The 57,671-nt window shown below is 42.1% G+C and carries 52 protein-coding genes and 1 pseudogene (1 of these 53 running past the window's edge); 47 read left to right on the forward strand and 6 right to left on the reverse strand.

The features are described from left to right. Positions 1 to 5,967, forward strand: a 5,967-nt coding sequence (locus PSH54_RS14285) for an Ig-like domain-containing protein (RefSeq protein ID WP_273606406.1), incomplete at its 5' end; no start/stop codon positions are given. Between the two features lie 157 nt (positions 5,968 to 6,124). Here the strand turns inward: PSH54_RS14285 and flgN are convergent. The 3 genes from flgN to flgA all read right to left on the reverse strand — a co-directional run bounded on the left by flgN (position 6,125) and on the right by flgA (position 7,656). After that, positions 6,125 to 6,556 carry a flagellar protein FlgN gene (flgN, locus tag PSH54_RS14290; protein WP_126007883.1) on the reverse strand — a complete coding sequence of 144 codons (432 nt, stop codon included), beginning with the start codon at positions 6,554 to 6,556 and terminating at the stop codon, positions 6,125 to 6,127. Further along, on the reverse strand, positions 6,549 to 6,872 hold the full coding sequence (gene flgM / locus PSH54_RS14295) for a flagellar biosynthesis anti-sigma factor FlgM (protein WP_004588011.1): 324 nt from the start codon (positions 6,870 to 6,872) through the stop codon (positions 6,549 to 6,551). The genes flgN and flgM overlap by 8 nt, the downstream gene beginning before the upstream one ends. A gap of 76 nt (positions 6,873 to 6,948) precedes the next feature. Beyond that, the gene (gene flgA, locus PSH54_RS14300; RefSeq protein WP_054982971.1) at positions 6,949 to 7,656 is read right to left on the reverse strand and encodes a flagellar basal body P-ring formation chaperone FlgA; all 708 of its coding nucleotides are present in this window, start codon (positions 7,654 to 7,656) and stop codon (positions 6,949 to 6,951) included. 140 nt (positions 7,657 to 7,796) lie between these two features. On the opposite strand from flgA, the gene PSH54_RS14305 reads away from it, so the two are divergent. The 18 genes and pseudogenes from PSH54_RS14305 (at position 7,797) to fliD (ending at position 26,335) form a co-directional block, all read left to right on the forward strand. Next, positions 7,797 to 8,729, forward strand: a complete 933-nt coding sequence (locus tag PSH54_RS14305) for a chemotaxis protein CheV (RefSeq protein WP_004588013.1) — start codon at positions 7,797 to 7,799, stop codon at positions 8,727 to 8,729. A gap of 21 nt (positions 8,730 to 8,750) precedes the next feature. Further along, positions 8,751 to 9,581 (forward strand): CheR family methyltransferase, encoded by an 831-nt coding sequence (locus PSH54_RS14310; RefSeq protein ID WP_004588014.1) that lies wholly within the window; start codon positions 8,751 to 8,753, stop codon positions 9,579 to 9,581. A 143-nt stretch (positions 9,582 to 9,724) separates the two neighbouring features. Beyond that, complete coding sequence (gene flgB, locus PSH54_RS14315; RefSeq protein WP_029773927.1) at positions 9,725 to 10,132, forward strand: flagellar basal body rod protein FlgB; 408 nt, start codon at positions 9,725 to 9,727, stop codon at positions 10,130 to 10,132. Positions 10,133 to 10,137: 5 nt separating this feature from the next. Next, on the forward strand, positions 10,138 to 10,569 hold the full coding sequence (flgC, locus tag PSH54_RS14320) for a flagellar basal body rod protein FlgC (protein WP_004588016.1): 432 nt from the start codon (positions 10,138 to 10,140) through the stop codon (positions 10,567 to 10,569). 13 nt (positions 10,570 to 10,582) lie between these two features. Continuing rightward, on the forward strand, positions 10,583 to 11,263 hold the full coding sequence (locus PSH54_RS14325; protein WP_004588017.1) for a flagellar hook assembly protein FlgD: 681 nt from the start codon (positions 10,583 to 10,585) through the stop codon (positions 11,261 to 11,263). 59 nt (positions 11,264 to 11,322) lie between these two features. Further along, on the forward strand, positions 11,323 to 12,693 hold the full coding sequence (gene flgE / locus PSH54_RS14330) for a flagellar hook protein FlgE (RefSeq protein ID WP_064386727.1): 1,371 nt from the start codon (positions 11,323 to 11,325) through the stop codon (positions 12,691 to 12,693). A gap of 176 nt (positions 12,694 to 12,869) precedes the next feature. Further along, positions 12,870 to 13,613, forward strand: coding sequence for a flagellar basal body rod protein FlgF (locus PSH54_RS14335; RefSeq protein ID WP_004588019.1), 744 nt, complete (start codon positions 12,870 to 12,872; stop codon positions 13,611 to 13,613). Between the two features lie 21 nt (positions 13,614 to 13,634). Next, positions 13,635 to 14,423, forward strand: coding sequence for a flagellar basal-body rod protein FlgG (gene flgG, locus PSH54_RS14340; protein WP_004588020.1), 789 nt, complete (start codon positions 13,635 to 13,637; stop codon positions 14,421 to 14,423). Positions 14,424 to 14,443: 20 nt separating this feature from the next. Continuing rightward, a complete protein-coding gene (flgH, locus tag PSH54_RS14345) occupies positions 14,444 to 15,127 on the forward strand; it encodes a flagellar basal body L-ring protein FlgH (RefSeq protein WP_004588021.1) in 684 nt (227 codons plus the stop codon). An 11-nt stretch (positions 15,128 to 15,138) separates the two neighbouring features. After that, positions 15,139 to 16,233, forward strand: a complete 1,095-nt coding sequence (locus PSH54_RS14350; RefSeq protein WP_004588022.1) for a flagellar basal body P-ring protein FlgI — start codon at positions 15,139 to 15,141, stop codon at positions 16,231 to 16,233. Between the two features lie 135 nt (positions 16,234 to 16,368). Beyond that, positions 16,369 to 17,385: a flagellar assembly peptidoglycan hydrolase FlgJ gene (gene flgJ, locus PSH54_RS14355; RefSeq protein WP_248450542.1), complete on the forward strand. Its 1,017-nt coding sequence runs from the start codon at positions 16,369 to 16,371 to the stop codon at positions 17,383 to 17,385. A gap of 1 nt (position 17,386) precedes the next feature. Then, a complete protein-coding gene (gene flgK / locus PSH54_RS14360) occupies positions 17,387 to 19,393 on the forward strand; it encodes a flagellar hook-associated protein FlgK (RefSeq protein ID WP_273606407.1) in 2,007 nt (668 codons plus the stop codon). 2 nt (positions 19,394 to 19,395) lie between these two features. Beyond that, a complete protein-coding gene (gene flgL / locus PSH54_RS14365) occupies positions 19,396 to 20,664 on the forward strand; it encodes a flagellar hook-associated protein FlgL (protein ID WP_138686018.1) in 1,269 nt (422 codons plus the stop codon). A gap of 274 nt (positions 20,665 to 20,938) precedes the next feature. Next, positions 20,939 to 22,444 carry a flagellin gene (locus PSH54_RS14370; RefSeq protein ID WP_064386724.1) on the forward strand — a complete coding sequence of 502 codons (1,506 nt, stop codon included), beginning with the start codon at positions 20,939 to 20,941 and terminating at the stop codon, positions 22,442 to 22,444. Between the two features lie 310 nt (positions 22,445 to 22,754). Further along, a pseudogene (locus PSH54_RS20835) lies at positions 22,755 to 23,675 on the forward strand (flagellin N-terminal helical domain-containing protein); the annotation flags it as partial. Beyond that, complete coding sequence (locus PSH54_RS20840) at positions 23,655 to 24,236, forward strand: flagellin (RefSeq protein WP_420875623.1); 582 nt, start codon at positions 23,655 to 23,657, stop codon at positions 24,234 to 24,236. The pseudogene PSH54_RS20835 and the gene PSH54_RS20840, both read left to right, overlap by 21 nt. A 166-nt stretch (positions 24,237 to 24,402) precedes the next feature. Next, on the forward strand, positions 24,403 to 24,837 hold the full coding sequence (locus PSH54_RS14380; protein ID WP_273606408.1) for a flagellar protein FlaG: 435 nt from the start codon (positions 24,403 to 24,405) through the stop codon (positions 24,835 to 24,837). Between the two features lie 58 nt (positions 24,838 to 24,895). Further along, positions 24,896 to 26,335 (forward strand): flagellar filament capping protein FliD, encoded by a 1,440-nt coding sequence (gene fliD, locus PSH54_RS14385; RefSeq protein WP_273606409.1) that lies wholly within the window; start codon positions 24,896 to 24,898, stop codon positions 26,333 to 26,335. A 92-nt stretch (positions 26,336 to 26,427) separates the two neighbouring features. Here fliD and PSH54_RS14390 read toward each other — a convergent pair whose 3' ends face one another. Further along, positions 26,428 to 26,724 carry a hypothetical protein gene (locus PSH54_RS14390; RefSeq protein ID WP_273606410.1) on the reverse strand — a complete coding sequence of 99 codons (297 nt, stop codon included), beginning with the start codon at positions 26,722 to 26,724 and terminating at the stop codon, positions 26,428 to 26,430. Positions 26,725 to 26,728: 4 nt separating this feature from the next. Then, complete coding sequence (fliS, locus tag PSH54_RS14395) at positions 26,729 to 27,130, reverse strand: flagellar export chaperone FliS (protein ID WP_273606411.1); 402 nt, start codon at positions 27,128 to 27,130, stop codon at positions 26,729 to 26,731. 357 nt (positions 27,131 to 27,487) lie between these two features. Between fliS and PSH54_RS14400 the strand changes: the two genes are divergently transcribed. Further along, a complete protein-coding gene (locus PSH54_RS14400; protein ID WP_273606412.1) occupies positions 27,488 to 28,924 on the forward strand; it encodes a sigma-54 dependent transcriptional regulator in 1,437 nt (478 codons plus the stop codon). A gap of 281 nt (positions 28,925 to 29,205) precedes the next feature. Here PSH54_RS14400 and PSH54_RS14405 read toward each other — a convergent pair whose 3' ends face one another. After that, positions 29,206 to 29,799: a DNA-3-methyladenine glycosylase I gene (locus PSH54_RS14405; RefSeq protein WP_273606413.1), complete on the reverse strand. Its 594-nt coding sequence runs from the start codon at positions 29,797 to 29,799 to the stop codon at positions 29,206 to 29,208. A gap of 132 nt (positions 29,800 to 29,931) precedes the next feature. Here PSH54_RS14405 and PSH54_RS14410 point away from each other — a divergent pair, with 132 nt between their 5' ends. The 27 genes from PSH54_RS14410 to PSH54_RS14540 form a co-directional block, all read left to right on the forward strand. Beyond that, complete coding sequence (locus tag PSH54_RS14410; RefSeq protein WP_024032324.1) at positions 29,932 to 31,044, forward strand: sensor histidine kinase; 1,113 nt, start codon at positions 29,932 to 29,934, stop codon at positions 31,042 to 31,044. Beyond that, entirely contained in the window at positions 31,041 to 32,465 is a 1,425-nt protein-coding gene (locus tag PSH54_RS14415; protein ID WP_024032323.1) for a sigma-54-dependent transcriptional regulator, read from the forward strand. Before PSH54_RS14410 ends, PSH54_RS14415 begins: the two co-directional genes overlap by 4 nt. A gap of 172 nt (positions 32,466 to 32,637) precedes the next feature. Then, positions 32,638 to 32,970 (forward strand): flagellar hook-basal body complex protein FliE, encoded by a 333-nt coding sequence (gene fliE / locus PSH54_RS14420; protein WP_004588289.1) that lies wholly within the window; start codon positions 32,638 to 32,640, stop codon positions 32,968 to 32,970. Positions 32,971 to 32,990: 20 nt separating this feature from the next. Further along, the gene (fliF, locus tag PSH54_RS14425) at positions 32,991 to 34,706 is read left to right on the forward strand and encodes a flagellar basal-body MS-ring/collar protein FliF (RefSeq protein WP_004588290.1); all 1,716 of its coding nucleotides are present in this window, start codon (positions 32,991 to 32,993) and stop codon (positions 34,704 to 34,706) included. After that, positions 34,699 to 35,739 (forward strand): flagellar motor switch protein FliG, encoded by a 1,041-nt coding sequence (fliG, locus tag PSH54_RS14430; protein ID WP_004588291.1) that lies wholly within the window; start codon positions 34,699 to 34,701, stop codon positions 35,737 to 35,739. The genes fliF and fliG overlap by 8 nt, the downstream gene beginning before the upstream one ends. A 3-nt stretch (positions 35,740 to 35,742) precedes the next feature. Continuing rightward, a complete protein-coding gene (gene fliH, locus PSH54_RS14435; RefSeq protein ID WP_064386715.1) occupies positions 35,743 to 36,552 on the forward strand; it encodes a flagellar assembly protein FliH in 810 nt (269 codons plus the stop codon). A gap of 18 nt (positions 36,553 to 36,570) precedes the next feature. Next, the gene (gene fliI / locus PSH54_RS14440; protein WP_054982998.1) at positions 36,571 to 37,905 is read left to right on the forward strand and encodes a flagellar protein export ATPase FliI; all 1,335 of its coding nucleotides are present in this window, start codon (positions 36,571 to 36,573) and stop codon (positions 37,903 to 37,905) included. Further along, positions 37,905 to 38,351: a flagellar export protein FliJ gene (fliJ, locus tag PSH54_RS14445; RefSeq protein ID WP_004588294.1), complete on the forward strand. Its 447-nt coding sequence runs from the start codon at positions 37,905 to 37,907 to the stop codon at positions 38,349 to 38,351. The genes fliI and fliJ overlap by 1 nt, the downstream gene beginning before the upstream one ends. 89 nt (positions 38,352 to 38,440) lie before the next feature. Continuing rightward, positions 38,441 to 40,426, forward strand: a complete 1,986-nt coding sequence (locus PSH54_RS14450) for a flagellar hook-length control protein FliK (protein WP_273606414.1) — start codon at positions 38,441 to 38,443, stop codon at positions 40,424 to 40,426. A 57-nt stretch (positions 40,427 to 40,483) separates the two neighbouring features. Continuing rightward, the gene (fliL, locus tag PSH54_RS14455; protein ID WP_004588296.1) at positions 40,484 to 41,017 is read left to right on the forward strand and encodes a flagellar basal body-associated protein FliL; all 534 of its coding nucleotides are present in this window, start codon (positions 40,484 to 40,486) and stop codon (positions 41,015 to 41,017) included. Between the two features lie 9 nt (positions 41,018 to 41,026). Continuing rightward, complete coding sequence (gene fliM, locus PSH54_RS14460) at positions 41,027 to 42,118, forward strand: flagellar motor switch protein FliM (protein WP_004588297.1); 1,092 nt, start codon at positions 41,027 to 41,029, stop codon at positions 42,116 to 42,118. A 20-nt stretch (positions 42,119 to 42,138) separates the two neighbouring features. Further along, on the forward strand, positions 42,139 to 42,537 hold the full coding sequence (fliN, locus tag PSH54_RS14465) for a flagellar motor switch protein FliN (protein ID WP_004588298.1): 399 nt from the start codon (positions 42,139 to 42,141) through the stop codon (positions 42,535 to 42,537). After that, positions 42,534 to 42,917, forward strand: a complete 384-nt coding sequence (gene fliO / locus PSH54_RS14470; RefSeq protein WP_004588299.1) for a flagellar biosynthetic protein FliO — start codon at positions 42,534 to 42,536, stop codon at positions 42,915 to 42,917. The genes fliN and fliO overlap by 4 nt, the downstream gene beginning before the upstream one ends. 4 nt (positions 42,918 to 42,921) lie before the next feature. Beyond that, the gene (gene fliP, locus PSH54_RS14475; RefSeq protein WP_024032315.1) at positions 42,922 to 43,665 is read left to right on the forward strand and encodes a flagellar type III secretion system pore protein FliP; all 744 of its coding nucleotides are present in this window, start codon (positions 42,922 to 42,924) and stop codon (positions 43,663 to 43,665) included. A 42-nt stretch (positions 43,666 to 43,707) separates the two neighbouring features. After that, complete coding sequence (gene fliQ, locus PSH54_RS14480; RefSeq protein WP_273606415.1) at positions 43,708 to 43,977, forward strand: flagellar biosynthesis protein FliQ; 270 nt, start codon at positions 43,708 to 43,710, stop codon at positions 43,975 to 43,977. Between the two features lie 2 nt (positions 43,978 to 43,979). Continuing rightward, positions 43,980 to 44,759, forward strand: a complete 780-nt coding sequence (gene fliR, locus PSH54_RS14485; protein ID WP_273606416.1) for a flagellar biosynthetic protein FliR — start codon at positions 43,980 to 43,982, stop codon at positions 44,757 to 44,759. An 8-nt stretch (positions 44,760 to 44,767) separates the two neighbouring features. After that, positions 44,768 to 45,901, forward strand: a complete 1,134-nt coding sequence (gene flhB, locus PSH54_RS14490) for a flagellar biosynthesis protein FlhB (protein WP_054983002.1) — start codon at positions 44,768 to 44,770, stop codon at positions 45,899 to 45,901. Positions 45,902 to 46,106: 205 nt separating this feature from the next. Continuing rightward, positions 46,107 to 48,218: a flagellar biosynthesis protein FlhA gene (gene flhA, locus PSH54_RS14495; protein WP_024032312.1), complete on the forward strand. Its 2,112-nt coding sequence runs from the start codon at positions 46,107 to 46,109 to the stop codon at positions 48,216 to 48,218. Positions 48,219 to 48,240: 22 nt separating this feature from the next. Continuing rightward, a complete protein-coding gene (gene flhF / locus PSH54_RS14500) occupies positions 48,241 to 49,716 on the forward strand; it encodes a flagellar biosynthesis protein FlhF (protein ID WP_055015933.1) in 1,476 nt (491 codons plus the stop codon). Continuing rightward, positions 49,709 to 50,569, forward strand: a complete 861-nt coding sequence (locus PSH54_RS14505) for a MinD/ParA family ATP-binding protein (RefSeq protein WP_054983003.1) — start codon at positions 49,709 to 49,711, stop codon at positions 50,567 to 50,569. The genes flhF and PSH54_RS14505 overlap by 8 nt, the downstream gene beginning before the upstream one ends. 26 nt (positions 50,570 to 50,595) lie before the next feature. Further along, on the forward strand, positions 50,596 to 51,306 hold the full coding sequence (locus tag PSH54_RS14510; RefSeq protein WP_273606417.1) for an RNA polymerase sigma factor FliA: 711 nt from the start codon (positions 50,596 to 50,598) through the stop codon (positions 51,304 to 51,306). 41 nt (positions 51,307 to 51,347) lie between these two features. Next, entirely contained in the window at positions 51,348 to 51,731 is a 384-nt protein-coding gene (gene cheY / locus PSH54_RS14515; protein WP_004588308.1) for a chemotaxis response regulator CheY, read from the forward strand. A gap of 15 nt (positions 51,732 to 51,746) precedes the next feature. Then, positions 51,747 to 52,514: a protein phosphatase CheZ gene (locus PSH54_RS14520; protein WP_055015934.1), complete on the forward strand. Its 768-nt coding sequence runs from the start codon at positions 51,747 to 51,749 to the stop codon at positions 52,512 to 52,514. 15 nt (positions 52,515 to 52,529) lie between these two features. After that, on the forward strand, positions 52,530 to 54,773 hold the full coding sequence (locus tag PSH54_RS14525; RefSeq protein ID WP_273606418.1) for a chemotaxis protein CheA: 2,244 nt from the start codon (positions 52,530 to 52,532) through the stop codon (positions 54,771 to 54,773). A gap of 51 nt (positions 54,774 to 54,824) precedes the next feature. After that, complete coding sequence (locus PSH54_RS14530) at positions 54,825 to 55,970, forward strand: protein-glutamate methylesterase/protein-glutamine glutaminase (protein ID WP_029773813.1); 1,146 nt, start codon at positions 54,825 to 54,827, stop codon at positions 55,968 to 55,970. Further along, complete coding sequence (locus tag PSH54_RS14535; RefSeq protein ID WP_096041365.1) at positions 55,963 to 56,727, forward strand: flagellar motor protein; 765 nt, start codon at positions 55,963 to 55,965, stop codon at positions 56,725 to 56,727. Before PSH54_RS14530 ends, PSH54_RS14535 begins: the two co-directional genes overlap by 8 nt. Positions 56,728 to 56,732: 5 nt before the next feature. Further along, positions 56,733 to 57,671, forward strand: partial view of a flagellar motor protein MotB gene (locus tag PSH54_RS14540; RefSeq protein ID WP_273606419.1) — the 5' portion only. It continues 27 nt past the right edge of the window; 939 of the gene's 966 nt are visible here — the first part of the coding sequence; it begins with the start codon at positions 56,733 to 56,735; its stop codon lies off the right edge, out of view.

Below are 57,671 nucleotides of genomic sequence, written 5' to 3' on the forward strand. Positions count from 1 at the left end.
GATGCACCAGCGCTCACCAACGACAGCTCGCCAACAGTTACGGGCACCAGTGATGCACCAAACAGCACCGTTACGATAACCTTTACCGATGCAGCCAATGCCGTACAAACTATTGATGTACAAACCGGTGCGAATGGTAATTGGAGTGCCACCCCAGCGACTGATTTAGCCGAAGGGAGTTACAGTGTCAGTGCCAGCATCACGGATGCAGCGGGTAACACGGGCACAGGTACAGACAGCGGCGAAGTGGATGTAACGCCACCGACTTTAGAGATCATTCCTTCGTTTGCCCTAGGCAATTTAGTCTCTCTTTCAGGGGATTCTGATTTACCAGAAGGGTCAGTGATCACAATTACCGAGTATTTAGTCGGTGGTTTAGTGGGCGCAACGTACACTGCTACCACGAATGCTGATGGCACATGGGGACTTGCCAACATAACAGTACCTTTGCTTAGTCTTGCGTATGTTACTGCAACTGCAAGTGATGCAGCCGGCAATGTTGCGAGCGTCAACTCACTTAATTTTGATAATGAAGCACCTGCGCTCACTGTGACTGTTGATGCCTTATCGAACGATGCAACGCCTGTGATCTCTGGTGTTACTGATATGGTTCAAGGAACCGAGGTAGAACTAACCGTTGTAGATAGTGCAGGTCAAAGCCAGCAGTTTACGGCCATAGTTCAAGCTAATGGAAGTTGGTCTGTTGAAGTGCCAACCGAGTTAGCACAAGGGCAGTACACTGTTACCGCAGAGGTAAGAGACGATGTGGGTAATTTAACCACTGAGCAAGCACAAGGTGAAATAGACAGCATAGCACCTACTCTTAGCGTTAATCCTATCGACACTACAGCAGATACAACGCCAACCCTATCAGGCACCAGTGATGCCATAGGTGCTGATGTAATAATTAGCATTGATGGTCAAACCTTTTTTGCGGTAGTAGATGCTGATGGAAATTGGCAGGTAGAGGTACCAACTGCACTTACCGATGGTAACTATACGGCACAAATTAATGTTGCTGACGACGCCAATAATATCACTAACACAACGATCGACTTAACAATTGATACTCAGATACCAATAGTCGCATTGGACGACATAACCGTATTTAACACAGATACGCCAGTTATTAGTGGTACATCTGGTGAACCTACTGGCACAAATGTAGATATTGTTATTACAGATAGTAATGGTGATACGCATACGTTAGCTGCTACGGTTGATGTAAATGGTAATTGGCAAACAACAGCGCCTAATTTACCTGAAGGAAATTACAGTGTTGTTGTTAGTATTACCGACGATGCTAATAATACAGGTTCAGCGACTGGAACAGGGCTTGTTGATACTCAAGCACCAACCATTACCATTGACGCATTAGGTACAATTAATAGCAGCACGCCTACTATTTCAGGTACATCTAATGAGGTTGAAGGTACTACAATTAATGTCACAATTACTGATGGTGATAGCATTGATACCTACACAACGACTGTGGGGGCAGGCGGGGCCTGGAGTGTTGATGTAACCACGCCATTAACTGATGGACAAGTGACAGTTTCAGCAAGCATTACTGATACAGCTGGTAACAGTAGTGAAGCAAATGCTACTGCTACGCTTAATACTAATGCACCTACCATTAATATAAACACCATTGTTGATACAAACGATCAAACACCTACGCTTTCTGGGTCGAGTAGTGCTGCAAATGGTACGTTAGTTACGGTTACTATTACCGATGTTAATAATGTCTCGCACACGGTTACAACAACTGTAACTGATAATACATGGAGTGTAGATGCGACAAATATCCTTCCTGAGGGCACGTTTACTGTTTCAGCTAATGTGACTGAAGGTGGCTTAACCAGCAGTGCAACAGATACAGGGCTGATAGATTTAACAGCCCCAGAATTGAATATTACACCGCTACTAACGAGTAATGATACAACGCCTACAATTTCAGGTACAAGTACAGCCCCACAAGGCGCCATAGTCGCTATTTTGATTACAGATAGCCTAGGTGCAGAGCAAACAGTTAATGCCACAGTCGGTGCAAATGGCACATGGTCAGTTGCAGCTCCTTTATCGCTTAGCGAAGGCACGTATACTGTTACTGCATCAACAAGTGATACCGCGGGCAACCCTGTAAATACTAGCACTACCGGTGTGGTTGATATAACCGCACCAGTGGTTAGCATTAACGATATTGTAGGTAGTACAGATTTAACACCTAGCGTTTCTGGCAATGTAACAGGTGCAGCCGTAGGAGATGTGGTTGCTGTGGTATTTACCGACTTCCAAGGTAATGCGCATACTGTCAATACAACGGTTCAAGCCGGTGGAACTTGGTCAGTAGAGGCAAGCAATAGCCTTTCCCAGGGGGCATATTCAGTAGAAGTATTTATTACTGATAATGCTGGAAATACAGGCAGCAATATCACTAACGCTAATATAGATACAATTGCGCCAGAAATTAGTATTGATCAAAGTTCATTAATACTTACCCAAGACAGCACGCCATTAATTAGTGGCACATCAAACGAGCCAAATACAAACGTTTTCGTTACGTTTACTGACTCAGCTGGCGCATCGCATCAAATTACCGTACAAACGGATGCTAATGGAGACTGGCAAGCCGCTGCAGACAACGTATTAGCAGAGGGGGTTTACAGTGTTTCGGCAACGATTACTGATAGCGCAGGAAATACCTCTGTTGATAGTAAAACAGGTGGCGAAGTAGATACAGTAGGGCCAGAGCTTACTATTGTGCCTTCGTTCGTATTAGGACAGCTAGTATCTTTATCTGGTACTTCCGATTTAGGTGAAGGTAAAACAGTCACCGTTAATTTAGAACTAGCAGGTGATTTGGCTAACTTAACTTACGATGTAACCACCGATGCCAATGGTGATTGGGAGTTATTAGGCCTAGCGGTTAATATTATTGGCTTATCAGTTGTTGAAGCCTCCGCAACTGATGAAGCGGGTAACACCACCACTATAACGACGGCAGATGTAGATGCTTCAACGCCGTTACTTAATGCGGTGGTTGACTTTGTAGCTGGCGAGGGTGATTTACCAGTAATTAGCGGTACGACCGACCAAGCCCCAGGCACCGAAGTGCTAGTGAGAGTGGTAGATAGCGATAACATAGCACAGGATTTGGTTGCTATAGTGCAGGCAGATAATTCATGGACTGTACAGGTTCCTCAATCACTTGCTGAGGGCGTGTTTACTGTAACTGTAAATGTATTAAGTGAAGTCGGGATCACAGCTACACAGCTGCTAAGCAGTGTAGTAGATACCATCTCGCCAACGCTTAATTTGCAAGTGATTGGTACAACGTCAGATTCTACTCCAATTATTCAAGGGACCAGTGATTTAATTAATGGAGTGGTAGAGATTCAGCTGGACGGAGGTTCAGTACTTACAACAACAGTGAATGCAGCAGGGCTATTTTCACTGGAGGTTGATGCGCTGACTGAAGGGCAGCATGTTGCCAACGTGAGTATCACTGATGATGCCGGCAATGTAGTAACACAAACGCTCGAGTTTGTTGTTGATACGTTAGTGCCTGTGGTAGATATTTTACCGTTGAGCATCAGCAATACTGACATTCTAACTATTTCTGGTACTTCAGAGGAGGCTCCGGGCACAGATATTGATGTAACTGTGATAGATAGTAACGGCAACGCAACAGTATTTGATGCCCTTGTTGGTAGCGATGGCACGTGGTCATTAGTAACCACTAGCCTACCTGATGGTATATATAGTGTATTTGCAAGTATTACTGATGCTGCGGGTAATCTAGGCCAGTCTGCTACTGAGCAAGTGACGATTGATACCATACCGCCATCGTTAGAAATAGACGCCTTTGGTGTACTTAATACATTAACGCCTACAATTACAGGCACCAGTGACGAAGAAACCGGTAGCTTAATCACTGTTAATATTACCGACTCTACAAACACACTTTATGAAGTTACTACAACAGTATTAGGAGATGGCACGTGGCTTGTTGTTACACCTTTACTTGCTGAGGGCGATTTAACCGTTGAGGCTATTAGTATTGATAACGCAGGCAATATAGCAACGGTGACGCAAACGGGCGTTGTGAGCACCACTTTACCGAGTCTATTAATTAACCCAATAATAGATACAAGCGATACAACCCCTACTATTAGTGGTACTACCGATGTAATAAACGGTAATGTAGAAGTTGTTATTACAGATAGCAGTGGTAATGCAACAACCTATAACACTCAAGCTATTGCTGGTGTATGGACATTAATACCGACCATTCCATTAGCTGAAGGTGCATTTACGGTTGATGCGACAGTCGAAAACTTAAACCTTACAAGCTCTACAAGTCTTAATGGCATAGTTGACTTAACTCCGCCTACAATTGAAATTAATGAACTTGCAGTTACGAATAACTCACTGCCAACCATCTCAGGTACAAGTGATGCTCCGGCAGGTACAACCATAAGCTTAGTACTTACTGATGCTAATAGTGATTCGCAAACATTAACTGCGCAAGTGGCAGGTAACGGAACTTGGTCAGTCACAGCTGTTACGCCGCTTAGTGAAGGCGATTTTAGTGCTACTGCAACAGTGAGTGATGCTGCAGGAAACTCATCAAGCGATACCATGGTTTCAAGTACTGATTACACAGCACCTATTGTATTTATAGACCCTATTGCAGTAGGCCAAGATACCACACCGACTATTACAGGCTCGGTAACCGGAAGTTTTTCGGGAGCTGCAGTTATGGTGATGTTTACTGACGCACTAGGTGAAACACACAATGTTTCAACAACAGTAAACACAGATGGGTCGTGGAGTGTTACAGCTTCGCAGCCTCTTAGTGAAGGGAACTACAGTGTTGATGTAAGCGTACTTGATAATGCAGGTAATATTGGCGAGCAATCTATAAGCAGCATAGTTGATTCAGGCATAGTAATTAACTCTGGTTTAGAATTAACAGCCGATAGCACACCTAAGATCTCCGGTACCGCAGGAGCAAATGAAGATATTACCGTAAGCTTTATAGATGAAAGCGGTACTGTTGTAACCAAGGATACAACAGCGGGTGAGACAGGTGTATGGAGCGTATCACCAGACAACGCTTTACTCGATGGGGCATACACTGTAACGGCTACCGCTACTGATGAATCTGGAAATGTTACTTCAAGTGGAAGCTTATCTGGGTTAGTGATTGACTCAACGCCTGTAGACTTCGAAGTGTCTAACTATTACTGGGGCTTACTAGGAATAGGTTTAACTGCAGAAGGCACAGTAGAAGAAGGAAATAGTGTATATGTTGTAGGAGCAAACTTACTTGGCCTTGAGGTGTTAAACCTAAACTTAAATGTGCTAGAAAGCGCTATGGAAATTCAACCTGATGAGAATGGAAATTGGAGTTCATTATTATCAGTTCTTGATTTAGGTTCTTGGTCTGATTATCGCTTTATCACAGTTGATGAAGCCGGTAATTATTTAATTAAGGATATTAATGACAATATTATTGACCAAGGAAACGACCCACAACTTGCTAGTGCAGGAAGTAGTGCAAGTGCCACCGATACAACATTTGGCTTAGAAGGGGCCGCTGAGCCGTTTAGCGAAGAAGCAGCATTAGGCGCTACTATGCCAAATGAAGCAGTAACCGGCGATGCTTTAGGAGAAACGGTTAATTTAAGTAATGTAAGTGCTTTATCGAGTACAGAGCAAACGGTGTCTATGAGCTCTACAGAGCCCCTTAATATCAATGATGTAATTATTGACGAAGATACCGAGCAACTCGTTGCTCTTAATACCTTGATTGACGATGAAGGCTCTGCAATTGCTTATAGCCCTGCACAAAGTGGAGGAAGTGTTGATGAGGCAGCGCCAGCAGTTGATGTTCAAAATCAATCAGAGGAAATGATTAAACACTTAATTGAAAATGGTAATAATCAAACAGATATTTAAATCAGTAACCCACTTCAGTTAAATAGCTGAAGTGGGTTTCTAAAACTCACTTAATCAAAAGTGTGGTTATTATTTTGTGCTAAGTAGTAAACCTAAAAAAGCCCTTATTGAGATTTCAATAAGGGCTTTTTTAATAAATTAGGATAGATAAAAGCAGTTAAGCTTTTAGGTTACGAACCAGCTTGCTGTCGGTATTAACTACACTACCGCCTTGGTCGTAAGTCATACTGGTTGGGGCGCCAATTAAAATATCTTTTAATTGTTTTACACTTAAGTGTGCTTGGCGGGCAGCATGTGAGTTTACTTTATTTTGTTTTTGGCACTGCGCTAACTGCGCTTTAACTTGCGCTACTCGTTCAGTTACGTCAGGGGCATTTTCATCATTTGCAGCAAAAAGTTTATTCAACTCTTTATCGAGCTGCGTAAGCTTAGTTAAAAAAGACATTTTTTGTTGGGCAAGTTCTTTTAAACCTTCACCTCTGCGAGAGGCAATAATACTAAGCTCTTCGTTTAATAACGCATATAATGAGTCCAAGCATTTAACTTGTTCATTTAATTTAACGCTAATTAAACTATTGTGATCAGCCATATACGTTAAACTCAAAATCAGCTAAGTTTTTAGTCAGCTTTTCAGCATCAATTTGGTATTTACCTTCGGTAATCGCTTTTTTAAGCTCAGCGACCTTTTCACTATCAAAGCCAGATGATTGCTGTGCTTTATCTTGCAGTGTTTTTAACTGCTGTGCTTGCGGCGTCAGGCTCACTGAATCGCTCGCAGCTTTGGGTGAAGGAGTCTGTGTTGTTTGTGTACTTGCAGCGTTATCTTTTTTAATATCAACTTGTTGCTGTTTTGCGTTTGTAAGCGCGTTAGCTTGTTGATTACTGCCATTAACTTGATTAACCATAATAATAAACCTGTATATTACCCAACTTATGCCAAGTTATCGGCATATACATAGGATACTTTAGTATAAATCGAAATTAAATATTAACTTGTACAGACTCTACACCATCTACGCGTGCATTCAAAATTTTACCGGATTTTTTATTCTTGATCTGTACTTGCTCACCAAGGGTGCCATCTTCAAGTGCTATCCCCGTGGTTTTTATTCTAAGTCCTTTAATACTCGCATAAATATTAACAGCGTCGCCTTTGCAAACCATACAAATTTGGTTGAGCAAAACCGGCATACCGCTTCTTATATTTCGCTTACTGCGGCTGCCAATAAGCATTAAAGGGTTATCTAAATATTGTACCCTAACAAACTGCGAAGGCTTCATTTGTACGCTTAAATGAGACTTAGTAATAACTTCACCACGGGCTAGATTTGCCGTGGCAACCACAACGGGCGCCATTTTAACGATTCTTACATGGACATATTGAGTCCAGCTTTGCGCATCGTTACATTTTATTTGTACAGTCACCTGGCGTGTAAATGGCGGCTCATTTGGCACGACTAATTCTGGCTCGTTTTCGCATACTCTATCAGGAATGCGGCTATCGAGGGCAAGCGCGGTAATCTCCACATTTTTTTCAAGTGGCACGGTAACTTGCTCTGCAATATGAGAAATTGCTATTTCTTGTAATAAATCTTTACTAAACACTTTTGCATGCAAAGGTGTTGCTAAGCAGAGGCTAGCAAGAAAATAAAAAACACTGTATCTTCTGACTTTTTTTAACAAACTCATAATGTTTCGACTATGCTTATGGTTTCAAACAGGGTATAAATATTTTGCGTCAAAAAGTAGACGCTCCCGCGATGTTATGTAGCTTTATAAACAGAAAGCAATTATCGTTCCGCATTATTTGTTTTCTTTAGGAGATTTGAATGGCAGGCATTTTAGACTCAGTAAACCAACGCACCCAGTTGGTTGGGCAGAACCGCCTAGAATTACTATTATTTAAGCTCAGAGGGCGTCAGCGTTTTGGGATCAATGTATTTAAAGTAAGAGAAGTACTGCAATGTCCTCCTTTAACGAGTATGCCTAAATCAAATGCATACATTCGGGGTGTGGCGCATATTCGTGGTCAAACTATTTCAGTTATCGACTTATCAATGGCCGTAGGCGGCCGACCTATTGAAAATGTTAAAGACAGCTTCATAATAATTGCAGAATACAATCGTTCAGTGCAGGGCTTTTTAGTTGGCGGCGTTGAGCGTATTGTTAACATGAACTGGGAAAAAATAATGCCACCTCCGTCGGGAGCAGGGCGTTACTCTTATTTAACTGCCGTTACCGAGATTGAAAACGAACTAGTCGAAATTCTCGATGTAGAAAAAATCTTAAACGAAATTTGTCCAGTAAATACCGAAGTTAGTGCCGACCTTGCTGCCGATAGTGCAATACAAAAAGATTTAGGCGAGCGCATTGTATTTATTGCCGACGATTCAGCTGTTGCACGTAACCAAGTAAAAAGAGCACTTGAGCCACTTGGCGTACAAACTGAGCTTGCAAAAAATGGTAAAGAGGCTTTAGTTAGGCTTAAAGAAATAGCCGAGCTTGATTGTAAAAATGATATTACTGAGCGTGTAGGTTTACTTATCTCTGATGTTGAAATGCCTGAAATGGACGGCTATACATTAACAGCAGAAATTAAAGCAGATCCAAAATTAGCGCCTCTACATGTTATTTTACACACTTCTTTGAGTGGGGTGTTTAATCAGGCGATGATCGAAAAAGTAGGCGCGGATGATTTTATAGCAAAATTTAACCCTGATGAATTGGCAACAGCAGTTAAAAAATGGGTTCATTGCGACTAAACAACAATAGGTGTTATTAATTTGAATAATAAAGATTTGCAGCAAAGTGACTACGATCAGTTTCGCTCATTTTTAGAGCAGCAATGTGGTATTGTGCTAGGCGAAAACAAGCAGTATTTAGTAAAAAGTAGGCTTGCGCCGCTTATGGCTCGTTTTAATGTTGAATCTTTATCACAATTAGTGAGTAAAACGCTTGGCCCTCATGAGCGGCAACTTAGAGCCGCTGTAGTTGATGCCATGACCACTAACGAAACCTTGTGGTTTAGGGATCAATATCCATTTGAGCTTTTAAAAAATAAACTGTTTCCAGAGTTTAAAGACGCCCGCCGACCATTAAAAATTTGGTCAGCGGCCAGCTCTTCAGGCCAAGAACCATACTCTATTGCCATGTCTGTTGCTGAGTTTCAGGCCAAGCAACCGGGCGTGTTGCGTATGGGGGCTCAAATTATTGGTACTGATATTTCTAACACAATGCTCGATATGTGTAAAAACGCTGAATATGATGCGTTGGCATTAGCGCGAGGCCTATCTGCAGAGCGCCGTAAAAAGTACTTTATGGATAGCGGCAACGGTATGGCAAAAGTTGTCGACTCAGTTAGAAAACAGGTGAGCTTTAGACATTTAAACTTGCTTGATTCTTACGCCTTAATGGGGAAGTTTGATATTATTTTTTGCCGCAATGTCCTTATATATTTTTCACCAGAGGTTAAAGCAAAAATAATTGGTCAGTTTGCCCAAGCACTAAACCCAAAAGGGTATTTATTTTTAGGTGCGTCGGAGTCGATGACGGGCTTAAGTAATGAGTTTGATATGGTTCGTTGTAACCCTGGAATCATCTACCAAAAAAAATAATCCCATCACTTTGTTATTAAAAACGACGTTCTTAGCGTCGTTTTTTTATTTAATAACAACCCTCTATAAAAAAATAACGTAACTAAAAACTACTGGCTTATAAATTGCTTTAACTTAAGCAAGTCAATTTTTTGGAGAACGTTATGGCTATCAGTTTTGATAAAGCATTAGGTGTGCACCCGCATGCAATGTTGATCCGCTCACAGCGGGCAGAAGTACTTGCCACAAATATAGCGAATGCTGATACGCCTGGCTATAAAGCAAAAGATATCGACTTTGCCTCAGCATTAAAAGCGGCAAGGTCAACTCAGCAAAGCGGCAATAGCATGGTTACTACCAATGAAAAACACATCGCAGGCGGTACTCGAAGTGTAGGTGGTTCTGAATTATTTCGCACTCCAAATCAAGGAGATACAGGCGATGGTAACTCAGTTGATATACAGGTGGAACGAAACTTGTATACACAGAATGCGATGGAGTATCAGGCAAGCCTGCAATTTTTAAGTAGTAAATTTAAGGGCCTGAATAAAGCGCTCGGTAGTCAAGGATAATAATTATGAGTTTATATAACGTTTTTGATATTTCAGGCAGTGGTATGAGTGCGCAAAATGTTCGCTTAAATACCACCGCGAGTAATATTTCGAATGCTAATACAATTAGTTCATCCCAAGACAAAACTTACCGAGCACGCCAACCTGTATTTGCTGCCGAGCTGACAAAAGCGTCTGCCTCAGCCAGCAACCCTCAGGGCTCCGCAGTTGGTGTTAAAGTGCTGGGAATTGTTGAGAGTAACAAACCACTACAAATTGAATATAACCCTAATCACCCAAGTGCGGATGAAAATGGCTATATCTATAAACCCAACGTTAATGTTGTTGAGGAGATGGCAAATATGATCTCTGCTTCTCGCTCTTATCAAACAAACGTGCAAGTTGCCGATGCAGCTAAGCAAATGTTAAGCAAAACGCTGTTACTTGGGCAGCGATAACCGAGGGTAGGTTATGAGTAACGATATTAGTACTAGTTCATCTTTTTTGGACTCTATAACTTGGCAAGAGACCCAAGTAGCGACAACCACTGAAGAGAGCGATGCATTAACGCAGGAAGATTTTTTCTCGTTGCTAACTCAGCAGCTATCGTATCAAGATCCGAGTAATCCGGCTGATAACGATCAGATGATTGCGCAAATGACTAACTTTACCATGGCGCAAGGCATCACAGATTTAAACACAAATTTTGAGTCACTTGCCTCGTCAATGACCTCAAACTCCGCTTTACAAGCATCAACGCTAGTTGGTAAGCAAGCGCTTTTAGAATCTAATACGCTTGAGCTTGGCGAAAGCGGAGAGGCAAAAGGGTCTGCGGTTGCTGAAGAAGCCGTTGATAATTTAACAATTAAAGTCACAGATGCTTCTGGGCAACTGGTTAGAACTATCGATATGGGTTCGCAAGCAGCGGGTGCAGTGCGCTTTAGCTGGGATGGTAATAATGAATCCGGTGAGCGCCTACCAGAGGGCGAATACACTATTACTGCAGAGGGCAGTACCAACGGCGAGTTTTCAAGCTTACCGGTGGCAACATTCAAAAACATTGAAAGCGTTAATATCAATGGCTCTAGTGGCATTATTATTAACACTAAAGAGGGTGCGGTTAGGTTGACTGATGTCGCAGAGATCGCATAACCAATTAAAAAGTATTTCGCCTGCTAGCAGGCTATTAGATTAAAAGTTAGAGGTGAATTATGAGCTTTAATATCGCACTTACAGGCCTAGCTGCCGCTCAAAAAGACTTAGACGTAACAGCAAATAATATTGCTAATGTAAACACCACCGGTTTTAAAGAATCGCGTGCTGAATTTGCCGATGTATACGCTGCATCTGTTTTTAGTGCAGGTAAAACTAAAAACGGTGATGGTGTGCAAACAACCATGGTTGCACAGCAATTCCACCAAGGGTCACTGCAATTTACTAACAACTCATTAGACTTAGCGATTACCGGTGAAGGGTATTTTGCAATGACCGACGATATTTCGTCGCAAGATTTAACCTACACTCGTGCAGGTGCATTTAAGCTTAACCAAGATAACTTTATGGTTGATGCCAAAGGTAATTATTTACAAGCTTTTCCAGTAGACGAGTCATCAGGTGATACCACATCGGTTAGTTTAAGTACTACAAACCCGATTCAAATTCCTGACTCATCAGGTTCACCTCGCGCAACCGAAAACGTATTTTTATCGTTCAACTTAGATGCAACAGCGGATGCAACAGGCCTCGATTTTGATCCGACATCGAACGGTACCTATAATTCGTCGACGTCTACTACAGTTTACGACTCATTAGGGGAACCACATATTCTGCAATACTTTTTTGTAAAAGAAGAAGATGCAGCTTCTGGGGGGACTGATAACAGCTGGGAAGTATACGCTACGCTTGATGGTAAAGTGGTAGACGGTACATCTGGTGCAGAGCAAACAACTACACCATATACACCTATTACCACACTTGGTTTTGATTCTAGCGGTTTACCCGCCACAACAGATGGTGTAGCAAATACTAACACCACCACGTTTGATGAAATTAATTTACCGGCAGGTTCAGGTACTGGTTTGTCGTCAATGCTTGATAACGGCGCAACATTCCCAAGTACAGGTATTGAACTAAACTGGCGTGATGAAAACAACACAGCTGGCCGTATTCCAACTCAGTACTCAAGTGGCTTTGAAGTAAAAGCACTTGACCAAGATGGTTCTACAGTGGGTCGTTTAGCGGGTATTGATATTGGCACAGACGGTAAAATTGTTGCCTCATACAGCAATGGCGATTCAACCTACTTAGGCCAAGTTGCTATGGTTCGCTTTCCAAACTCTCAAGGCCTTTCACAAGTAGGCGATACCAGCTGGAAGCAAAGCATTGACTCTGGTGAGCCAGTGGCCGGTGAAGCAGGCTCGGGTACTTTTGGTAGTATTAATTCATCCGCGCTTGAGCAATCTAATACCAACTTAACAAACGAATTAGTTGATTTGATTACCGCTCAACGTAACTACCAAGCGAACTCAAGAGCGCTTGAAGTTAACTCAACAATTCAGCAAAGTATTTTGCAGATTCGATAAGTTAACCTTATTTTTGGTTAAGACTCTAAGGCTGCATTTTTGCAGCCTTTTTTGTAGCTATGTAGCTAAAATTAGCCTAGCTGAACCGTTCAATACCTTCCTTATACTGCGTCAAATTTAACCTGGCATCTATTTTGCATTTATCAACTCAGAGATTTTTTATGTGAGTCGATGTTATGGACAAAATGGTCTACATTGCAGCCTCTGGCGCTAAGCAAAGCCTACAAGGGCTTGCACTTAAAGCCAATAATTTGGCAAACGCAAACACCACAGGCTTTAAAGCTGACTTTGCGCAAGCGCGCTCTATGCAAGCATTTGGCGAGGGCTTACCAACTCGCGTGTTTTCAATGCAAGAGCGACCAGGTTCTAACATGACCTCTGGCGGTATAATCGAAACAGGGCGAGATTTAGATATTGCCATGAGCGATAACGCCTGGCTTGCCGTTCAAGATGACTCAGGAAATGAGGCATACACAAAAGTAGGTACGCTGAACATTACTGCGCAAGGTATGTTGGTAACAAGTCATGGTCGTCAAGTTATTGGCGAAGGTGGCCCCGTAATTTTACCGGTTCCTATTGAAAAAATAAGCTTTAGTGAAGATGGCGCCATACAGGTTCGCCCGCAAGGCGCACCAGCCAATTTTTTAGAAGAAGTAGACACGCTGCGCGTTGTTGAAGGAAACAGCAGAGAGCTTGAAAAAGGCAACGATGGTTTGTTTAGACCTGTACCAGGGCAAACCGTCGATACCTCTGCAAATGTAAAAGTGTTAAGTGGTGCACTGGAAATGTCTAACGTTAATCCAGTTCACGAAATGGTCGATATGATCAACCACCAACGTCAATTTGAGTTACAAGTAAAACTAATGAAAACAGCTGAAGAGATTGACGAACGTCAAGATCAGTTGATGCGCATAGTTTAACTTTAAAATGAGGGCATACTTATGAATCCTGCATTGTGGATAAGTAAAACAGGGCTAGACGCTCAACAAACTGATATTTCAGTTATTTCAAATAACTTGGCGAATGCCAGTACCGTAGGTTACAAAAAAAGCCGCGCTATTTTTGAAGATTTATTGTATCAAAACATCAACCAACCTGGCGGGCGCTCATCACAAGATACCGAGCTGCCATCTGGCCTAATGCTAGGTGCGGGTGCAAAAGTGGTTGCTAACCAAAAAGAGTTTACGCAAGGTAATATGCTCACTACCGAAAACTCACTCGATTGGATGATCTCAGGCGAAGGCTTTTTTGAAGTGCTGCAACCCGATGGCAATATTGCGTATTCGCGTAATGGGCAATTTACTACCGATGAAGACGGCCGCATTGTTACCTCAGGTGCAGGTTTTGTTGTTCAGCCCGAAATGAATGTACCCGATGATGCGCAATCAATTACAGTCTCTCAAGATGGTGAAGTATCTGTACGCGTTGCAGGGCAAGCCGATAACGTGGTGATTGGCCAGCTAACAATTAGTGACTTTATTAATCCATCGGGTCTTGAGCCAATTGGTCAAAACCTTTACACCGAAACCGCTGTTAGTGGTGCGCCTGTTCAAGGTAATCCAGGCGTAGAAGGCTTAGGAACTATTATTCAAGGCTCGCTTGAGACATCAAACGTTAATGTAACGGAAGAATTGGTAAACCTTATCGAAACTCAACGTGTTTACGAAATGAACTCAAAAGTAATCTCGGCCGTTGACGAAATGATGAGCTACATCAATCAACAGTTATAACCGTGCACAAGGGGATAGTTATGCGTAATGTTATTTTATTTGCAGCAGGCACCTTATTTTTAAGTGGCTGTGTTTCTACGCAAAATAGTGAAGTGGTTCAAGATGACCCCTACTACGCACCCATGTACCCAGAGCCTGTAGCAGAGCCTGTTGTTGCAACGGGTTCGTTGTTTAACACCAATACATTTAATGATTTGTATTCAGACAAAAAAGCACTTAGAACCGGCGATATAATTACCGTTAAGCTTGAAGAGTCAACACAAGCTACAAAAGCCGCTAAAACCGAAACTGACAAAGAAACCGAAGCCAGCCTAGACCCCGTTATTGGGTTAGGTGGATTACCAGTCAATATAGGTGGCGACAGTATTCAGTTTGGCATTGGTAGTGATTCATCATTTACCGGTGACTCTAAATCAAATCAGTCAAACAGCTTAGTGGGCGATATCTCGGTGAATGTTATGCGTGTTTTACCCAATGGTAATTTAGTTATTCGTGGTGAAAAATGGCTAACACTTAACACCGGCGAAGAGTTTATTAGGCTCGAAGGCCTTGTACGTCCGCAAGATGTAAGCGCCGATAACACGGTTGAGTCGAATAGAATTGCCAATGCCCGAATTCAATATTCAGGTAAAGGACAAACACAAGAAGCGCAAAGCCCAGGGTGGTTAACACGTTTCTTTAGTAGCTCGTTATTTCCGTTTTAGAGGATAGTAGTATGAATAGCATTAAAGCGTTTATTTTGATCATACTGCTAGGCTGGCAATTTTCTGCCAGCGCCGAGCGTATAAAAGATGTCTCTATGGTTGAAGGCGTACGTGCCAACCAATTAGTTGGCTATGGTTTAGTGGTGGGACTACCTGGTACAGGAGAGCAAAACTCTTACACGCAACAAAGTTTTAGAGGCATGCTAAACAGTTTTGGTATTACACTGCCTTCGACACAAAGCCCTAAAATTAAAAACGTAGCAGCAGTGGCAGTCCATGCTGAGCTTCCGCCGTTTAGAAAGCCGGGTCAAACAATTGATATTACGGTATCTTCTATTGGCAGTGCAGGCAGTTTACGTGGCGGCACCTTGCTCCAAACTTTCTTAAAAGGGGTGGATGGAAACGTATACGCCATAGCACAAGGTAGCCTAATTGTGGGTGGTTTAGGAGCACAAGGGCTTGATGGCAGTAAAGTGGTCATTAACACCCCGACAGTTGGCCGCGTACCTAACGGAGCCACTGTTGAGCGCGAAGTTAAAAGCCCTTTTATGCAAGGCGACTACATTACTTTTAACTTAAACCGCCCTGACTTTACAACGGCAAAACGTTTAGAAGCAACAATTAACAATTTGGTAGGCCCTAATAGTGCACAAGCTATTGACGCTGCCTCAGTACGCGTTATTGCGCCACGTGATGCATCGCAACGAGTGTCTTATTTATCAACGCTTGAAAACCTAGAGTTTAAGCCTGCTGATACCTCAGCCAAGATTATTGTTAATTCACGTACGGGAACGATTGTCATTGGCAAAAATGTGAAGCTACAGCCTGCGGCAATAACCCATGGCGGCCTAACAGTCACAATTGCTGAACAGCAAAATGTAACGCAGCCTAATCCGTTAGCAGAAGGCGAAACCGTTGTTACACAGCAAAGTATTATTGACGTTAATCAAGATGATTCTCGTGCGTTTGTATTTAACCCCGGCGTTAGCTTAGATGACTTAGTGCGTGCTATAAATGAAGTAGGCGCAGCACCTGGAGACCTAATGGCTATTTTAGAAGCGCTTAAAGAAGCGGGTGCAATTAACGGACAGCTTGTTGTTATTTAATTATTTTTAAGAATGTTTACCCTTCCAAATAAAGCTTAAGTACTCAAAAGGTACTTAAGCTTTTTACTGTTTACTTTTCTTTGGCTCAATTTTTGCATTTCTTAAAGCATTATTTATTTTTGTGTCAAAAAGCTGATGGAAACAAATCACCTCGATAAGCAAAACTTTTTTGATTTAAGTAATCTTAATACTTTACGTCAAGACGCTTTAAACAGCGGTGATGCATCTACTGATGCGTCTAAAGCGGCGCTAAAAAAAGCAGCGGCACAATTTGAAGCTATTTTTACACAAATGCTTCTAAAAGGGATGCGTAAAGCCAACGAAGCATTTGAAGATGAAGACAGCCCGTTTAACTCTAGCGGCGTAAAGTTTTTTGAAGAAATGCACGATCAGCAGCTCTCTTCTGAGCTTTCATCAAATGGGTCTTTGGGTTTGGCTGATTTAATTGTTCAGCAGCTTTCTCCAGAGGCTGAGAACTTTATGCCTGGCTCAGTATTAAGAACTACTAACGACTTTATGAGTGATAAACGCGCAGGCTCTGAACTGCCGCACGAAAAGGTGCACAGTGTAAAGCAAGCAAATAAAGATGACTTAGTAGTCAGCAGTGCGGCAACACAAACTAAAACCACAACACAGCCTACACAGCAGTCGTCATTTGATAATGCTGAAGAGTTTGTTAGTGCAGTGTGGGAGCATGCTAAAACAGCGGCCGAAAAAATTGGTTTAAACCCCGCAGTAATGGTGGCCCAAGCGGCACTTGAGACGGGTTGGGGTAAGCATATTATTAATAAAAGCGACGGGAATAGCTCAAATAACCTGTTCAATATTAAATCAGATAAAAGCTGGGAAGGCGATAAAGCAAGTAAAGTAACGCTTGAATTTGAGCAAGGTACCCCTGTTAAAAAGCAAGCAAGTTTTAGAGCTTACGATTCTATAAAAGAAAGCGTGAACGACTTTGTCGATTTTTTAACGCAAAACCCACGCTACGAAGAAGCATTACAAAAAACAGCACAGCCAAACGAATTTTTAGATTCGCTACAAAAAGCAGGCTATGCAACCGATCCTAATTACGCGAGTAAAATAAAAAAAGTGCTAAATAGCAGTGAGCTTAAAAATATTGCAACAAGCGCGTTTACCCAAGGAGTGAAGTAATATGTCGTTTAGTTTATTAAATATTGCCAGTGCTGGGGTGCGTTCAAGCTCTGAGCTGTTGCAAACGACCAGTAAAAACATCACCAATGTAAATACAGAAGGCTACGTACGTGAGCGCACTGAATTTACCACGATGGTCGATAACCAAGTAGGTCGCGGCGAAACATACAGGTTATTGAACGAGTTTGCCCAGTCGCAGTTAAACCGCGACACGTCAAATAAATCGTTTTTTGATCAGTTTGTAACAGAAGCCAACCGTGTTGATACTATTTTTTCAGAAGAGTCTAATAACTTATCAACGGGCATAAATTCATTATTTAATAACGTGCAAGAGGCGCTAAATCAGCCGTCTTCAACAGTTGCTCGCTCATTAGTAATGACCGATGCGCAAAGCTTAGTTGATCAAATGGATAGGCTTTCGGGTATCGTGCTTGAGCAACAAGGTATAGTAAATGAGCAGCTTGAGATTTTTTCTGAAGAAGCCAACTCACTTATCCAAAATATAAATACGTTAAACCAAGAAATTGCAGTCGTAAATGGCACAAATAACGCCTCTGACGCAAGCTCTATTTATAACCAGCGCGACTTAGCGATTCGTGAATTATCAGAGCTTGTTGATATAGAAACACTTGATGGCCCTAATGGCGAAAAACTCGTCTTTATGGGCAGCGGTGAATCTTTAGTTATGGAAAACGGTACATTTAACTTGTTTTCACTGTCGGGCGACCCCGATCCTAATTTTAAAGAATTGACGCTTGACGTTAATGGCGGCAAAGCTGTGCCGCTAGAAATAGATGCAACTAAATTAAAAGGCAAAATTGGCGGCTTGTTGGCTTTTAGAGACGACATACTCGTGCCTGCACAAAACCAAATTGGCCAAATGGGATTGGCAATTGCAGATGCGTTCAACGAGCAAAATAAATTGGGTATGGATGCTAACGGCGAGCTAGGCGGTGATATATTTAATATACCTACCGTGGGTGCTTATGCATACCAAGCTAATACAGGCGGCGCCAGTTTAACTGCCACGCTTGAGGCTGGTAAAGGCAGTGAACTGCCTGCCAGCGACTTTATTGTTACTTATACCGCTAATGCAAATGAAGTGAGCATTCAGCCTATAGATAATAAAGGGGAGCCGATAGGCAGCGCCTCTTTAGCGACTATACCGCCATCAGGTGTTATCGACTCAGATGACATTACGAGTGGGGAGTCGTTTGGTTTACAAATTGATGTAGCAGGTACTGGTAATACAGGTGATCAGTTTCAAATTAAACTTAACTCTGAGGCGGCAACCAGTATTTCCCTTGCGACAAGCCGCGGTGAAGACTTAGCACTGGCATCGCCTATTCGTACAGCTAACAGTATAGATAATGTAGGTACAGCGACTATTTCAGCCGGAGAAGTAACAAGTGTTACCTCGGGTGGCTTTAACACTACCCCTGGTTTAGCCAATGGCGATATCACGTTAGTTAAAACAGGCACTGCAAACGAATATCAAATTACAGACGCAAATGGCACCACAACCTTTACTATAACGCCACCGGCAGAGGGTATACTGGCTCAGGCTGGTGCACCTTATAGCAACTATGGCTTTGACTTTGACATTGAAGGCACGCCAGCTACCGGAGACACCTTTACCCTTGAATTTAACGAAGGTGGCTTTGACGATAACCGTAATGGTTTAAAACTCGCTGATTTACAAAATGGTGAGTTAGTACGTAAAAATGTAGTGACAACAGCCACTGCCGACAATCACGAAACGTTTAATCAAGCCTATTCAGGGTTAGTGAGTGATATTGGCGTAGTAACCGGCCAAGCCATTACCAGTGCCAGCGCATTTGATGCGTTAGCAGAGCAATCAGAAGCGTGGTATGAGTCGCTCTCAGGTGTGAACCTAGATGAAGAGGCTGCCAATTTACTGCGTTTTCAGCAATCATATTCAGCATCAGCTCAAGTGTTGGCTGCAGCTCAAGAAATTTTTGACACCTTATTAAGTGCAGCGAGGTAATTATGCGTTTATCAAATAACTTAATGTACCAAAACAACATTAATAAAATACTCGATAGCCAACAAAGTGTTGCTAATGCACAAGAGCAAGTAACGACAGGTAAAAAATACTTAACTACCTCAGAAGCACCTGCTGCTATTTCGCAAGGGATGCTTTACTCAAATAAAATACAAACAAATGAGCAGCACGCTAAAAATATTGACCAGTTAAATGGCCGCCTAGAAACTGAAGAAACCATCTTACAAAGTATAAATACTAATATTCAGCAAGCCCAAGAGCTGGCTATTCAAGCGGGCAATGGTGCTTATACTCAAGATGATTTAGAGTCTATCGCTGCTGAGCTGAGTGAAATACAAAAAACACTCGTCAATTTAATGAATACCCGCTCAGAAGACGGTAAGTTTATTTTTTCAGGCTACCAAGATAGCACTCAACCATACCAGTTTGACTCTACAACAGGTGAGTACACCTATAATGGGGATCAAGGCCAGCATGTTATAACCATTGCTGAAGGGGTAAGTATTAAATCAAGCGATAACGGTTTTGATACGTTTGAGAAAAGCGACGCACGACTTGATGTTACTGATAATCAAGCTGCGATCCCGGTAACTACGCCTGCAAATAATATTACAGCAGGCACGGTTTATGTAGATGGCCAAACAGAGTTCGACCGTTTCCACCAAGATAATTACAATGCTGATCCAACCGCAGCGGCAACAGCGAACACGTATAATGTGGTAATAACACCAGGCGCTACCGCCAACGACCCTGATACTTATGAAATTTTGCGTGACGGCGTGTCGCTGAGCCCAGCACAAGTAGGCGAGGTAACGGATGAGCCAATCGATTTTGCAGGCATGAAAATCGAATTTGAAGGCGCAGCACCAGGCCAGCTTGATTTTACTCTCGAAAAGCCGCACAAAGAAAACGTGCTTAATACATTACAATCACTCATTACGGGGTTAAATGATGGCACACTTGAAAACGATGATTTTCAGCAAGTATTAGCCGATGGTGTAGTACAGCTTCAAAATGCAAGTGAGCAAGTTGTGTATACGCAAGCGAGCTTAGGCGGGCGGATGAATGCGGTTGAAAGTGTGAGTGACTCAAATCTTGCGCAAGACATTCAAAACAAAAGTAACCTTTCTGATTTAGTAGAGGTAGACATGGCAGAAGCCATTAGTGAACTCACTAAACAAGAAACCGCACTGCAAGCGTCACAAGCCACGTTTGGCCGTTTAACAAACCTTTCTTTATTTGATTACTTATAAACAGATTATAAGCAGAAATACCTTGCCGCTTTAGTTAATACAAAGCGGCAAAAACCTCCCTCAAAATAGCGGCAATAAATTGTCGTCACTCCAGCTAACCAGATAACTTATTATTAATGTTTAATGTTTTAATAGAAAACACTTTAAAAACATGTGGTTATATTTATTTAAAAGTTGGCACAGTAAATGCTTTTTAATAATTAGAAATTATCGAATAGTGGTTCCTGTTAAAACGTGTTGAACCACACTCTGTTTAAACCTAGGAGATGGTAAAATGGCATTAACAGTAAATACTAATGTGTCGTCATTAAACGCACAACGTAACTTAACAAAATCTGGCGAAGGCCTAGCAACGTCAATGGAGCGTTTGTCATCAGGTATGCGTATTAATAGCGCAAAAGATGATGCGGCGGGCTTACAAATTTCAAACCGTTTAACCTCACAAATAAATGGTTTATCAGTTGCTCAACGTAACGCCAACGATGGCATTTCAATGGCGCAAACCGCTGAAGGCGCAATGAGTGAGTCGACCAACATACTTCAGCGTATGCGTGAACTTGCTCTGCAAGCAGCTAATGGTTCAAACTCAGCAGAAGATAGAGAAGCACTGCAAAAAGAAGTGTCAGCACTTCAGGTTGAGTTAACACGTATTGCAGAAACTACCTCATTTGGTGGTCAACAACTACTAGATGGTAGCTACGGTAGTAAAACTTTCCAAGTAGGCGCTAACGCTAACGAAACAATTAATGTATCACTTTCAAGCGTTGCAGCTGAAAAAATTGGCTCAAACCAATTAAATTTACAAGGTATTGCAAATACAGGTTTTGGTACTGCTGCTGCAGCTGGCGCTACAGCACCTGCAAACTCAGTCGCTACAGGCACATACACGATTTCAGGTCGTGATGATTCAATAATTAATATTGAAGCAGGTACCACAGCAAAAGATGCCGCAGCTAAAATTAACCAAATGACGGGAACGACAGGCGTTTCAGCTCAAGCTCGTACTGAGGCTGTTCTTGATATTGGTGGTGTAGCTACCGTTGCTGATGAAATAGTAAGCTTTGAGCTAAATGGCGAAAAAGTATCATTTGTTGCCACTGCTAACGCAGATAGTGATGAGCAAGCAATGGCTGAAGCGATAAATGCGCGTACAGATGAGCACGGCGTTACAGCTGTAATAGAAAATGGCGTGCTAACTATCTCTAACAACCAAGGTGAAGACGTAGTAATCGAAGATTTTGAAACGACTGATGCTACAGGTACAGCGGTTGCTGCTACTTTAGATGTTACCGCAGCTTCATATGATGGTAACCCAGATACCGCAGTAACACTTACCAGTGGTAGTGGCACAGATTCAACACGAGTAATGGGAAGTATTCAGCTTAATTCTGCTGAGGTATTTACTGCTACTGCAAATGATACATCATTAGCTGCGACTATCAATGAGACCACCAGTAAGCTTGAAAATGCAGCTGATATTGATGTGACTACTCAAAAAGGCTCTCAAGATGCGCTTTCAATAATTGATAATGCCATTGCCAATATTGATGAGCAACGTGCGGGATTAGGTGCGGTACAAAACCGCTTTAGTTTTACAATTAACAACCTTGCAAACATTGAAGAGAATGTAACTGCATCGCGCAGCCGTATTCAAGACACCGATTTTGCTACAGAAACAGCAGAAATGACTAAAAATCAAATACTGCAGCAGGCGGGTACGTCAATTCTTTCGCAAGCGAATCAGGTTCCACAGGCAGCTATTAGCTTATTAGGTGGTTAGTAACAAACGCTATTAATAAAGCTTGTAATAAAAAGCACACCTTTATAGGTGTGCTTTTTATTTTTTTGACGAAAAATAGTAAGATGTACGTGAAAGGAAAACTTTTTTATGGGGTAATTTTTTATTATTCTCTTTAAAATTAGGTGGTTAGGTTTGTTTAATAAATTACTTTAAAAATAAATCAAAATAACGCTAAAGATAAATTTTCTCCTGCCGTTAACTTAACCAGTACAGAGCTTGAACATACAATTGTGACAGCTCTTGGTTAAATCTAAACAGTCACATTACGAAAGTAATCAGGAGTTTTATTATGATTTCAGTAAATACAAATGTATCTTCATTAAACGCTCAGCGTAACTTATCTACTTCAGGCTCTGACCTTGCAACGTCAATGGAACGTTTATCATCAGGTATGCGTATCAACAGCGCAAAAGATGATGCGGCAGGCCTACAAATTTCAAACCGTTTAACTTCACAAGTAAATGGTTTAGCAGTAGCACAACGTAACGCTAACGATGGTATCTCAATGGCACAAACTGCTGAAGGTGCAATGAGTGAGTCTACAAGCATATTACAACGTATGCGTGAACTAGCACTACAATCTGCTAACGGTTCAAACTCTTCAGAAGACCGTGAAGCACTGCAAAAAGAAGTGTCTGCATTACAAGTTGAATTAACACGTATCGCAGAAACAACATCATTTGGTGGTCAGCAATTATTGGATGGTAGTTTTGGTTCTAAGTCTTTTCAAATTGGTGCTAATTCTAATGAAACAATTAACGTGTCACTTTCAAGTGTTGCAGCTAACAAAATTGGTACAAATCAAATAAACCTTCAATCAGCAGCAGCAGGTGGTTTTGGTCAAGCGACTACTGCAGCGGGAACGCTACCAGCAACAAGTGCTGTAGCAGGTAGTACAATTGATATTTCTGGTCGTGAAGATTCAACTGTAAATATTGCAGCTGGCGCAACCGCAAAAGAAGCAGCTGCGGCAATCAATAGTGCGACAAGTACAACAGGCGTTACAGCACAAGCAAGAACAGAAGCAAATTTAAGTTTTAATACAGCAGCTGCGGCCGATGAAACAGTAAGTTTAGATTTAAACGGAGAAAAACTTTCTTTTGTAGCAACAGGTAGTGCTGATGGTGATAACCAAGCTTTGGCTGAGGCAATAAACGCTAAAACAGACGAACACGGTGTTTCAGCTTCTATCGACAACGGTGTGCTGTCTATTTCAAATAACGATGGTGATGATATTACCATTGAGAATGTTACAGATACTGCAGCTACTTCAACGGTTAGCATTGCAGTGACACCTCAAGGTTATGATGGTACTGATGGCATAGCAACAAACTTGGTTGATGGAACTGGCGCTACGCGAATTACTGGCGGCGTACAAGTGAATTCATCTGAAGTATTTACTGTAACACCAAATGATGCGTCTTATGCTCCAGCAGCAGAAACCACAAGTAAACTTGTTGATGTTGATTCAATTGATATTCTGTCTCAAAAAGATTCACAAGATGCACTAGCAATTATCGACAACGCAATTGCTAACATCGATGCTCAGCGAGCTGGTTTAGGTGCGGTTCAAAACCGTTTTGACCACACTATTAGTAACCTTGCTAACATTGAAGAAAACGTATCAGCATCACGTAGCCGTATTCAAGATACAGACTTTGCAACTGAAACAGCAGAGATGACTAAAAACCAAATCTTGCAACAAGCAGGTACGTCAATCTTATCGCAAGCGAATCAGTTACCACAAACAGCACTTAGCTTATTAGGTTAATAAGCAAAACGTTATAGCTTAATGGGTAGCTAGCTAGTACATAAAGTCAGTATTAGTTTTAAAACAAGGAGGTGGCTTTAGCTACCTCCTTTTGTGGTTTAAGGGTATAAATTAAGCTATTGTTAGTTTAATAACTATTCAAGTTCGGCAAAATTTAGGAGGCGTTATGAACACTATTACTTCAAACGCAGAAGTTACGATAGCATCAACATCTTTAACTGGTGAAGATAAACAAGTAGGGCAGTCTGGAGCGACATTGACTCAGCGCGCTGTTGATGACGTAAATAAAACGGATGAACAAGGCTCGCAAAACCAGTTAAACAATCAATATACGCAGCAAAGCTCTGAGGGCAATAGTTCACAAAACCAACAACTTGAGCGTGAACAGCTTGAAAAAGTGGCGCAACAATTGCAGGAGTTTATGGGAGAGATGAGCCGTAGCCTGCAATTTCAAGTTGATGAAGACTCAGGCCGTGACGTTATTAAAATACTTGATAAAACCAGTGGTGATGTCATTAAGCAATACCCTTCGGAAGAAGTGTTAAGCTTAGTGTCAAAGCTTTCTGAAACTGCGGGTATTTTAATCGATCAAACAGTTTAGTCTTCGTATTGTTGATATATTATTAGTTACGTTTTTTTGGGGTTTAAAGAGGTGAAGTATGTCTATTTCGTTTAATGGTTTGGGCTCTGGCTTAGCCGTATCAGATATAGTTGATGCGCTAGTTAATGCTGAGCAAGCCCCTGCTGAAGCTCGTTTAAACACTCAAGAAAGCAATTTAACTACCGACATTTCTGCTGTAGGCGCTCTAAAGTCAGCTTTGGAACAAGTGCAAACAGCAATGGAAGCGTTAGGGGATGCAGATAACTATCAAAAGCGCAGTACGTCAGGCAATGATGATTTTGTCTCTATCAGTGCTGATGAAGACGCCCAACCAGGTAGTTATAATGTAAAAGTTGATGCATTAGCGCAAGCTCATAAATTGTCATCCCCTGCATTTTCGGCCGATGAAGCTATTGGAGCCGGTGTAATTACAATAGGTTCAGGTGAAAACAGTTTTTCTACTGTTTTATCGGCGACCAATACCTTAGAAGATTTACGCGACCAAATTAATAACGGCCCCTTTACGGGCAGCGATAGTAATGACTCGGTTGTGGCGACTATAGTAACCAGTGATGATGGCCAGCATTTAGTACTTACTAGTAAAGAAACTGGTGAAGACAATGCAATTACTATTACCGTACAAGATGACGATGGTAATAATACTGACACTGGTGGGCTTTCACGGTTAGCGTACGATGTTTCTGACGCAGATCCGCTAAACCATACTACAAACCTAACTGAAGTAAACGCTGCGCAAAATGCCCAAATAACGATTGATGGCACATTAACGGTATCAAGCAATACTAATGAGTTTAGTAATGTAATTGATGGCGTGGATATTACTGCTAAAAAATTACACGATGCGGACGACGATATTAGTGATATTTCTGTCACAGAAAACAACAACAATATCCAGTCAGGCTTAAATAACTTTATTTCCAGCTATAACGAATTACTTGAACTTAGTAATAACTTAGGCGCCTCAAGTGAAGATGGCGCTGGTGTAATGGCCGGTGACTCGTTACTTCGTGGAGTAATGGCTAAATTACGAGAGCAGATTACCGACTCTGTGGATTTAGGTAATGGCAATTCATTGTCACTTTCGCAATTAGGGGTAGAGTCGGATCGTTATGGCGTGCTCTCTCTAAATAGTGAAACATTAAATGAAAAGATTGATGAAGATGTCGATTTAGTTCAACAATTTTTTGTAGGTGATGACGAAGACGAGGGCGGTTTTGCGCAGTCTTTTGACGATTTAATGAACTTTTACACTGATACCGACGGTATTATCCAAAATCGTATAGACAGTAAAACAAATCAACTAGAAGATATCGATGATCAGCGTGAAAGCTTAACAAGTAAAATGGAGTCGTTATCTGACAGGTTATACGCTCAATATAACGCGATGGATTTACTAGTCGCGAGCCTTAACTCTACAAGTAGTTATGTGCAAGCGCAGCTTGAAAATATGCCTGGTGTGGTGAGTAACAATTCATAACCAGTAAAATTTGTTAGGCCTATAAAAAAACCGTTTTATAAACGGTTTTTTTTATGCTCAATTAAGTTTAAATAGCGCCGTGCGATACTTAGTTAAACTGATTTGTAGGCAGAGATAGCTTTACCTGTTTTTTTTTGCTTAATTATGGCTTTAGATGATTCATTTTTTACAGCATTTGCTTGTTTGCTAATGTTGTTTATGTTGGTTTGAACTGCCATAAGCTGCTCGGCGTTAGGCGGGTTATCGCTTTCGCACCAGCGCTTAAGCTCACTATTTAAAGTATCCATAATTGGCGTGGCGTCATCAGCTTTGTTGCTTTGCACTAATACTTCAATTTGGCTGAGTAATTGGTTGATGTACTCAGCTTTGCCTATTTGCTCTAAAGCCATTAGTTTATACCTCAGGAATACGCTGATCGACAGGAATGCTATCCCACCCTTCTTTAATTTCTTTAATAATGCCAGCTACCTCAGAAATAATCTCAATGTCATTATCTACATTTGCTTGCACAAGGCGCCTTTGGCAGTAGTCATAAAGTGCTAATAAATTATTTGAAATACTCGGGTCTTGTTCAACTTCTAGGTTTAGCGCATCTTGAAGTGCACCTAGTAGTAAAATACATGCTGAAAGGTTTTCGCCTTTTTTTTCTATTTCTTTTCGCTCAATAAACCCTTTAGTAGCGGCCAAACGACCAATTATGTTACTAAAAATAAGGTTAATTTGCTCATAGGGCGCCATTTCAGCGATGTTGCTGGCACGCACTTGAGAATATTTTTTTAATGAAACATGAGCCATGGGGAAATCCTAAATAAAAATGTGAAATCGTCTATACGAAATAAAAGCAATATTAATGCCAAGCATCTTGCGTTTATTTAGTTATCGGCATCGTTGCTTTCAACTTAAGCTAATTATAGTTTATATTTTTGACCAAAGTAATTTTATGGACTAAGTAAAAAACAAGACATGGCATTAGCTTTAAGTATTAAACAACAAAACAATACTTAAGTTTTAATTATTAAGTATTATTGTTTTATAGCGATGTCTATTTTTTGGCGTTTATGTCAAAAAACCGCCGCTATTACTTGCATCCATACAGATCTCGCTTACAATTTAGCTAATAAAATGAATTAGTGAAATTATGGCTCGCTAACTATGATCTTGATTTTAGATAATAATAATAACCGTGCAATAGGATTACATGCATCACTTACCTTTATTGGGGAAGCTGTGCAGTTGCTTGATGAAAATGACTTTGAAGAAGTATGTAGTAAGTATCAACAGCAAGAATGCATTGTTATTTTAGGCGCATTACAAAGCTTAGATCATGAAGGCTTAATTAAACGCTACCCAACCCTGCCTTTTTTACTCATTGGTGAAACACTCAAGCCATTATTAAGCATTGCTAATGTCGTGGGACTAATTTGTGAGCCGTTTAATCACGAAGTAACCACACAGTTATTACACGACTGCCAACAGTACCAACGTATGCTTCCTGGAAGTCACAAGCATCATAAACCACACAAAACATTTGATGGTTTAGTTGGGGAAACAGACGCAGTTAAAAACGTACGCTTTTTAATTGAGCAAGTGGCTAAAACCGATGCAAACGTGCTTATTTTAGGTGAGTCGGGTACAGGTAAAGAGGTGGTTGCGCGTAACGTCCATTTATTATCTAAACGCAATACTGGGCCGTTTGTACCAGTAAACTGTGGTGCCATACCTGGAGAGTTGCTAGAAAGCGAGTTATTCGGTCACGAAAAAGGGGCGTTTACCGGCGCTATTTCTGCACGTAAAGGGCGCTTTGAATTGGCTCAAGGCGGTACGCTATTTTTAGATGAAATTGGCGATATGCCGCTGCAAATGCAAGTTAAGCTATTGCGGGTATTACAAGAGCGCAGCTACGAGCGTGTAGGTGGCACCAAAGCTATTCAAGCAGATGTACGGGTGATTGCCGCTACTCATCGCAACCTTGAGGAAATGATTGAAAAGGGCAGCTTTAGGGAAGATTTATATTACCGTTTAAATGTGTTTCCTATTGAAAACCCGTCTCTTAATGAGCGTGCAGACGACATACCTTTATTACTTAAAGAGTTAATGCGCCGTGTGAATGAGCAAAGTGGTACGTCGGCTAAATTTACAGAGCGCGCGGTTGAGAGCCTAAAAGAGCATGCTTGGCCTGGTAATATTCGGGAGCTTGCTAATTTAGTGGAGCGCATGGTGATTATGTTCCCTGAAAAAGTAGTGGATGTACCCGATTTACCCAATAAATATCGCTACATCGAGGTAGACGCATACGAGCCAGAGTACCCTGAAGAGCTACTTGAAAAAGATGCCTTTAACGATATTTTTAGCTCAGGTTTTAGCGATTATGATAATGAACCAGAGCCTGAATTTAGCCAACCGGGATCTGGTGTATTACCCGAAGAGGGTATAGAGCTTAAAGATTATTTAGCAGAGCTTGAAATAAGCTTAATTACCCAAGCGTTAGAGCGTTTTGATTACGTTGTTGCGCGCGCCGCAGAAATATTAGGTGTAAGGCGTACAACGCTTGTTGAAAAAATGAAAAAGTACAATCTATCGCGAGATTAGCAGTATGCAAATGGTGAAAGACTTTTCGTTATTTATTATTCATTTTGAGGAATTAATTACGGGCTTTGCCCGTCACGCAAGCAAGCTTCGCGCTATAAGAAAAACGTAAACTTTGGCGGTAGACGCGAAGCTTGCTCGCGTAAAAAGCGCAGCTTTTAATTACTTAATCCCCAAAAAACGAGGCCAAATGATAAACCACAATTAACTCACACGTTACTTCTCTAAAGCGAAGCGTCTCTTACCCTTTTTATGAACAGATCACTTTTATGGTGATAAATCACTTATTCACTAAACGCCTTTATAATTTCTTCTTTTCTAAAACAATCATTACTATGATCGTTAACCATGCCACAGGCCTGCATATGTGCGTATACCGTTGTAGGGCCCAAAAATTTAAAACCTCGTTTTTTTAAATCTTTTGCAAACGCTTTTGACTCCTCGGTAATTGCAGGGGTGTCTTCAACACTATTTAAATCACTAATAATTGGTTTATTGCCCACAAATCGCCATTGGTAATTACTAAAGCTGCCAAATTCTTTTTGAATCTCAATAAACCGCTGAGCATTATTAACGGTGGCAGCAATTTTTAAGCGGTTACGCACTATGCTCTCATCTTGCATTAGCCGTTCTATATCATCGGCTGTAAAGTTAGCCACTTTTTGCACATTAAAATTAGCAAATGCTTTTTTATAGCCTGCGCGCTTTTTTAAAATGGTGTACCAACTTAAGCCCGCTTGCGCCGACTCGAGAGTAATAAATTCAAATAATTTCGTGTCGTCATAAAGGGGGACTCCCCATTCTTCATCATGGTATTTCACATAATCAGGCTTTGTGGCGTCGAGCCATGCACAACGGCATTTATTTTGCTCACTCATTATTATTCCTTTTAGTGTGCGTCATTTTTTTGTTACGTGGTATTGTAAGGTAACTAAATGAAAAATATATAAAATAATATTGGTATAAATTGTGCATTTAGCCCTATATCTACATCATTAAGAGATTTGATTATGGCCCTTGCGAGTGTACTTAAACCACAGTTTATTACTGCAAAACAGTATAACCCATGTTTACTTCAAGAAGAGTACATTGGTGAATTAAGTGATTTAAGACAGCAGGCAAGTTGGCTGTCGCACTTAGTTGATACTATGCCTGCGGGTGTTGTTGTGCTTGATGGCAAAGGGCTTATTGCAAAAGCCAATCAAATCGCGATTGATATGTTAGGCGAGCCGCTCGAAGGTGAGAAGTGGTTTAACATTATTCAACGCTCTTTTCGTCCCCACCAAGATGATGGACATGAAGTGTCACTCAAAGATGGGCGACTTATAAAGCTTGATATTACTGCGCTAGCGCCAGAGCCTGGGCAATTAATATTAATGACAGATTTAACAGAAACGCGCCGTTTGCAAAAGCGCGTAGCCCATATGCAGCGCCTAAGTGCGTTAGGTAAAATGGTGGCATCGCTTGCGCATCAAGTGCGTACACCGCTCTCGGCGGCTATGTTATACGCGGCCAATTTGGGCTCTAAAAAGCTACCAGAGTCATCACGGGATAACTTTCAAACTAAGTTAATGTCGCGTTTAAAAGATTTAGAAACCCAAGTTAACGATATGCTGCTTTTTGCCAAAAGCGGCGAGCAACAAGTGGTTGAACAGGTTTCTATGCAGCAGCTTTTAAACGAGGTAAAACTAGGTGCCGATGCAATGGTGGCCTTAAATAACAGCTCGCTTGTTGTTGAGCTACCAGAGCCAGACATAGAAATTACCGGTAATAAAACCGCGCTGGCCAGTGCTATTCAAAACCTTATTCACAATAGTATTCAAATTATTGGCAGCCAAGCCCAGGTGACATTAAAAGCGCAGCGCGATAGCAGCGAACCCGATACCGTGCGTATTAGCGTATGCGATAACGGCCCTGGTGTAGAGTTGAGCCAAATAGAGAAAATTTTTGAACCGTTTTATACCACAAAAAGCCAAGGTACAGGGCTTGGGCTTGCTGTTGTAAGCTCTGTGGCTAATGCGCATCAAGGACGTGTTGAAGTGGTTAATAATGCCAATGGCGGTGCATGTTTTAGTTTATTGCTGCCTATATGCACGGCTTCAACGCAGGAGAAAACAGCATGAGTAATACAATACTAGTGGTTGAAGATGATGCAGGTTTAAGAGAAGCACTCATAGACACGTTAGAAATGTCGGGTATTGCCTGTGTTGCAGCCGATAGTGCTGAGCAAGCCATGATCCAATTAAAAAAATCTGAGTTTTCATTAGTGGTCAGCGACGTGCAAATGGGCGCGATGAGCGGCCTAGATTTACTTAGAAGCATTAAGCTTAACTACCCAGATCTCCCCGTATTAATGATGACTGCCTATGCAACGATTGATGATGCAGTCGAGGCAATGCGCTTAGGCGCAATTGATTATATGGCTAAACCATTTGCCCCTGAGGTGCTTTTAAATATGGTTAGTCGGTATTTACCCGAAAAGCCAAAAGACACTGACGGCCCAATTGTTGCCGACCCTAGCAGTATTGCGCTTTTAGAGCTGGCGAGCAAAGTGGCGCGCTCAGATGCAAGTGTTATGGTGCTAGGCCCTAGTGGCTCTGGTAAAGAAGTGTTAGCGCGCTACATTCACGATAAATCAAACCGATGCGATGCGCCTTTTGTGGCAATAAACTGTGCGGCTATTCCCGAAAACATGCTTGAAGCCACTTTATTTGGCTACGAAAAAGGCGCGTTTACTGGTGCAATACAGGCATGCCCAGGTAAATTTGAGCAAGCCCAGGGCGGCACCATATTACTTGATGAAATAACCGAAATGGACTTAGGGCTGCAAGCTAAGCTATTAAGGGTATTGCAAGAGCGTGAAGTTGAGCGTTTAGGTGCCCGTAAAACAATTTCACTCGACGTAAGAGTACTCGCAACCAGTAACCGCGACCTAAAAGAAGCCGTTGCAGATAACCAATTTAGAGAAGACTTATATTATCGCTTAAATGTATTCCCCCTAATGTGGCGACCGCTCTGTGAGCGCCCAGGGGATATAATAGTATTGGCTAAGCATTTAATAGAGCGCCATTTAGTTAAAAGTAAAGAGCCGCTAGCAACACTTGATAGTGCCGCTGAGCAAAAATTACTAAGCCATGCATGGCCAGGTAATGTACGCGAGCTTGATAACGTAATTCAACGTGCGCTTATTTTGCGAACGGGCAATGTAATTGGCGAACAGGCTATTTTTATTGAAAACTTAATGCAAGCGCCAATTAACAGTACGCCTAAACAGGAGATAGCGCCTGAACAAGCGAACACTCCCAGTGGCGCGTATTATGATGACAAAATAACGCCTGCAGAGGCGAGTAGCTCTCTGCCTAGTGTTGATACTGGCAGCTATAAAGATGAGCTAAAAGATAAAGAGCATAAAATAATATTAGAGACCCTAGCGCGCTGCCAAGGCAAACGTAAAGATGTTGCCCAAACACTTGGGATCAGTCCGCGTACTTTACGTTATAAACTAGCGCAAATGCGCGATTTAGGTATTTCGCTGCCCGCATAACTTTATCCCTTTCTTCTATATAACCCTAAACTAACCACGCTTAGTTTAGGGTTGTCAAATCTCTGACTCTCAAAAATAATAGTTAACCTCATGTAATTAAAGGTTTATTTTTATGGCACACTTTGTGCTTTATTCCCTTTATGAACGTTAACTGCATTTGCCAGAGAAAATTATGAAAATTCAAAACAGCGCGCTATTTCAAGAAATGCAATCAATGGCTTTAGAAGCAGGCCATACAAATCAAATCAATAAGCTACCTACTCAAGCTCAGCCAACATCGTCTGCTCAATTTGGTGACTTACTAAGTGATGCATTAAACACGGTTAATGGCTTACAACAAGATGCCAAACAAAAAGTAGTGGCTGTTGAAATGGGTGATAGAAGTGTATCGCTTGCTGAGGCAATGATTGCCTCACAAAAATCGTCAGTGGCATTTGAGGCTACAGTACAAGTAAGAAATAAACTTGTTGAGTCATACCAAGAAATTATGAACATGCCTGTTTAAGTAGGTAGTGGAGAATTATTGTGGCGCAATCTAATCAATCAACAGATCTTGCTCTTGCTGGCGGCGGTATTGACCAAAGCGAAGATAACGAGCAACAAGAACAAAAGTCGGGCTACTTAAGCGCCTTAAATGGTGTTGATGTGCTTCGCCAAGTTACCCTTATTATTGCGCTGGCTATTTGTTTAGCTATTGCCATATTTGTGATTATTTGGGCACGTCAGCCAGACATGCGTCCGCTGGGTAAAATGCCAACAGAAGAGCTGATCCAAACCCTTGATTTTTTAGATGCACAAAAAATTGACTACGAACTAGACGGCAACGTAATTTCGGTTGATGAAAGCGAGTATCAAAACATTAAATTGCTGATGGCCCGTGAAGGCCTAGAGCAAGGTCCTACTTCAGGCACCGACATCATAATGCAAGATATGGGCTTTGGTGTTAGCCAACGATTAGAGCGTGAACGCTTAAAACACGGCCGCGAACAACAACTTGCCCGCACCATAGAAGAATTAAACAACGTAACACGCGCTAAAGTTTTATTAGCCATTCCAAAAGAAAACGTATTTGCACGCAGAGAGAAAAAGCCATCAGCCACAGTGGTATTGACTCTTAAGCGCGGCAGAATGCTTGATGGCGAAGAGATTGACTCAGTGGTTGATATGATTGCCTCTGCAGTACAAGGGCTTGAGCCTTCACGTGTTACGGTAACAGATCAAAATGGCCGCTTACTTAATTCAGGCTCACAAGACTCATTAGCAGCACGCTCTCGTAAAGAGTACGACATTGAAAGAAAGCGTGAGCAAGAGTATTTAGAAAAAATAGACAGTATTCTTATTCCTGTAGTCGGCTTGGGTAACTACACGGCGCAAGTTGATTTAAACATGGACTTTAGCTCAGTAGAAGAAACACAAAAGCGCTACAACCCAGACTTACCAGCAGTAAGAAGCGAAACCACATTTGAAGAGAACAACATTGGTGGCTTAGCGGTAGGAATTCCTGGGGCACTGACTAATCAGCCCCCTATGAATTCAACTATTCCAGAAGTGGCAGGTCAAGGCAATGCTGGTACGGCAACGAACCCAAGCCGAGTGCATAAAGAGGCTACACGTAACTTTGAGCTAGACACCACCATTTCGCATAAGCGCCAACAAACAGGGGTTATTCGCAGAATTAGCGTCTCGGTTGCCGTTGATTATGTGCCAAAAGTAGGTGAAAACGGCGAAACAACCATGGCGCCGCGCTCGGTAGAGGCTTTGTCAAATATACGTCGCCTATTACAAGGTGGGGTAGGTTTTGATATGCAACGCGGCGATGCATTAGAGGTGGTAACCGTGCCATTTGTACGCGAAGCAGTTGATTTAGACTTAGAAGTACCGCTGTGGGAGCAGGACTGGTTTATGAAAATCGTCCGCTTAGTACTGGGTGCGCTGGTTATTATTGTGCTTATTATGGCAGTTGTTAAGCCTATGCTTAAACGCTTAATATACCCAGATGATACGCTCGAAGAGTACGATGAAGATGCATTAAGCTCTGGGGTGGATATTGGCGATAGCACGCTAGATATGCTAAATAAAGACTTTGATTCTGCTTCTGTAGGCTTCTCAAGCGATGGTACACTACAGCTGCCAGATTTACATGGCGACGAAGATTTGCTTAAAGCGGTAAGAGCACTTGTAGCGAACGAACCTGAACTCTCATCACAAGTAGTGAAAGCGTGGTTAACAGAAGATGACTGATCAAGAACAAAAACAACTCCCGCCAGCGTTTGATGTTGACAAGTTAGATGGCGTAGATAAAGCCGCAATTCTTTTATTGAGCTTATCTGAAGAAGATGCAGCGCAAATACTTAAACACTTAGAGCCTAAGCAAGTGCAAAAAGTGGGTATGGCAATGGCTGCGCTAGATGACTTGTCACAATCTAAAATAAGCGCAGTTCACAATTTATTTATAGAACAAATACAAAGCTTTAGTACAATTGGCTTCCAGTCAGAAGACTTTATTAAAAAGGCGCTAACCGCCGCATTAGGTGAAGATAAAGCAGCAAGTTTAATAGACCAAATTGTAATGGGCTCGGGCGCTAAAGGCTTAGATTCACTTAAATGGATGGACTCAAAGCAAGTTGCCAATATTATTCGTAATGAGCACCCGCAAATTCAAACTATTGTTTTATCGTATTTAGAGCCTGAGCAATCTGCAGAAATCCTAGCGCAATTTCCTGAAAAAGTGCGCCTAGATTTAACTATGCGTATTGCGAACCTTGAAGAAGTGCAACCTGCAGCATTGCAAGAACTTAACGAGATTATGGAAAAACAATTTGCCGGCCAAGCAGGCGCACAAGCCGCTAAAATGGGTGGCTTAAAAGCCGCGGCAGATATAATGAACTACCTAGATACAAATGTAGAAGGGCAGTTGATGGACTCTATTCGTGAACACGATGAAGAAATGTCTCAGCAAATTCAAGATCTTATGTTTGTGTTTGAAAACCTTATGGATGTGGATGACCGCGGCATTCAAGCCATATTGCGTGAAGTACAGCAAGACGTACTAATGAAAGCAATTAAAGGGACTGACGAAGCGCTTAAAGATAAAATTTTGGGTAATATGTCTAAACGTGCTGCCGAAATGCTTGCCGATGACTTAGAAGCAATGGCACCGGTTAGAATAAGTGAAGTAGAAGCTGCCCAAAAAGAAGTGCTTTCAACAGCAAGGCGTCTATCTGACTCGGGTGAAATTCAGTTAGGCGGCGGCGGTGGAGAGGAGTTCCTATAAGCTATGTCTAAATTAAAAGGTCGCCCTTTACATGCAGATGAAGCTGATGAGCTTTTAAAAAACTGGCCAATACCTGATGTTGCTCCTGATGAGCGCAGTTTTGGCAATCGTTCAACGGCTTTTGGCACACCACTTTCTGATTTGTATAAAAAAGAAGTTGAAGAAGAAGCAGTAGAAGACACTCAGCCGCAAGAGCCTGAACTGCCTTCGTTAACTATGGCTGAGCTTGAGCGCATTAGGCAAGATGCTTATGAGGAAGGCTTAAAGCAAGGGCACGAACAAGGCTACATAGATGGCTTTGAAAAAGGGGTTGGTGAGGGCAAAGAAGCAGGCTATAAAGAAGGCGTAGAGCTTGGTAAAACACAAGGCCAAGAAGACGTTAAGCCGTTAATAGAAGAGCAGTTAACCAGCTTGCGTAGCATAATTGACAACCTCAGCGCTCCGCTTGATAAAGTGGACGAACTGGCAGAAAAGCACTTAGTGCAATTAGCGGTTATGCTGGCAGAAGCTATAACCTATCAAGAAATTAAAACATCGCCCGATGTTATTTTACATACGCTTAAAAAAAGCATAGATGCATTAAATACTGAGCAAGAAAAAGTTCGTGTGCATTTAAACCCAGATGATCTAGAACTGGTAAAGCAAAGCTATGGTGAGCAAACTATTGCAGATAATAATTGGCAGCTAATTGCAGAACCCACACTCGAGCGCGGCGGTTGCGAAGTTAAAACGCCACAATCGTCTTTAGATATGACCCTAAAAACCCGTGTCAAAGAAACGTTGGATAGCTTTTTGCATAATAGCGGTATCTAATCTTTTTTGTGGCGTGTTATGGCAGCTCAACGTGCACCTCTAAGCGAACGCTTAAATCAATACCAACAACATATTGCAGCGTTTAAACCTGCTGTAGCAGGTATTTTAACCCGAGTAGTCGGTTTAACCCTTGAGGCGAAAGGGCTACGTGCGCCTGTAGGCAGCCAATGCAAAATAGAAACTATGTCAGGGTTTGTAGATGCTGAGGTAGTGGGCTTTAGTGAGCAAACCCTTTACTTAATGCCTAATGACCACATTTCCGGTGTGTTACCCGGTGCGCGTGTTATTCCACAAGTAAATGATACCGGCTTGCCCGTTGGTATGAGCCTACTGGGCCGCGTTGTGGATGGCTTAGGCCGCCCGCTTGACGGCCTGGGAAAAATTAACGCCGAACACTATTTAAAGTTTGCACAAAACCCCATAAACCCCCTCGCTAGAAGACCAATTAGCCAACCTATGGACGTAGGTGTACGGGCTATAAACTCAGTTATTACTGTAGGGCAAGGCCAGCGTATGGGTTTGTTTGCAGGCTCTGGTGTTGGTAAGTCAGTACTCTTAGGTATGATGACCCGCGGCAGTGAAGCCGATGTTATTGTGGTTGGCCTAGTGGGTGAGCGTGGCCGTGAGGTAAAAGAATTTATTGAAGAGATACTCGGTGTAGAAGGGCGCAAACGCTCTGTTGTGGTAGCTGCTCCTGCTGATGCATCGCCCCTTATGCGCTTAAAAGGCTGTGAAAGTGCGGTGACCATTGCTGAGTACTTTCGTGATCAAGGTTTAAACGTATTGTTATTGCTTGATTCAGTAACCCGTTACGCCATGGCGCAACGCGAAATAGCGCTAGCGGTTGGCGAACCTCCTGCAACAAAAGGGTATCCGCCTTCTGTATTTGCTAAATTACCGGCGCTGGTGGAGCGAGCGGGTAATGGCGGCGAAGGGCAAGGGTCTATCACTGCGTTTTTTACAGTCCTTAGTGAGGGCGATGATATGCAAGACCCAATAGCCGATGCTGCACGTGCTATTTTAGATGGGCATATTGTACTTTCGCGTGACTTAGCCGATAGCGGTCATTACCCCGCGATAGATATCGAAAAATCAATTTCTCGTGTTATGCCGCAAGTGGTGTCTGAGCCTCATATGCAGCAGGCCCGCGTATTAAAACAAGTGTATTCAATGTATCAGCAAAATAAAGATATGATCACCTTAGGTGCGTATCAAAAAGGGGCTGACCAAATGCTTGATCAAGCAATAAATATGATGCCGCGCGTCAATGCGTTTTTACAGCAAGGTATGCGCGATGTAATAAGTTACGACGATGGTTTACACGGCCTAGCTCAATTACTAGGACAAGCATAATGGCAAAAAATAAGCTCGATTTACTGCTTAAGCTCGAAAACGACAAAGAAGAAAATCTGCGCATGAGCTACTTACAAGCCAATCAAAATTTACAAGCTAACCAACAAAAGCTGCAAGGGTTAAATAACTTTAGATTAGAATACTCTCAGCAATTACATGTGAAAGGAAAGTCCGGATTATCAAGCGCGGGCTTTGGCCAGTACCATGCCTTTATAGCAAAAATTGAAGAAGCGATTCGCCAGCAAGCCAGTACGGTCAATACCGCAAAGCAAGTTGTAACACAGCGTAAAGCTTTGTGGTTAAAGCAGCAGGTAAAAGCAAAAGCTGTGGCAAAATTAATTGAAAAACAAAACCTAAAAGCGGCGGCGCTAATGGCAAAGAGTGAGCAAAAAATGCTGGACGAGTTTTCTGCTAATCAATTTTTTCAGCGCCGTAAAAGTTTATAACTCTGGCGCGTTTATTGCTTTATTGGTAGGTGGTAATTAATTTTGGCAAAGTGCGGTGGCAACTTGCCGCAGTGCAGTGTAGGTGAATTATGGCAATAAACGATATTTCAATGTTGGCAACAGCTGAAAAAGACTCTTTTTTAGCATTTAAAGACAATAACTTACCTGCAGGTAACGAATCTGGTGATGCTTTTTTAAGCCAGCTACAAGATGCAGACAAACCCTTTGTATTGCCTGCTAATTCTGAGGCTCCTAGCCAAGCAGGCTCTTTATTGCCAACAGATGATAAGCAGCTAGCCAATAGCAAAAAACCGACAGCTTCATCAAGTGATGACACGCAAGATACGTTATTATCTGGCGATAGCGTTTTAGCACAAATAAACTCCTCGCAAGTGATTGACGTAAGTGTAAAAAAACACGGCAGTAGCGATAATGATTTTAGCGATTTAAGTGCTAAAAAGAGTGATAAAAGTGTCAACTTTTTAGCTTCGCAATTAGGTGAAACTGATGAAGCAGATGCCATAACGACTAAAGCCGATGATACTCTTTTAGCTGACGATAATAGCAATGGCAAAAAAAGCGCGTTTACAAACGCCGAGCTTGAAACTAAAGCAGCTAAGCAAAGCGCTGGAGAAAACTTAGCCCCTTCTTTAAAAAATGAGAGCCTAGCAAGTAGTGCAGCTAAAAACCCAATAGCAGAAGCGGTGCAAACACAAATTAATAAAGCTAATAGCAGTGCAGCCTCTGTAAATAATGAAGATAAAGGTGCTGAGAATACAAAAGCGCCAGGCACTGTATTAAATGCTGAAAGTGCGCTGCCTATAAGCGATGCAGACATAGAGCAATTAGCCAAAGAACTGACTCGTTCATCTACGCAATCAGAGCTATCAACTACATCTAAAGTACTCAACTCATTAAGCGAAGCGCAACGTGCACAATTAAACGAGCACGTTAAAAGCTCATTAACTGAAACCACGCCAAGTGAAGGTGATGATCGTGCAAGCTCCGTTAAACAATTACTGACAGAATTTGTCGTACAAAACGAAAAAGAGACAAGCACGCGCGGTGAGTTAGTTCAATCTCAGTTAAAAAACTTAAATAGCGATGAAAAGCAGGCGCTACTTAGCCAATTAAAAAGCTATGTGAGTAACGAGCAACCAACAGGTGATACACTCAAAAAAGTAAATGAAACAATAAGTAACTTACAAACTATGCTTGATACGCAGCTTAGTGAGAGCAAAGCGCAAAGTGTGTCGAGCTCTGCAAATGCGGCTTTAAATGCACAGCAAGCCAGTAATGCTGCAATGAATGCGAATACACCGCAAAATAAAGCCATGATTAATGCAGAAGCACCCTCTAGTATTGAGCAAGATGGTGTAAATCCAGAAGAGTTAAACGCCCTAGAGGCCGAGCAGGAAAGCTTACTTAAAGAGCCTAAAACAAATACTGGTTTATCGCGTGTAGCTCAGGTGTTTACGCTGATAACCGATGGCATTAATAATACGCAGACACAAATAAATACTCAGTACGACAACGCTCGTTATGAGCAGTCTATTTTAGAGAGCCAAGCTATACAGTCGCAGCAATTACAAAGCAGCACCGCGCAGGTTAAGCAGGTAAATATAGATGCAAGTATGATGCAGGCTATTAATATTGTTAAAAGTGATGCAGCTAAAATGCTTCAAGAGCGTGTATCTTCAATGCTAAGCATTAGCAATAAAGAAGCTGAAATTCGCTTAGATCCGCCAGAAATGGGCAGTATGCAAATTCGTATCAGAAGTGATGCTGAACAAGCACAAATAAATTTTGTAGTGCAAAACCAGCAAGCTAAAGAAGCACTTGAACAATCAATGCCGCGCTTACGTGAAATGTTAGCCGAGCAGGGAATTGATTTAGGTGAAAGTACGATTTCTTACGGGCAATCTGGTAATGAGCAAAGCGATGAAGGCGAAGGGCAATCACAAGGTCAAACGGCTAATAAAAATACACAGCAGGATAAAAATGATGAGCAAGATGGGGCTAACCCACAAAGTTCTCGACAACAAACTTCATCATCAATAGATTACTATGCCTAAGTACTGCTATTATAATAACTAAAACAAGCAAGTACCTTTGCTAAAAAAGGAATCACAATGGCCGAAGAAACAAGTTTAGAAATAGAAGAAACCGGTAAAAGCAAAAAAAAGCTGATCATAATTATAGTGGCAGTACTGCTTGTTGTTGGCGGTGGTGCAGGCTATTTTTTTATGGCGGGCGATGATGCACCCGTTGAAACATTAGATGAAGAAACAACAACCGCAGCGCAAAGCGACTCGGCTACACCTTCAGGCTCTTCAGCTGAAATGGGCAGTGCCTTGTATGTTGCTATGCCAAGACCCTTTGTGTTTAATGTACCTGGGTCAAGCAGAGATAGAATTGTACAAATAAAAGTGCAATTACTTGTGCGTGGCGATGTAAATGAAGAAACCGCTAAAAAGCACATCCCACTGATTGAAGGCACCTTATTAAGCGTGTTTTCAACCACCACAGCTGATGAGCTCAGCACCAGTGCAGGCAAAGAAACATTACGCTTTACTGCGCTTGAAAAAGTGCAAGCTGCGCTAAATGATGTTGAAGGCACTAAAGTAATTGAGCGGGTATTGTTTACCGGCTTTGTGATGCAATAAGGGGCTAGCGTGAGCGATTTATTATCCCAAGACGAAATTGATGCACTCTTACACGGCGTTGATGAAGTCGAAGAGGAAGATATACACGAAGGTGAAGACGGCGAAGGCAGTACATTACAGTATGACTTTTCTTCGCAAGATCGGATCGTGCGTGGTCGCATGCCGACCCTGGAAATTGTTAACGAGCGGTTTGCTCGTCATATGCGAATAAGCTTATTTAACATGATGCGCCGCACCGCAGAGGTGTCGATTAATGGCGTACAAATGATTAAATTTGGCGAATACATTCATACCTTATTTGTACCAACAAGTTTAAATATGGTGCGTTTTAGACCGCTAAAAGGCACTGGGCTTATCACCATGGAAGCACGTTTAGTGTTTATTTTGGTAGATAACTTTTTTGGTGGTGACGGGCGTTACCATGCCAAAATTGAAGGCCGCGAATTTACCCCTACCGAACGTCGAATCGTGCAAATGCTACTAAAAATTATCTTTGAAGATTACAAAGAAGCATGGGCACCGGTTATGGACGTGTCGTTTGAATACCTCGATTCAGAAGTAAACCCAGCAATGGCTAACATTGTGAGCCCTACTGAGGTTGTGGTTATTAGCTCTTTTCATATTGAATTAGATGGCGGTGGCGGCGATTTTCATATTGCTCTGCCGTATTCAATGCTTGAACCCATTAGAGAGCTATTAGATGCGGGTGTACAATCGGATACAGAAGACACCGATTTGCGCTGGAGCAAAGCTTTACGCGATGAAATTATGGACGTTGAGGTTGATATGTCGACTCAACTTCTTGAGGTGGATTTGTCTCTTAAACAAATAATGGAACTTAAAGCGGGCGATATTATACCGGTAGAAATGCCAGAGCATATTACGGTATTTGTTGAGGAGTTACCTACATTTAGAGCTAAAATGGGTCGTTCTCGCGATAACGTTGCGCTACAAATTAGTGAAAAAATTAAACGCCCTGATTCAGTTAAATCTGAGCTGCATGTATTTACCAAAGGCGGCAAGAAAATTGATTCAGATGCAGAATTAGCAGAACTAGAAGATGATTTACACCTTTCTGACGGTGTAGACTTAGACTGGTAATTGATTAAAAGGTTAAAAGTATGAGCGATGATCAAGACACAATGGACGAATGGGCAGCAGCCCTAGCTGAAGCCGAAGGCGGTGATGAGAGCGCCGAAGCGCATGTAGCAGAGCTTGATGAACTAAGTGATGCTAAACATGAACTTAGCGGTGACGAAAAGCGTAAACTCGATACAATTTTAGATATTCCTGTGACCATTTCTATGGAAGTCGGGCGCTCTAAAATAAATATTCGTAACTTACTGCAGCTAAACCAAGGCTCTGTTGTTGAACTAGACCGTGTAGCCGGTGAACCACTGGATGTATTAGTAAATGGTACGCTCATTGCCCATGGCGAAGTGGTTGTTGTGAATGATAAATTTGGTATTCGTTTAACGGATGTTATTAGCCAGGTAGAGCGGATCAAAAAATTACGATGAGCTCCCTTGCTGCTTTAACAAACTCAGTATTTACAAAGGCAGAAACGTTAACACCTACGGCCGACATTTTGTCTATGGTGTTGTCGTTGGTTGCGGTGCTAGTACTGATTGTAGTGCTGGCATTTTTTGTTAAAAAACTTAACCCAAATTTAGCTAATAGCGAAGAATTTAAAGTGGTACGAAGCTTACCGCTTGGCTCTCGAGAGCGCTTAATGGTGGTTGAAATAGATAATGCACAGCATTTATTAGGGGTCACCCCGCACAGTATTAACTACTTACATAAATTAGACACGCCGTTAAGTGAAAAAGAACTGCCAGAACTTGCTAAGCGATTTAGCAAACTACTAAACCCGCAAACGAATCAAAATAAAAAGAATTAACCCTATGATAAAGTGGCTGCTGATTATTTTAGCTGTGTTATTTGTACCTGCCGCAAGCAGTGCAGAGGGCATAGACGCTCTAACCATTACAACCAATGCCGACGGGACGCAAGATTACTCTGTAACCTTGCAAGTACTGGCAATTATGACGGCGCTGAGCTTTATTCCTGCCGCCATAATTATGATGACTTCGTTTACCCGTATTATTGTTGTACTGGCCATTTTGCGCCAAGCCATTGGTTTACAATCAACACCTTCAAACCAAGTTTTATTAGGGATGTCGCTTTTTTTAAGTATTTTTATTATGGCGCCTATTTATCAGCAAGTTAACGAACGTGCGATAGAACCCTATTTAAATGAACAAGTTACTTCGGTACAAGCATTAGAGCTTGCAAAGGAGCCCATGAAGGCCTTTATGCTCTCGCAGGTACGATTAAAAGACTTAGAAACGTTTGCCAAAATAGCCGGTTATGACCAGCTTGACTCGCCAGAGGCCACACCGCTTATTGTGTTAATACCTGCATTTGTGACCAGCGAACTACAAACCGCCTTTATTATTGGTTTTATGTTTTTTATACCGTTTTTAATTGTGGATTTAGTGGTTGCCTCGGTATTAATGGCCATGGGTATGATGATGCTCTCGCCCATGATAGTGTCCTTGCCTTTTAAAATAATGTTATTTGTACTGGTCGATGGCTGGAGCCTAGTAATGGGCACGTTAGCCAAAAGCTTTGGCTTAGGGACATAAACCATGTTTTACATTCGCACTTTTAAACATTAGGAGTACAACATGGAACCAGGAATTTTTGTTGATATTCTTAGCGATGCACTGTTTTTAGTTATTAAGCTGGTATCAGCTATTGTGGTACCAGGTTTACTTGTTGGTTTAGTGGTGGCGGTGTTCCAAGCGGCAACCTCAATTAATGAACAAACCCTAAGTTTTTTACCGCGATTATTAATTACCATTGGGGCACTTATTGTAGGTGGGCATTGGCTTACTCAAGAGCTAATGGACTTTTTTACCCGCCTAGTGTTACTCATTCCTGAAATTGCAGGCTAATTGTGGAATTACCTTTTTCTGTTGTTATTCAATGGTTAAGTGATTTTTTACTGCCTTTAGTTCGCATCAGCTCTATGATCATGATTATGGCGGGCTTAGGCGCACAAAACGTACCTACACGCATTAAAATGGGATTGGCGGTAGTGGTAACGTTTTTAGTGGTGCCAGCGCTGCCTCCTGCAACATTTACTAATTTATTTTCTTTTGAAATGGTGCTGGTGGTTATACAGCAAATGTTGATAGGTGTTGCGATAGGGTTTGCCTCTACGCTAATGCTAAATACCTTTGTGCTTGCTGGGCAAATACTAGCAATGCAAACCGGTTTGGGCTTTGCTTCTGTTATAGACCCTTCAAATGGTGCGAGTGTGCCTGCAGTTGGCCAGTTTTACTTAATTTTAGCGACCTTGTTATTTTTTGTTTTTAATGGCCATTTAATGATGATTCAAATGGTGGTGCATAGTTTTTCGGTGTTGCCTATAAACGGCCAGTGGTGGGCTGTTGATCATTACTGGGACATAGTAACGTGGGGCAGCTGGATGTTTACCACTGCTCTGGTATTGGCTTTAGCCCCCCTAACGGCCATGCTCATTATTAATATTTCATTTGGTATTATGACCCGCGCAGCACCGCAATTAAACATTTTCTCAATAGGTTTTCCGTTTACATTAGTTGCCGGTTTAATGATTATTTGGGCCACCTTGGGTAATTTTGTAACCCAATTTGAGTTTCAGTGGTTAAAAATGATTGAGCTAATGTGTAGCCTTGTTGGCTGTACGGTGTAGGAGGGGCAATGGCTGAAGATTCAGGACAAGAAAAAACAGAAGAACCCACCTCCAAAAAGCTCGAAGATGCTAAAAAGAAAGGTCAAATAGCACGTTCAAAAGAACTAGGTACTATGTTTGTACTTATTTTTTCTGCAATTTCGTTGCTGTTATATGGGCCCGAAATAGGCAAAGGCTTATACAATATTATGGGCAGGATGCTGTCTTTAAATCGCAGTGAAACCTACGACACCACTAAAATGTTTGCGGTGTGGAGTGAGGTGGCCAGTGCGCTGCTGTTTCCTATGGCGATGTTTGTTTTAATTATTGTTATTGCAGCATTTATAGGAAATACCTTACTCGGTGGCTTTAATTTTAGTTGGGAAGCTGCGGCACCTAAACCCAGTAAAATGTCGCCAATGAAGGGCTTTAAACGCATGTTTGGCCCACAAGCAGCGATAGAGCTTGTAAAATCTATATTAAAGTTTGCGCTGGTGGCTATTTTTGCGGTGTTTTTGATTCAAACTTTTTTTGATGAAATTTTGCATTTAAGTATTGAAAGCGCACCTAGTAATATAATTCATGCCCTTGAAATACTCTCGTGGATGTTTTTAGGGTTGTCGTGCACTTTGGTGATTATTGCCGCAATAGATGCGCCTTATCAAAGTTATAACCACAACAAACAACTTAAAATGACTATGCAGGAGATCAAAGACGAGTACAAAAACTCAGAGGGTGATCCGCAAATTAAAGCGCGCATTAGGCAAACACAAAGGCAAATGTCGCAGCGAAGGATGATGCAAGATGTCCCCGATGCCGACGTAATTGTAACCAATCCTACTCACTATTCTGTGGCGCTAAAATACGATACTGAGCGAGCAGGTGCACCGATTGTACTTGCCAAAGGGATAGATGAAATGGCTATGCAAATTCGTAAAATAGCCAAAGGTAACGAAGTACCGATTGTAGAATCTCCTATGCTTACGCGGGCGCTTTATCATACCGCCGAAATAGGCCAACAGATCCCAGATCAGCTATTTACCGCTGTAGCGCAAGTTTTAGCTTATGTATTTCAGCTTAAACGGTTTAAAAAAGGCCGCGGAAAGCGCCCCATCCCTCTTAAGTCTAAACTGCCCATACCTGATGACTTCAAATACGATTAGAGTGTGTTGAGCTAACCACACTTTACAGGGGAGCCTTGCCTAAATACAAACACGCTGCTGCAAATTCTAACCATAAAGCCCATACGCTCTTGTCTCTCACTTGCTTTAAATTTTGCATCAATACTCAATGAATCTATTGCTGACTCTATACTTGGAATAGTTATTGCAAATTCAGGCTAGTGTCAATTTATTGAATTGTAGAGTTATGGATTTTAAAGCGGTATTACAACAACTTAACAAAGATAAAAAAGAGTATGCCAAAGGTGTTGGCACACCGCTACTAGTACTTGCAGCGCTGGGTATGGTTATTTTACCGCTGCCGCCATTTCTTCTTGATATATTATTTTCATTTAATATTGCCCTTGCCTTAGTTGTTTTACTGGTGACTGTTTACACCATGAAACCTCTCGAATTTGGCATGTTTCCAGCGGTATTGTTAATCGCTACGATTATGCGTTTAGCCCTAAATGTTGCCAGTACACGCGTGGTGCTCCTTGAGGGTCACAATGGGGGCGATGCGGCTGGTAAAGTAATTGAAGCGTTTGGCTCAGTGGTTATTGGCGGAAACTACGCGGTAGGTTTAGTGGTGTTTTTAATTCTGATCATCATAAACTTTGTAGTAATAACCAAAGGTGCAGGGCGTATTTCTGAAGTATCGGCTCGTTTCACGCTAGACGCTATGCCGGGTAAACAAATGGCGATAGATGCCGACTTAAACGCTGGCTTTATTAGTGCAGAGCAAGCACGTGAGCGCCGCAGTGAAGTAACCCGCGAAGCCGACTTTTACGGCTCTATGGATGGGGCGAGTAAGTTTGTAAAAGGCGATGCCATAGCCGGTATCGTGATATTAATTATTAATATTGTTGGCGGCTTATTTGTGGGCATGATCCAACATGACTTGAGCTTTAGCCGCGCAATGGAAGTATATACTTTACTTACCATTGGTGACGGCCTTGTGGCGCAGCTTCCTTCATTACTGCTCTCTATTGGTACTGCTATTGTTGTTACTCGCCAAAACGAATCACATAATATGGGTGAGCAATTTAAAGCCCAATTAGGTAACGAAAAATCATTATTTATCGCCTCAGGTATTTTAATCATTATGGGGTTGGTTCCGGGTATGCCTCATATTGCTTTTTTAAGTTTAGGCGCACTACTTGGCTACTTAGCTTATTTTACTCAGCAGCAAAAATTAAAAGCCGCTGCTCTAGCAGCCCAAGAGGCTGAAAGTGGTGCCGTTGCCGGTACTGGCGTTGCAAACAAGCAAGAGCAAAAAGAGCTTGGATGGGACGATGTACAACAAATTGACGTTATTGGCTTAGAAGTTGGCTACAGGCTTATTCCGCTTGTTGACCAATCTCAAGGTGGTGAGCTGCTCAACCGAATTAAAGGGGTGCGTAAAAAGTTATCTCAGGAGCTTGGCTTTTTAGTACCGCCTGTACATATTCGCGATAACTTAGAGTTAGACCCTAATGCGTACCGTATTACCATGATGGGTGTTTCAAGTGGTGAAGGCGAACTCAAACATGGCGATGAACTGGCCATCAACCCTGGGCAAGTATTTGGCCCTATTAAAGGGGTTGAAACCAAAGACCCTGCATTTGGCTTAGATGCGGTATGGATAAAGCCTGATCAAAAAGACGAAGCACAGTCACTAGGTTACACCGTGGTTGACTCAGCCACTGTGGTAGCCACCCACATTAGCCAGTTATTAACTAACAGTGCCGCATTATTACTAGGGCATGAGGAGGTTCAAAACCTGCTTGATATGTTAGCTAAAAGCCATCCACGTTTAGTAGAAGGGTTAGTGCCAGAAGTACTACCACTGACAACCGTTGTAAAAGTACTGCAAAATTTATTAAACGAAGGTGTGGCTATTCGTGATATGCGCTCTATTGTTCAAACCCTTGTAGAGTACGGCCCACGTAGCCAAGATGCCGATGTTTTAACAGCTGCAGTGCGTATTTCGCTGCGCCGTTTAATAGTTCAAGACGCTGTGGGAATGTCATCAGAAATCCCTGTCATAACCTTGGCGCCTGAGTTGGAACAGATGTTGCATCAGTCATTACAAAATGCAGGCGACGAAGGTGCCGGAATAGAACCAAGCCTTGCTGAGCGACTTCAAACATCATTAAACGAAGCGCATCAGAATCAAGAAATGGCCGGAGAACCTTCAATATTGCTAACGTCAGGAATGTTACGCACTGTGTTATCTCGTTTTGTTAAGTACACCATACCGGGTTTAAGGGTGATGTCTTATCAAGAGGTACCAGATGAAAGACAGATCAAGATTGTCAGCTCAGTAGGCCAACAATAAAGATTTTAACAGGGGTTGAACCATGAAGATTAAACGTTTTTTTGCCAAAGATATGCGCACCGCACTGAAAGAAGTTAAAGATGAGCTAGGTGTTGATGCCGTTATTATGTCGAACAAAAAACTCGCTAATGGTGTAGAAATTGTTGCCGCAGTAGATTACGACAAAGCAGCCCCTAAAGCCGCAGCACAACCACAGGCAGCGCCTGCTCCGCAAAGAGCCGTGCAACAGCCTACTCATAACTTTGTAAAGCCAGAGCCTAAGCGTGCGCAACCTGAGCCACAAGCAAAAGTAGCTGATAGCTTACAAGCTTTATTAGAGCGTCAGTCGCCACGCCCTCGCTCTCCTGAGCTAGCCTCTATGTTTTCGCAATCAGGTATTGATACGTCTGAGCATTACCAAGAGCCAGCACAGCCACGTACGACAAATATGTTTGCTCGCGAAAATGAAGCGCCAAAACGCATGCAAACCCAAGCAGACAGCCTAGGCTTTGATGACTTAGATCAAGACTTTGACGATTTAGATGCGCCGGTTGCACCGCGTAGTCAAGCTAATAACAACGAAAGCGCCCAAATGAGCGCGATGCGTGATGAAATGAACGCAATTCGCCAGTTACTAGAACACCAAGTATCGGGTTTAATGCAGCAAGATATGGCACGTCGCGACCCTACACGTGCATGCATGATTGACCGTTTAGTTGGCATGGGAATAGATAAAGACGTTGCAGAGCAAATGGCGTGTTTTATTCCAGATGACGTATCGCGTCAGCAAGGTTGGAAAGCATTATTGCAAATGGTTGAAGATCAAATGCAAACCACCAATAACGAAATTCTTCGCCAAGGGGGTGTGTATGCACTTGTTGGGCCTACTGGTGTAGGTAAAACAACCACAGTAGCTAAACTTGCCGCATTAGGCGCACAAAAGTATGGCGCCGACAAAGTTGCCCTAATCACCACTGATACATACAGAATTGGTGCGTATGAGCAGCTTGCAACATATGGTCGTATTATTGGTTGTGGTGTTAAACAAGTAAAAGATGCTAATGAATTAGCTGAAGTTTTATATCATTTACGCAATAAGCGTCTAGTATTAATTGATACAGCGGGTATGAGCCAACGTGATTTACGCCTTACAGAGCAATTAAATACGTTAATGCGCAACCAGCGAGTAGATATACGTAGTTATTTAGTATTAAGTGCCACAGCACAAATAAATGTACTGCAAGAAACCGTAAGACATTTTAAAAAGGTTCAGCTAAGCGGTTGTATTTTCACTAAGTTAGATGAATCATTAAGTTTAGGTGAGATTATTAGTATAGCGATTCAAAATCGTCTTCCAATAGGGTATCTTACTAATGGTCAGCGTGTACCAGAAGATATTCGCGTTGCAAATGCTGAAAAACTAGTAAAAAAAGCTGAGCAATTGTATTTAAAAAGAGCAAAAGCACAACATTCAAGGCACCAAGCAGTGGCGCCAAGCACAGTAGGGATGTATGATTAACACAGTATTAGATCAAGCAAGCGGCCTGCGCAAAATGAGTCAAAACAACAACAACGGCGTAAAAGTTATCGCTGTCACCGGCGGTAAAGGAGGGGTGGGTAAAACCAACGTCTCTTTAAATACTGCTATTGCTTTAGGGCAGCAGGGTAATCGTGTATTAGTATTAGATGCCGATTTAGGCCTAGCTAATTGTGATGTAATGCTAGGACTACGTGTTGAAAAAAACTTATCTCATGTCCTTTCAGGTGAGTGCGAACTTGACGAGATTTTAGTTGAAGGCCCAGGCGGTATTAAAATTGTGCCTGCTACATCAGGCTCGCAAAGTATGGTGGAGCTAACCCCATCTGAGCATGCTGGGTTAATTCGTGCCTTTAGTGAGCTTAATACCGAATTTGATATTTTAATTGTAGATACCGCCGCTGGTATTTCTGACATGGTGCTGAGTTTTTCTCGTGCAGCGCAAGATGTCATGGTGGTGGTGTGCGACGAGCCGACCTCTATTACTGATGCCTACGCGCTTATTAAAGTACTTAGCCGCGAGCATGGCGTTTATAAATTTAAAATTGTTGCAAACATGGTGCGCAGTATGCGCGAGGGTCAAGAGCTTTTTGCAAAGCTCTCTAAAGTAACAGACCGCTTTTTAGATGTGTCTATGGAGCTTGTTGCGACTATTCCATATGATGAAAATATGCGTAAATCTACGCGTAAACAAAAAGTAATTGTCGATCTTTTCCCTAATTCACCAGCAGCAGTCGCGTTTAAAACATTAGCGACAAAAGCAGTAAAATGGCCTATACCTAATCAACCTTCAGGACATTTAGAGTTTTTCATTGAGAAGCTAGTAAACGGCTGATTATGACAACATCGGTGAAAAGAGCTATGGGATATCAATCAACACAAAATTTAAATGTGATTGTTGAAAAGCACGCGTCGCTTGTCAAAAAAGTGGCGTGCCATTTAATAGCTCGTCTTCCTCCTAGCGTTCAGCTTGATGACTTAATCCAATCGGGAATGATTGGCCTTATCGAGGCCTCAAAAAACTTTGACGCCAGTAAAGGGGCAAGCTTTGAAACGTTTGCTGGTATTCGTATCCGCGGCGCTATGCTTGATGAAATGCGCAGAGGGGATTGGGCACCACGTTCGGTGCACCGTAAAAGCCGATTAGTAGCCGAAACTATCACAGAATTAGAAAATAACTTAAATAGAGAACCAAAAGATACTGAAGTAGCTGAAAAACTTGATATTTCGCTAGAAGAATACCATCATATTTTAAATGATGTTAATTCCAGTAAAGTGCTTGGTATAGAAGATCTAGGGGTAGATGAAGATGTTATTAGCCCTGCAGGTCAAGATTTAGCGCTAGACAAACCATTTAATAATGTTAAAAATGAACGGTTTAATAATTCATTGTTAGAGGCAATAAAGTCTTTACCAGAGCGAGATGCAATGGTGCTTTCTTTGTATTACAACGATGAAATGAATTTAAAAGAAATTGGGCATATACTCGATGTAAGTGAATCGCGTGTAAGTCAGATACATGGTCAGGCGATGATTAAGCTCAAAGCAAAAATCAATGACTGGATAAACTAGTAGTAAGTAAATTATAGGTTAAGACCTCACCGGAGGATGTTTTGGATAAAAACATGAAAATTCTTGTTGTTGATGATTTCTCTACAATGAGACGTATTATAAAAAATCTGTTGCGTGACCTAGGGTTCACGAATGTTCAAGAAGCTGACGATGGTTCTACAGCATTACCTATGTTGCAAAATCAGGTTTTTGACTTTGTTGTAACCGATTGGAACATGCCAGGCATGCAGGGTATTGACTTGCTAAGAGCCATTAGAGCTGACGAAAAATTAAAACATATTCCGGTTTTAATGGTGACGGCAGAAGCTAAAAAAGAACAAATAATAGCGGCAGCGCAAGCAGGTGTTAATGGCTATATTGTTAAGCCATTTACTGCTGGTACTTTGAAAACTAAATTAGAAAAAGTGTTTGAACGCTTAGGTTAATGAGAGGAGAGGCTTATGTCAGCACCAGCTGCGCCTCAAATTACTTTAGAACAAGCTCGTCAGCTCGTCGTTTTTTTAGAAAACGGTGAGCAAGATAAAGCAGATCAATTAATTTTAGATACTGCCTCTCAAGAGCAATCGCAGCTTTTTGCTGAAGTAGGTAAGTTAACACGCCAATTACACGAAGCCCTTAAAAGCTTTGAACTTGATACGCGTTTAACCGATTTAACCACTGATGCAATACCGGATGCGAAAAAGCGCTTAAACTATGTCATGGAAATGACAGAAAATGCAGCTAATAAGACAATGGATGCGGTCGAAGCAAGCCTTCCTATTGCGCAGCAGCTAGCAGATGAAATTGCACATATTAAGCCTACTTGGGATAGGCTTATGAACCGCGAAATAGAGCTGGGCGAGTTTAAAACCTTATGCCACAGCATCGACAAGTTTATGAACAGCTCTCATCATAAAACTGATGAGTTGCAAACTTTAATGACCAATGTACTAATGGCGCAGGATTTTCAAGATTTAACAGGCCAGGTTATCCGCCGTGTAATTGAATTAGTCAGAGAAGTAGAAGAAAGTTTAATCCACCTTTTAACAGCATTTGCTGCACAAGATGACAGCATTGTTGAAAGTAAAGAACAACAAGAAACAGAAGAACTGGTTGCCGCACAAACATTAGCAGGTCCTGAAGGCCCTATTATTGATAAAGAGTCGCGAAATGATGTTGTATCTGACCAAGACGAGGTCGATGACCTATTATCAAGTTTGGGCTTCTAAGAGGAGAGTAACTGCATGAGCTTTGAAGTCGATGAAGATATTTTACAAGACTTTCTTGTAGAGGCTGGAGAAATCCTAGAGCTTTTATCTGAACAGTTAGTTGAGCTAGAAAATAACCCAGAAGATACTGAGTTACTAAATGCTATTTTTAGGGGCTTTCATACCGTAAAAGGGGGGGCAGGCTTTTTAGCTATGACTGAGCTTGTTGATGCCTGTCATGGTGCTGAAAACGTATTTGATCTCTTACGCCAAGGGGTTAGAACTGTTAATTCAGAATTAATGGATGTGATTTTACAAGCACTAGATACCATTAATGAAATGTTTGCCACTATTCAAAACCGCGAACAGCCGGACCCAGCAGACCCTCAATTATTAGAAACCCTTCACAAACTTGGTCAACCGCCTACGGATGACGAGCTTACTGAAACAGCCCCCGAAGTTGTTGAACAAGAACCCGCAGCTCCCGTTAGCGCAACAGATGATGAAGACCCATTTGCATTTGATGAACTATTTGATGTGGCAGGTTCAAGCCCTTCAGCAGATAGCACGCAAATTGATGAAATTACAGAAGATGAATTTGAAAGCTTACTTGATGAGCTACACGGCAAAGGGCAAAGCCCGGTGTCGCAACCAAGTGCAAGTGCAGAGCCAGATTCAAGTTCAGATATTACCGATGATGAATTTGACAGTTTATTAGATGAATTACACGGTGTAGGTAGTTTTGGTCCGGTTGCAGGAGATACTTCAAGCAGTGAGCCAGAAGTAAAACACACAGCACCACCAGCGGCTGTTGCAAATGATAGCGGTGATGATGAAATCAGCGATGATGAATTTGAAGCACTGCTTGATGAACTGCATGGTAAAGGCGCCGCACCAGAATCAAAAGAAGCTGACACACCTGCACCGCAGCCACCTAAGGCTGCACCTGTAGCACAAACGCCAGCAAAACCTACGCCAGCAAAACCTACGCCAGAAAAGCCTACGCCAGCACCTGCAGCAAAACAAGCTCCGGCGGCAAAAGCCGCTGCGCCTACACCTAAAGTGGCTGAAAAACCAGCGAGTAGCGCTGCACCCAAAAAAGCTACGCCTCCACCTGCTGAAACCACAGTACGTGTTGATACAAAGCGTTTAGACCAAATAATGAATATGGTTGGCGAGTTGGTATTAGTACGAAATAGGTTGGTCAGTTTAGCGACCAATACAGACAGTGAAGCGATGGGTAAGGCGATATCAAATCTTGATGTGGTCACTGCTGATATTCAAGGTGCAGTAATGCAAACGCGAATGCAGCCTATCAAAAAAGTGTTTGGCCGATTCCCTCGCGTAGTTCGTGACTTAGCCCGTAGCTTAAATAAAGAAATTGATTTACAGCTTGTAGGTGAAGAAACCGATTTAGATAAAAACTTAGTTGAGGCACTGGCCGATCCGTTGGTGCATTTAGTACGAAACTCAGTTGACCATGGTATTGAAATGCCAGCAGCGCGTGAAGCTGCGGGTAAGCCTAGAACTGGTAACGTTACATTATCGGCTTCGCAAGAAGGCGACCATATTTTGTTAACCATTAAAGATGATGGTGCAGGTATGGATGCGGAAAAACTGAAAAAAATAGCGATCAGTAAAGGCGTTATTGACCATGATCAGGCAAGTCGCTTATCAGATACAGAAGCGTATAACTTAATATTTGCACCAGGCTTTTCGACCAAAGAAGAGATATCTGATATTTCTGGCCGTGGCGTAGGCATGGATGTAGTAAAAACTAAAATTACGCAGCTTAATGGCTCTGTGAGTATACAGTCAGAGTTGGGCGTAGGGACTATTTTAGAGATAAAAGTACCATTAACACTGGCTATTTTACCTACGCTGATGGTTATTGTTGGTGAGCAAACGTTTGCGTTACCACTTGCTGGTGTGAGTGAAATATTCCACTTAGATTTAACCAAAACCAATGTTGTAGATGGTCAGCTTACAATTATTGTTCGTAAAAAAGCGATACCGCTATTTTACTTAGAGCATTGGCTAGTTAAAGGTGCTGATTGTTCTCAGCGAAAAGCGCAAGGTCATGTGGTAATTGTACAAATAGGTACTCAGCAAGTTGGCTTTGTGGTTGATTCATTAATTGGCCAAGAAGAAGTTGTTATTAAGCCTCTTGATGCGTTATTACAAGGTACGCCTGGAATGGCTGGTGCAACAATTACATCTGACGGTGGTATTGCGCTGATTCTGGATGTACCTAATATGCTTAAGCATTACGCAGGATAAAATGTAGGCATACCTGTGTATGCCTACACATAAATTTAATAAGAGAGCGCAATGGCCGTAAAAGTTTTAGTTGTTGACGATTCCAGTTTTTTTCGCCGTCGAGTAAGCGAAATTCTTGAACAAGACAGCGGTATTGAAGTAATAGGTTTTGCTGTTAACGGTAGAGAAGCCGTAGAAAAAACAGCGCAGTTACGTCCAGATATGATCACCATGGATGTAGAAATGCCTGTGCTTGATGGTATTAGCGCAGTAAAAGAAATTATGGCGAGTAACCCAACGCCAATACTTATGTTTTCTTCATTAACCCGCGACGGTGCAACCGCAACTTTAGATGCACTTGATGCCGGAGCTATGGACTTTTTACCGAAAAAGTTTGAAGACATTGCACGAAATAACGAAGATGCAATCAAGTTATTGCAAGCCAAAGTGAAGGAAATTGGTCGCAGGCGTGCACCACGCCCTGTTAGGCCATTAACATCAAGTAAGACTACAGCTCCACCTGCAAGCAAACTAGCCACAACAAGCTCTTCGCTTAAACAACCTGATAGAAGCTTTCAACGTGCTGCCCCAGTGCAGACAACAACTACACCCAGTATGCCCACGCGTGCCAGCGGTAAACACTATCAAATAGTGGCTATTGGCACTTCAACTGGCGGGCCAGTTGCTTTACAAACTATATTAACCCAATTACCTGCTAACTTTGCACACCCTATTTTGTTAATTCAGCACATGCCGGCGGCATTTACGCCTGCGTTTGCGGCACGTTTGAATAGCCTTTGCAAAATACGCGTTAAAGAAGCGCAACAAGGTGACAGGCTAGAAGCCGGCACAGCCTACTTAGCACCTGGTGGACAGCAAATGATGGTAGAGGGGCGAAGTGGTAACAAAACGTTGCGTGTATTTGAAGATAATAGTGAACGAATAAGCTACAAACCAAGCGTTGATGTTACTTTTGCAAGTGTTGCTAAAAGCTACCAAGGAGACGTACTTGCTATTGTTTTAACCGGCATGGGCGCTGATGGACGTGATGGCGCGCGAATGCTTAAGCAATCTGGCGCAACAATTTGGGCGCAAGATGAAAAAAGCTGTGTGGTATACGGTATGCCTCAAGCTATTGCCAATGCTGGGCTTGCCTCTGAGCATTTAGCGTTAAATGACGTAGCAGCAAGAATAAAAAGAGAGACTGGTTGTGGATAAGCTCTCTGTTTTAGGGTTAATCATTGCGCTGGGCGCTATAGCGATTGGTTACTCTTTAGAGGGTGGCGTTGTCACGGCGTTATTTAATGGCCCTGCACTTATTATTGTGCTTGGCGGCACCTTAGGGGCTGTTATGTTGCAAACGGCCACAAGCACCTTTAAAAAAACGCTAAGCATGAGCCATTGGGTGTTTTTTTCACCCCAGTACAATATTGAGCAAGCCATAGAGCAAATTAAAACGTGGTCGCATAAAGCTCGCCAGGAAGGGTACTTAGCGCTTGAAAAAGAGGCACTTAGTCACCCAGATCCTTATGCAGCAAAGGGGCTTAGTTTACTCGTAGATGGGTGTTCGGAGCAAAAGCTACGCGACACCTTAGAAATAGATTTAATGCTTGAACGAGACCGCTTACTTGAAGCAAGTAAAGTGTACGAAGCCATGGGCGGGTATAGCCCAACTATAGGTATTTTAGGGGCTGTACTTGGCCTTATTCAAGCAATGTCATTTATTACCGACCCTCAAAAGCTAGGTGCAGGGGTCGCCACCGCATTTATTGCAACAATATATGGGGTGGGTTTAGCTAACTTATTATTTTTACCTATGGCCAATAAGCTTAAGCAGCGAGTAGATCAAAAAATGCTTTACCATGAAATGATGGCCGAAGGGGTGATTGCTATAAGCCTTGGCGAAAGTCCTATAAACATAGAATTAAAGCTTGAAGCTTATCGCACAGAGCGCCCTAATGTCGTGGTAGAGTAACTTTTATGTTACGCCGGCGCTTACGTCAATCAGCTGAAAAAAATCAACATACAGAACGTTGGTTAGTCTCTTATGCTGATTACATGACCATTATGTTTGCCTTTTTTGTGGTTATGTATGCCATTGCCATAAATAAAGAAGAAAGTTTTCAAATCCTCTCCGACTCCCTAGAACAGGTTTTTGACAAATCAGCAAGGCAACAATCGCAACAAGGTGAGGGCGTGACAGGCGAAGGGCTACTTACTGACCGTGTTACCCCAGAGCAAGAGTTATTGTACGGTGAGAGCATTCAAAAACAGGAGTCTGGCCCAGAGCTGTTAGATGGACATAGTGATACCAGCAATATAAAACAAAAACATTTAGGTAAACCACTCGATAGTCTGTTAACTAAATTACATTCAGCACTTATTGATGAAATTCGTGATGGAGAAGCAAGTTTAGAGCTCAACCAAGACTGGCTTATTATTGAGCTAAGTTCAGGAATGCTCTTCTCAAGTGGTAGCTCTGTGGCCCACGCGCGAGCAAAACAAGTCGTAAAAATTGTAAAAGATATTATTGCCCCAGTAGATAACTACATAAGGGTAAGAGGTTACACAGATAACGAAAGTATTCGCAATGAAATGTTTCGCTCTAACTGGGAGTTGTCAGTTGCACGGGCGACCTCTATTTTAGTTGAATTAGAAACGTTAGGAATTAACCCAGCGCGAATGGCAATCGAGGGGTATGGGCAATACTCACCTTTTGCCGATAACGACACCGCAGCGGGTAGAGCAGAGAATCGTAAAGTTGTTATTGCGCTTTCTAAGTATGGCTTAGTACAACAAACCACCGAAAATGAAGCTGAGCCTGATGAGCAAGTGCAACAAGCTGCGCCTGAGCCAGAGGTCGAACTTCCCTCTAATGATAACTCTATTAAAATAATTCGTTTACCTCATGGTGGCATC

It is taken from the genome of Pseudoalteromonas sp. Angola-30 (assembly GCF_028599215.1).
GTDB lineage: Bacteria > Pseudomonadota > Gammaproteobacteria > Enterobacterales > Alteromonadaceae > Pseudoalteromonas > Pseudoalteromonas atlantica.

What these genes read in the sequence shown, in the direction of transcription:
- flgN (WP_126007883.1), bottom strand. Translation starts at nt 6,556, where the DNA reads ATGGCTGATCACAATAGTTTAATTAGCGTTAAATTAAATGAACAAGTT.
- PSH54_RS14305 (WP_004588013.1), top strand. Translation starts at nt 7,797, where the DNA reads ATGGCAGGCATTTTAGACTCAGTAAACCAACGCACCCAGTTGGTTGGG.
- fliL (WP_004588296.1), top strand. Translation starts at nt 40,484, where the DNA reads ATGGCCGAAGAAACAAGTTTAGAAATAGAAGAAACCGGTAAAAGCAAA.
- flgM (WP_004588011.1), bottom strand. Translation starts at nt 6,872, where the DNA reads ATGGTTAATCAAGTTAATGGCAGTAATCAACAAGCTAACGCGCTTACA.
- PSH54_RS14325 (WP_004588017.1), top strand. Translation starts at nt 10,583, where the DNA reads ATGAGTAACGATATTAGTACTAGTTCATCTTTTTTGGACTCTATAACT.
- flgH (WP_004588021.1), top strand. Translation starts at nt 14,444, where the DNA reads ATGCGTAATGTTATTTTATTTGCAGCAGGCACCTTATTTTTAAGTGGC.
- PSH54_RS14530 (WP_029773813.1), top strand. Translation starts at nt 54,825, where the DNA reads ATGGCCGTAAAAGTTTTAGTTGTTGACGATTCCAGTTTTTTTCGCCGT.
- PSH54_RS14510 (WP_273606417.1), top strand. Translation starts at nt 50,596, where the DNA reads ATGGGATATCAATCAACACAAAATTTAAATGTGATTGTTGAAAAGCAC.
- PSH54_RS14525 (WP_273606418.1), top strand. Translation starts at nt 52,530, where the DNA reads ATGAGCTTTGAAGTCGATGAAGATATTTTACAAGACTTTCTTGTAGAG.
- fliS (WP_273606411.1), bottom strand. Translation starts at nt 27,130, where the DNA reads ATGGCTCATGTTTCATTAAAAAAATATTCTCAAGTGCGTGCCAGCAAC.
- flhA (WP_024032312.1), top strand. Translation starts at nt 46,107, where the DNA reads ATGGATTTTAAAGCGGTATTACAACAACTTAACAAAGATAAAAAAGAG.
- fliO (WP_004588299.1), top strand. Translation starts at nt 42,534, where the DNA reads ATGAGCTCCCTTGCTGCTTTAACAAACTCAGTATTTACAAAGGCAGAA.
- flgK (WP_273606407.1), top strand. Translation starts at nt 17,387, where the DNA reads ATGTCGTTTAGTTTATTAAATATTGCCAGTGCTGGGGTGCGTTCAAGC.
- PSH54_RS14400 (WP_273606412.1), top strand. Translation starts at nt 27,488, where the DNA reads ATGATCTTGATTTTAGATAATAATAATAACCGTGCAATAGGATTACAT.
- flgC (WP_004588016.1), top strand. Translation starts at nt 10,138, where the DNA reads ATGAGTTTATATAACGTTTTTGATATTTCAGGCAGTGGTATGAGTGCG.
- flhB (WP_054983002.1), top strand. Translation starts at nt 44,768, where the DNA reads ATGGCTGAAGATTCAGGACAAGAAAAAACAGAAGAACCCACCTCCAAA.
- flgL (WP_138686018.1), top strand. Translation starts at nt 19,396, where the DNA reads ATGCGTTTATCAAATAACTTAATGTACCAAAACAACATTAATAAAATA.
- flgG (WP_004588020.1), top strand. Translation starts at nt 13,635, where the DNA reads ATGAATCCTGCATTGTGGATAAGTAAAACAGGGCTAGACGCTCAACAA.
- fliD (WP_273606409.1), top strand. Translation starts at nt 24,896, where the DNA reads ATGTCTATTTCGTTTAATGGTTTGGGCTCTGGCTTAGCCGTATCAGAT.
- fliJ (WP_004588294.1), top strand. Translation starts at nt 37,905, where the DNA reads ATGGCAAAAAATAAGCTCGATTTACTGCTTAAGCTCGAAAACGACAAA.
- PSH54_RS14350 (WP_004588022.1), top strand. Translation starts at nt 15,139, where the DNA reads ATGAATAGCATTAAAGCGTTTATTTTGATCATACTGCTAGGCTGGCAA.
- PSH54_RS14520 (WP_055015934.1), top strand. Translation starts at nt 51,747, where the DNA reads ATGTCAGCACCAGCTGCGCCTCAAATTACTTTAGAACAAGCTCGTCAG.
- fliH (WP_064386715.1), top strand. Translation starts at nt 35,743, where the DNA reads ATGTCTAAATTAAAAGGTCGCCCTTTACATGCAGATGAAGCTGATGAG.
- fliP (WP_024032315.1), top strand. Translation starts at nt 42,922, where the DNA reads ATGATAAAGTGGCTGCTGATTATTTTAGCTGTGTTATTTGTACCTGCC.
- PSH54_RS14335 (WP_004588019.1), top strand. Translation starts at nt 12,870, where the DNA reads ATGGACAAAATGGTCTACATTGCAGCCTCTGGCGCTAAGCAAAGCCTA.
- PSH54_RS14380 (WP_273606408.1), top strand. Translation starts at nt 24,403, where the DNA reads ATGAACACTATTACTTCAAACGCAGAAGTTACGATAGCATCAACATCT.
- flgE (WP_064386727.1), top strand. Translation starts at nt 11,323, where the DNA reads ATGAGCTTTAATATCGCACTTACAGGCCTAGCTGCCGCTCAAAAAGAC.
- PSH54_RS14410 (WP_024032324.1), top strand. Translation starts at nt 29,932, where the DNA reads ATGGCCCTTGCGAGTGTACTTAAACCACAGTTTATTACTGCAAAACAG.
- flgJ (WP_248450542.1), top strand. Translation starts at nt 16,369, where the DNA reads ATGGAAACAAATCACCTCGATAAGCAAAACTTTTTTGATTTAAGTAAT.
- PSH54_RS14390 (WP_273606410.1), bottom strand. Translation starts at nt 26,724, where the DNA reads ATGGCTTTAGAGCAAATAGGCAAAGCTGAGTACATCAACCAATTACTC.
- flgB (WP_029773927.1), top strand. Translation starts at nt 9,725, where the DNA reads ATGGCTATCAGTTTTGATAAAGCATTAGGTGTGCACCCGCATGCAATG.
- fliQ (WP_273606415.1), top strand. Translation starts at nt 43,708, where the DNA reads ATGGAACCAGGAATTTTTGTTGATATTCTTAGCGATGCACTGTTTTTA.
- PSH54_RS14450 (WP_273606414.1), top strand. Translation starts at nt 38,441, where the DNA reads ATGGCAATAAACGATATTTCAATGTTGGCAACAGCTGAAAAAGACTCT.
- fliE (WP_004588289.1), top strand. Translation starts at nt 32,638, where the DNA reads ATGAAAATTCAAAACAGCGCGCTATTTCAAGAAATGCAATCAATGGCT.
- PSH54_RS14405 (WP_273606413.1), bottom strand. Translation starts at nt 29,799, where the DNA reads ATGAGTGAGCAAAATAAATGCCGTTGTGCATGGCTCGACGCCACAAAG.
- PSH54_RS14415 (WP_024032323.1), top strand. Translation starts at nt 31,041, where the DNA reads ATGAGTAATACAATACTAGTGGTTGAAGATGATGCAGGTTTAAGAGAA.
- fliN (WP_004588298.1), top strand. Translation starts at nt 42,139, where the DNA reads ATGAGCGATGATCAAGACACAATGGACGAATGGGCAGCAGCCCTAGCT.
- flgA (WP_054982971.1), bottom strand. Translation starts at nt 7,656, where the DNA reads ATGAGTTTGTTAAAAAAAGTCAGAAGATACAGTGTTTTTTATTTTCTT.
- flhF (WP_055015933.1), top strand. Translation starts at nt 48,241, where the DNA reads ATGAAGATTAAACGTTTTTTTGCCAAAGATATGCGCACCGCACTGAAA.
- PSH54_RS14370 (WP_064386724.1), top strand. Translation starts at nt 20,939, where the DNA reads ATGGCATTAACAGTAAATACTAATGTGTCGTCATTAAACGCACAACGT.
- PSH54_RS14505 (WP_054983003.1), top strand. Translation starts at nt 49,709, where the DNA reads ATGATTAACACAGTATTAGATCAAGCAAGCGGCCTGCGCAAAATGAGT.
- fliG (WP_004588291.1), top strand. Translation starts at nt 34,699, where the DNA reads ATGACTGATCAAGAACAAAAACAACTCCCGCCAGCGTTTGATGTTGAC.
- fliI (WP_054982998.1), top strand. Translation starts at nt 36,571, where the DNA reads ATGGCAGCTCAACGTGCACCTCTAAGCGAACGCTTAAATCAATACCAA.